The 45,999-nt window shown below is 48.8% G+C and carries 44 protein-coding genes, 1 tRNA gene, 1 rRNA gene and 1 pseudogene (1 of these 47 running past the window's edge); 38 read left to right on the top strand and 9 right to left on the bottom strand.

Annotated elements, in window-relative coordinates; translation table 11 throughout:
* From M3194_RS15060 to M3194_RS15045, 4 genes are all read left to right on the top strand, one after another.
* Positions 1-227, top strand: a 23S ribosomal RNA gene (locus tag M3194_RS15060); the annotation flags it as partial.
* Positions 228-406: 179 nt separating this feature from the next.
* Positions 407-482 (top strand) — tRNA-Thr (locus tag M3194_RS15055).
* A 141-nt stretch (positions 483-623) separates the two neighbouring features.
* Positions 624-1,157: a hypothetical protein gene (locus tag M3194_RS15050; protein WP_251654885.1), complete on the top strand. Its 534-nt coding sequence runs from the start codon at positions 624-626 to the stop codon at positions 1,155-1,157.
* A gap of 266 nt (positions 1,158-1,423) precedes the next feature.
* A complete protein-coding gene (locus M3194_RS15045; protein WP_251654884.1) occupies positions 1,424-1,696 on the top strand; it encodes a hypothetical protein in 273 nt (90 codons plus the stop codon).
* A 47-nt stretch (positions 1,697-1,743) separates the two neighbouring features.
* On the opposite strand, the gene M3194_RS15040 is transcribed toward M3194_RS15045, so the two are convergent.
* Entirely contained in the window at positions 1,744-2,037 is a 294-nt protein-coding gene (locus M3194_RS15040; RefSeq protein WP_251654883.1) for a Dabb family protein, read from the bottom strand.
* A 411-nt stretch (positions 2,038-2,448) separates the two neighbouring features.
* On the bottom strand, positions 2,449-2,700 hold the full coding sequence (locus M3194_RS15035; RefSeq protein ID WP_251654882.1) for a hypothetical protein: 252 nt from the start codon (positions 2,698-2,700) through the stop codon (positions 2,449-2,451).
* A gap of 437 nt (positions 2,701-3,137) precedes the next feature.
* Between M3194_RS15035 and M3194_RS15030 the strand changes: the two genes are divergently transcribed.
* The 6 genes from M3194_RS15030 (at position 3,138) to M3194_RS15005 (ending at position 7,242) form a co-directional block, all read left to right on the top strand.
* Entirely contained in the window at positions 3,138-3,341 is a 204-nt protein-coding gene (locus M3194_RS15030; protein WP_251654881.1) for a hypothetical protein, read from the top strand.
* 5 nt (positions 3,342-3,346) lie between these two features.
* Positions 3,347-4,084 (top strand): SDR family NAD(P)-dependent oxidoreductase, encoded by a 738-nt coding sequence (locus M3194_RS15025; RefSeq protein ID WP_251654880.1) that lies wholly within the window; start codon positions 3,347-3,349, stop codon positions 4,082-4,084.
* Between the two features lie 96 nt (positions 4,085-4,180).
* The gene (locus tag M3194_RS15020) at positions 4,181-4,978 is read left to right on the top strand and encodes a class I SAM-dependent methyltransferase (protein WP_251654879.1); all 798 of its coding nucleotides are present in this window, start codon (positions 4,181-4,183) and stop codon (positions 4,976-4,978) included.
* Between the two features lie 111 nt (positions 4,979-5,089).
* Entirely contained in the window at positions 5,090-6,214 is a 1,125-nt protein-coding gene (locus M3194_RS15015; RefSeq protein WP_251654878.1) for a nucleotidyltransferase domain-containing protein, read from the top strand.
* A gap of 13 nt (positions 6,215-6,227) precedes the next feature.
* Complete coding sequence (locus tag M3194_RS15010; protein ID WP_251654877.1) at positions 6,228-6,692, top strand: NUDIX hydrolase; 465 nt, start codon at positions 6,228-6,230, stop codon at positions 6,690-6,692.
* A gap of 1 nt (position 6,693) precedes the next feature.
* On the top strand, positions 6,694-7,242 hold the full coding sequence (locus M3194_RS15005; protein WP_251654876.1) for a GNAT family N-acetyltransferase: 549 nt from the start codon (positions 6,694-6,696) through the stop codon (positions 7,240-7,242).
* On the opposite strand, the pseudogene M3194_RS15000 reads toward M3194_RS15005, so the two are convergent.
* Positions 7,233-7,725: pseudogene (locus M3194_RS15000) on the bottom strand (DinB family protein). The gene M3194_RS15005 and the pseudogene M3194_RS15000 sit on opposite strands and share 10 nt — an antisense overlap.
* Before the next feature lie 249 nt (positions 7,726-7,974).
* Between M3194_RS15000 and M3194_RS14995 the strand changes: the two are divergent.
* The 7 genes from M3194_RS14995 (at position 7,975) to M3194_RS14970 (ending at position 13,504) form a co-directional block, all read left to right on the top strand.
* Positions 7,975-9,117, top strand: a complete 1,143-nt coding sequence (locus M3194_RS14995; RefSeq protein ID WP_251654875.1) for a phosphotransferase — start codon at positions 7,975-7,977, stop codon at positions 9,115-9,117.
* A 70-nt stretch (positions 9,118-9,187) separates the two neighbouring features.
* Entirely contained in the window at positions 9,188-9,658 is a 471-nt protein-coding gene (locus M3194_RS14990; RefSeq protein ID WP_251654874.1) for a pentapeptide repeat-containing protein, read from the top strand.
* A gap of 34 nt (positions 9,659-9,692) precedes the next feature.
* Positions 9,693-10,139 (top strand): VOC family protein, encoded by a 447-nt coding sequence (locus tag M3194_RS14985; protein ID WP_251654873.1) that lies wholly within the window; start codon positions 9,693-9,695, stop codon positions 10,137-10,139.
* Between the two features lie 30 nt (positions 10,140-10,169).
* Positions 10,170-10,517: a VOC family protein gene (locus tag M3194_RS14980; protein ID WP_251654872.1), complete on the top strand. Its 348-nt coding sequence runs from the start codon at positions 10,170-10,172 to the stop codon at positions 10,515-10,517.
* Positions 10,518-10,703: 186 nt separating this feature from the next.
* On the top strand, positions 10,704-11,075 hold the full coding sequence (locus M3194_RS14975; protein WP_251654871.1) for a glyoxalase superfamily protein: 372 nt from the start codon (positions 10,704-10,706) through the stop codon (positions 11,073-11,075).
* Positions 10,969-11,271, top strand: coding sequence for a DUF6954 family protein (locus tag M3194_RS31670; protein ID WP_397334326.1), 303 nt, complete (start codon positions 10,969-10,971; stop codon positions 11,269-11,271). Before M3194_RS14975 ends, M3194_RS31670 begins: the two co-directional genes overlap by 107 nt.
* A 118-nt stretch (positions 11,272-11,389) precedes the next feature.
* A complete protein-coding gene (locus M3194_RS14970; RefSeq protein ID WP_251654870.1) occupies positions 11,390-13,504 on the top strand; it encodes a WG repeat-containing protein in 2,115 nt (704 codons plus the stop codon).
* Here the strand turns inward: M3194_RS14970 and M3194_RS14965 are convergent.
* Positions 13,501-13,827, bottom strand: coding sequence for a DUF5658 family protein (locus tag M3194_RS14965; RefSeq protein WP_251654869.1), 327 nt, complete (start codon positions 13,825-13,827; stop codon positions 13,501-13,503). The genes M3194_RS14970 and M3194_RS14965 overlap by 4 nt on opposite strands.
* 205 nt (positions 13,828-14,032) lie before the next feature.
* Between M3194_RS14965 and M3194_RS14960 the strand changes: the two genes are divergently transcribed.
* The 5 genes from M3194_RS14960 (at position 14,033) to M3194_RS14940 (ending at position 23,913) form a co-directional block, all read left to right on the top strand.
* Positions 14,033-18,454 (top strand): DEAD/DEAH box helicase, encoded by a 4,422-nt coding sequence (locus M3194_RS14960; RefSeq protein ID WP_251654868.1) that lies wholly within the window; start codon positions 14,033-14,035, stop codon positions 18,452-18,454.
* A 34-nt stretch (positions 18,455-18,488) separates the two neighbouring features.
* Positions 18,489-20,237, top strand: coding sequence for an ABC transporter ATP-binding protein (locus M3194_RS14955; protein ID WP_251654867.1), 1,749 nt, complete (start codon positions 18,489-18,491; stop codon positions 20,235-20,237).
* Complete coding sequence (locus M3194_RS14950) at positions 20,224-22,095, top strand: ABC transporter ATP-binding protein (RefSeq protein ID WP_397334325.1); 1,872 nt, start codon at positions 20,224-20,226, stop codon at positions 22,093-22,095. Before M3194_RS14955 ends, M3194_RS14950 begins: the two co-directional genes overlap by 14 nt.
* Before the next feature lie 177 nt (positions 22,096-22,272).
* On the top strand, positions 22,273-23,586 hold the full coding sequence (locus M3194_RS14945; RefSeq protein WP_251654866.1) for a stalk domain-containing protein: 1,314 nt from the start codon (positions 22,273-22,275) through the stop codon (positions 23,584-23,586).
* Between the two features lie 123 nt (positions 23,587-23,709).
* On the top strand, positions 23,710-23,913 hold the full coding sequence (locus M3194_RS14940) for a hypothetical protein (RefSeq protein ID WP_251654865.1): 204 nt from the start codon (positions 23,710-23,712) through the stop codon (positions 23,911-23,913).
* A 41-nt stretch (positions 23,914-23,954) separates the two neighbouring features.
* Here M3194_RS14940 and M3194_RS14935 read toward each other — a convergent pair whose 3' ends face one another.
* The gene (locus M3194_RS14935) at positions 23,955-24,176 is read right to left on the bottom strand and encodes a hypothetical protein (protein WP_251654864.1); all 222 of its coding nucleotides are present in this window, start codon (positions 24,174-24,176) and stop codon (positions 23,955-23,957) included.
* 82 nt (positions 24,177-24,258) lie between these two features.
* Here M3194_RS14935 and M3194_RS14930 point away from each other — a divergent pair, with 82 nt between their 5' ends.
* Positions 24,259-25,137, top strand: coding sequence for a radical SAM/SPASM domain-containing protein (locus M3194_RS14930; RefSeq protein ID WP_251654863.1), 879 nt, complete (start codon positions 24,259-24,261; stop codon positions 25,135-25,137).
* 260 nt (positions 25,138-25,397) lie between these two features.
* On the opposite strand, the gene M3194_RS14925 is transcribed toward M3194_RS14930, so the two are convergent.
* On the bottom strand, positions 25,398-26,615 hold the full coding sequence (locus tag M3194_RS14925; protein WP_251654862.1) for a voltage-gated chloride channel family protein: 1,218 nt from the start codon (positions 26,613-26,615) through the stop codon (positions 25,398-25,400).
* A gap of 138 nt (positions 26,616-26,753) precedes the next feature.
* Here M3194_RS14925 and M3194_RS14920 point away from each other — a divergent pair, with 138 nt between their 5' ends.
* From M3194_RS14920 to M3194_RS14870, 11 genes are all read left to right on the top strand, one after another.
* A complete protein-coding gene (locus M3194_RS14920) occupies positions 26,754-27,311 on the top strand; it encodes a GNAT family N-acetyltransferase (protein WP_251654861.1) in 558 nt (185 codons plus the stop codon).
* A 13-nt stretch (positions 27,312-27,324) separates the two neighbouring features.
* Positions 27,325-28,386 (top strand): M42 family metallopeptidase, encoded by a 1,062-nt coding sequence (locus M3194_RS14915; protein WP_251654860.1) that lies wholly within the window; start codon positions 27,325-27,327, stop codon positions 28,384-28,386.
* Positions 28,358-29,713, top strand: coding sequence for a sensor histidine kinase (locus M3194_RS14910; protein WP_251654859.1), 1,356 nt, complete (start codon positions 28,358-28,360; stop codon positions 29,711-29,713). The genes M3194_RS14915 and M3194_RS14910 overlap by 29 nt, the downstream gene beginning before the upstream one ends.
* A 15-nt stretch (positions 29,714-29,728) precedes the next feature.
* Positions 29,729-30,358: a response regulator gene (locus tag M3194_RS14905; protein ID WP_251654858.1), complete on the top strand. Its 630-nt coding sequence runs from the start codon at positions 29,729-29,731 to the stop codon at positions 30,356-30,358.
* 135 nt (positions 30,359-30,493) lie between these two features.
* Positions 30,494-31,411 carry a DoxX-like family protein gene (locus M3194_RS14900; RefSeq protein ID WP_251654857.1) on the top strand — a complete coding sequence of 306 codons (918 nt, stop codon included), beginning with the start codon at positions 30,494-30,496 and terminating at the stop codon, positions 31,409-31,411.
* Entirely contained in the window at positions 31,408-32,082 is a 675-nt protein-coding gene (locus M3194_RS14895; protein ID WP_251654856.1) for a DUF4166 domain-containing protein, read from the top strand. The genes M3194_RS14900 and M3194_RS14895 overlap by 4 nt, the downstream gene beginning before the upstream one ends.
* Before the next feature lie 543 nt (positions 32,083-32,625).
* Positions 32,626-33,252: an HD-GYP domain-containing protein gene (locus M3194_RS14890; protein WP_251654855.1), complete on the top strand. Its 627-nt coding sequence runs from the start codon at positions 32,626-32,628 to the stop codon at positions 33,250-33,252.
* 21 nt (positions 33,253-33,273) lie between these two features.
* Positions 33,274-34,170 (top strand): GGDEF domain-containing response regulator, encoded by an 897-nt coding sequence (locus M3194_RS14885; protein ID WP_251654854.1) that lies wholly within the window; start codon positions 33,274-33,276, stop codon positions 34,168-34,170.
* 22 nt (positions 34,171-34,192) lie between these two features.
* Entirely contained in the window at positions 34,193-35,983 is a 1,791-nt protein-coding gene (locus tag M3194_RS14880; RefSeq protein WP_251654853.1) for a GAF domain-containing sensor histidine kinase, read from the top strand.
* Between the two features lie 25 nt (positions 35,984-36,008).
* Positions 36,009-37,676 (top strand): thiamine pyrophosphate-binding protein, encoded by a 1,668-nt coding sequence (locus M3194_RS14875; RefSeq protein WP_251654852.1) that lies wholly within the window; start codon positions 36,009-36,011, stop codon positions 37,674-37,676.
* 104 nt (positions 37,677-37,780) lie between these two features.
* The gene (locus M3194_RS14870) at positions 37,781-38,716 is read left to right on the top strand and encodes a glycerophosphodiester phosphodiesterase (protein WP_251654851.1); all 936 of its coding nucleotides are present in this window, start codon (positions 37,781-37,783) and stop codon (positions 38,714-38,716) included.
* Positions 38,717-38,730: 14 nt separating this feature from the next.
* On the opposite strand, the gene M3194_RS14865 is transcribed toward M3194_RS14870, so the two are convergent.
* Positions 38,731-38,931 (bottom strand): hypothetical protein, encoded by a 201-nt coding sequence (locus M3194_RS14865; protein ID WP_251654850.1) that lies wholly within the window; start codon positions 38,929-38,931, stop codon positions 38,731-38,733.
* A 146-nt stretch (positions 38,932-39,077) separates the two neighbouring features.
* Here M3194_RS14865 and M3194_RS14860 point away from each other — a divergent pair, with 146 nt between their 5' ends.
* On the top strand, positions 39,078-40,298 hold the full coding sequence (locus M3194_RS14860) for an MFS transporter (RefSeq protein WP_251654849.1): 1,221 nt from the start codon (positions 39,078-39,080) through the stop codon (positions 40,296-40,298).
* A gap of 39 nt (positions 40,299-40,337) precedes the next feature.
* On the opposite strand, the gene M3194_RS14855 is transcribed toward M3194_RS14860, so the two are convergent.
* Positions 40,338-41,375 (bottom strand): ParB/RepB/Spo0J family partition protein, encoded by a 1,038-nt coding sequence (locus M3194_RS14855; protein ID WP_251654848.1) that lies wholly within the window; start codon positions 41,373-41,375, stop codon positions 40,338-40,340.
* Between the two features lie 128 nt (positions 41,376-41,503).
* On the opposite strand from M3194_RS14855, the gene M3194_RS14850 reads away from it, so the two are divergent.
* Positions 41,504-42,511 carry an SDR family oxidoreductase gene (locus M3194_RS14850; protein ID WP_251654847.1) on the top strand — a complete coding sequence of 336 codons (1,008 nt, stop codon included), beginning with the start codon at positions 41,504-41,506 and terminating at the stop codon, positions 42,509-42,511.
* Between the two features lie 130 nt (positions 42,512-42,641).
* Entirely contained in the window at positions 42,642-44,015 is a 1,374-nt protein-coding gene (locus M3194_RS14845) for a YheC/YheD family endospore coat-associated protein (RefSeq protein WP_251654846.1), read from the top strand.
* A gap of 60 nt (positions 44,016-44,075) precedes the next feature.
* On the opposite strand, the gene M3194_RS14840 is transcribed toward M3194_RS14845, so the two are convergent.
* Positions 44,076-44,909, bottom strand: coding sequence for a sugar phosphate isomerase/epimerase family protein (locus M3194_RS14840; RefSeq protein ID WP_251654845.1), 834 nt, complete (start codon positions 44,907-44,909; stop codon positions 44,076-44,078).
* Between the two features lie 163 nt (positions 44,910-45,072).
* Here M3194_RS14840 and M3194_RS14835 point away from each other — a divergent pair, with 163 nt between their 5' ends.
* Positions 45,073-45,999, top strand: partial view of an MDR family MFS transporter gene (locus tag M3194_RS14835; protein ID WP_251654844.1) — the 5' portion only. The gene runs 636 nt beyond the window's last position; the window shows 927 of its 1,563 coding nt (coding positions 1-927); it begins with the start codon at positions 45,073-45,075; its stop codon lies beyond the right edge, outside the window.

Raw genomic sequence — 45,999 nt, 5'->3', positions numbered from 1 at the left:
ACCGGGATGGACGTACCGCTGGTGTACCAGTTGTTCCGCCAGGAGCACCGCTGGGTAGCCAAGTACGGACGGGATAAGCGCTGAAAGCATCTAAGCGTGAAGCCCCCCTCAAGATGAGATTTCCCAATTAGTAAGACCCCTTGAAGACGACGAGGTTGATAGGTTCGGGGTGGAAGCACAGCAATGTGTGGAGCTGACGAATACTAATCGGTCGAGGGCTTATCCTAAATTACCCCACAAAGTGAAGCAAATGCTTCGGAGTTGATACCGAGTACTTTGCGGGGACCCCGGTGTAAAACCGGAAAGCTTAAGGAATCATTCATTCGCATCCAGTTTTCAAGGCGCAAACTTGATAGTAAAGACCGCGGTTACTAGTGGCGCTGCCTTCGCTAGATACATACCTTATGCCGGTGTAGCTCAGTTGGTAGAGCAACTGACTTGTAATCAGTAGGTCGAGGGTTCAAGTCCTTTCGCCGGCACCATATATTTAATAATCAAACCCGATTACGATAATCGGGTTGTTTTTATTTTTACGAATCAATTGCTATAACTACAATAAGAAGTAATATGGAGAGTACATACAGATTTATTGGGTAAACTACGACAAGGCTAGGGGGAGTCTTATGAGTCGAAATATTCGAGTAGTACCATATGGTCACGTTGATGAGAGTGATGCCCAAACCGGGAAGGGAACGTTAGTATATTATGATACGTTCCAAGATATATCGGATCAGCAGTTAGAGCGCGTAGCTGCGTTGTCGAAGGAACGGAAATTCGCAAAGCTCGTGCTGTACCCGCTGCACGAGGAGACAGCTAAGCGCATGTGGAAGCGTCCGATAGAGCCGTATTACAAGCGTGAGGGACGATTGTTTGGATGGCGTCGTGAGAACGAGGACGATAGATCGATCACCATAGAGAACTGGGAAGGAAAGCGGAAGAAGTATACTCCGATCGAAGCCGCTCTTCGACATTTAATGGATGTGTATGCGCAGCCGATGTTCCTTTACCTAACCCCAGAAACGGCAAATGCATTCGCTGCGTTCAGTTCGTTTGAGGAGTGGATTGGAAAGATTCGTCTCATTATTAGCGAGCCTCCGCCCGACGCACACCCTAATCTCACCAAGTATAGACATCGGTGGGATGTTCAAGGGGAATAGCTATACCTAGTACGAATCTCTGCAGCAGACGATAAAATTTAATCGGCTGCTTTTTTTTCGTTTTGCTCGAACCAAGTTTAGAGATCGTGTTAAGTATAAGGAGGTATGATGGTCTCAATGAGTGATACTAACAAATTGCGTGAGTCTTTTGAGCTGGCCGCCCATACATATCAGCAAGCTTGTCCGGTCGAAAAGAAAAATAAACGAAACAACTGTGTTTAGTAGTGTGTTTTGTTGTCAGAAGTAGATTGAGGTGACAAGATGAAATGGACCGTAAGAAAATAAAGAAGATGATTTCTGTTATTACAATAACCTTACTCGTATCCATTGGTGTCCTCTTATACAACTTTACAGATGAAGAAGCAAAGGTGCCAGACGAATACGTAGTTTTCGGTTCAAATCAAAATTTAAATGAAGAGTTAAGATTTGCACTGGTCAAACGTCTGGATGTCAATAATATCCCCTATGAGATTGACAATGAAGGTAATGTCAAAATTCCTAAAAATGCGGTAGAGAAAGCAGTGGGATGTTGTACTTAAATAGAAAAACAGCGAGACACTTAGACAAGCGGCTCGCTGTTTTTTTGTTATACCTCGATATTTGCTGCGATGCTGTCTTCCCGGCCATACTCGCGGATGAGTGCTGCTACCTCTTGGTGATGCGGGTTTGGACCATATGCTTCAAGCGCCGCCTGGTCTTCAAAGCGAACGCGAAGTACGAGCTGGTAGCCTTTGTTGTTCTCCGAGAAGTTAATGCCGGCGTTCACTTCAACGACACCAGTCAAATGCTGCTTTAATGCCTTAAAACGGTCCACGATTTCCTGCAGCTGGGTTTGGGTTGTTTGCTCACCAAATTTTACTAGAATAGTACGATCAATCATGTTAAGTTCCTCGCTTTCATTAAATCTATAGCCTTATGCACTATAACATGAAAGGGGAGGGCTTTTCTAGATTCGGCTTGAAGATTTCGCATTCCTGATTGTGTATAGCGAGATTGATTTACACCAATTGAGCAGCATATTCCTTTAGTCGGTAGCGGAATACGACCATCTTTTGCACAGCTGTTCGGTTTGGTTTAAGTGTCACTTTAGGTCCTTCCAGCAAACCGGGAATATAATAAACATCGCTAATTTGAGGGTTAATGTCAGCTATCGTTTGAAGCATATAGCGGTAAACATCTTGATCATTTGGTGAAATAGATGCTTGCTGTTGAAGTTGTTGATTTAAGTAGACTGTTATCGTTCTTAGATCTTTAGCAATGGGAACCAGAAGGTTCGTTCCTTCTTTTTGATCTACAAGGTGGGAGTAGGCGCTAATGCTGATAGTTTTTCATTTATCTGATTTAAACGTTCCCGGTTAACCTCATCTGGAGGATACTTCTCAAGATCATTGTAGCTGGACCAGATCTGATAGATTGCACTGCCAAGCAATCCTTGCAGGCTTGATTCCATCTGCTTGGCCTTGTGATACTGTTGGTTCATAAGGAAGAAGGTTCCCATCAGAATAGCGGCTGCGATTACCAGAGTTACATGAATTAATTTCAATTCGGTAATTTCCTCCTTAAACTCCCCGGCGTCCTCAAAGTATACCACCTACAATTTGGAAAATCTTAAAAGTTAGTCGTTTGTTAGTCATGAGTCAGTGAACTATGTTAATCTTGGTTATATTGGAAAATTGTTGAAACGGCTAAAGGAAGGGAAAAGTGATGAACAAGAAGAAAGTTGTGATTCTAGCTTGTACTTCGTTTTTTCTAATCTGACAACGACAGATTATACGTATGCAGCCAAGAATCACTCAATAGGGCCGGTGTTTTTGTTTCATTTCTTCTGGATGGCTAAAACATCAACCAAACAACATTTTGAATTCAAGAATGAATCATTGTCTTTTGGCGGAACAGAGGTCGTAAAAATGAAGATTATATGGAAGCATGGCCGGTGGTATGCAAGTAGCGCCGATATAGCTTCCTAGGGAGGTACAATCCATGAAGTTTAGGCGAATGATTAGCATTCTATTAAGCGCTGCCTTTATTCTGTCCGTTATCCCAACGTTTTACCTTATAGAGAACAATAAGAACAATACCTATATAAGCGGGTTAATGTTCTTGACGATCGTGTTCTTTATCTTGGCTTTAGGCAATACAGCTGTCTATTATACGATAAAGTTTAGAGAACAGAAGAGGAGATGAGGAGCTTGTCCAACCATGTATACATCATTACCGGGGTATCCAGCGGACTGGGAGAGAGTCTTGCGAAACAACTTCTAACAGACGGAAACACCGTAATTGGCTTATCTCGAACGAATAACGAAAGTATCGGACCGTTTGCGATCAATGGTAAATATAAATTTTATACCGTTGATCTGACTATGACGGACAAGCTCTCAAAAGTACTTCAAGAGATCATGACCACAATAGATTCAAATCGCTTGGAATCCATTACCCTCATTAATAACGCAGCAACAGTAACCCCGCTAACGGAGATCCAGCACTGTTCAGATGATGAAATAGTAAAAAGTATACAACTGAATGTTGCAGCACCCATGGTGCTTACTGCCGCTTTTGCGCGTTTAACCTCCGATTGGCGTGTATCAAGGAAAATCGTGAATATTTCTTCGGGATCCGGTAAGTATCCGGCTCCAAGCATGAGTCTATATTGCTCGTCTAAAGCGGCAATTAATATGTTCTCCCGATGCATTGGGATGGAGCAGGAAACGGTGCCTGATGCCATTCAAGTATTCGCAATTGATCCAGGAATGATGGATACGCCGATGCAACGGACAGCCCGCGAATCGGATATGGCATTGTCCGCCTATTTTGCCTCTCAGAAGGAAGAAGGTAATCTGGTCGATCCGGCACGGACAGCACAACAAATCATTGAGTTAATAAGCTCTCCAGCTTCTAATAATGGCGGTGTCCATCAGGTTCATTAAGATCAATTCTAATATAAAAATATTATCTCTTTCCTTATTTTGGGTTAAGGTACATAATTATTAGTAATTATCCTGATAAGAAGGAGATGCGAATTAATGAGCAGCGTAAATAAGATAAAAGAAAGCTGGAACGAGTGGTCGGATACATGGTATCCGAAATATCGGACAGAAGAAGCAATAGCGAGAATTATAGCAGCTCCTGCCTCTGCTTTTCATCCTGGGACATTTGCAATGATTAGAGAAGCATTCCCGGATTTATTAGGAACGCGTGTGCTGGTTCCTTCCAGCGGAGATAACCATGCAGTATTCGCTTTTCATCTGATGGGGGCGAAAGTGACTTCTTGTGATATATCGGAAAAACAGCTGGAGTATGCCTCGAATATTGCGGATAAGCATGGCTGGGATATTGAGTTCGTATGTGAAGACACCATGACATTAGCTCAATTGCCAAGTGAAGAATATGACTTTGTATATACCTCAAACGGTGTTCATGTTTGGATTCATGACCTTGCGGCGATGTACACACAGGTGAACAGGGTTCTAAAGAAGAACGGAATCTACATGATGTATGATATCCATCCGTTTATGCGGCCGTTTGGGATTAAGGCAAAAGAAGCTCTAATTGTCCAGAAACCCTATGACTTAACAGGACCCTTCGGTGAGGTGCCGACATTCAAGTGGCGAATGCAGGATATTGTGAATGCCATTATTTCTTCTCTTCTTAGCGTAGAACGCTTAGAAGAGATGTATGCGGAGGACGGTTGGTTCTGGGTGGATGATTCGACGAATGAAGAGGAATTGTTGACCGCAGAAGAAGTAGAGAGCTACACCGACTGGCATCAGAATCCTTCTGCGGCAATTCCCCAATGGTTATCAATAAAAGCAATCAAATAGAACAAGTGAAAATCGCATTCTCCCATGCGATTTTTTGTTTGCGGTCTTGTGCCGCACTGGAAGTAAATCGCTAATGGTCTTGAAAGAAATAATCGCAAAGGGTGAGGTTGTGTGCTGAACGTATTTGAAGTTGCAGAAGCATTAGTGAACCGCATAACAGACAAATTTCCAAATGAGGTTGCCATTATTGGATATTACGGTTCATATGCCCAAGGAACGGCGACTAAGCGCTCGGATTTGGACTTTTTCTTCATTCCGGCAAGTCCTGCTGGTTATCGTCATAGCTTACAATTTATCGTTAGTGATATTTGCTTTGACTTTTGGCCAATCAGCTGGGAGAGGGCAGAAAGAATGGCTGCCTTTGAGGAATTAAATGTATCCATAATCGCGGATTGCAAGCTGCTGTATGTTCGTTCCGAGGAAGATCGAAATCGATTCATGCAATTACGTCAACAAATCGATGCTCAGTCCTCTAAAGAAGGCATAGAGTTCATTATGAAAGCGGAAGAACAGCTGCGGAATGCCAAGCATCATTTGCTTGCGGTTAACAAATCTGAAATGAATGGAAATGATCTGAGCTTGTTTCGTTTGGAGGCTCGAGAGTTTCTGGTACATATTCTAAATGGCGTCTCTTTGCTTAACCGGACTTATTATACAAAGGGATGGGGGAAGAACAACGAGCAAATTATCGCCTTTGCACATAAGCCGGAACAGCTTGAAACCCTTATGCGTACGATTATGCGAGCTAATTCGTGCAAGGATATTTACGTAGCTTGTAATCAGTTATTTGAGAATACCAATCGTTTACTGAATGAGCAAAAAGAGAAATATACGAACGGCTTTAATTACATCGATAGAATGAAGGGCTTTTATGAAGAAATCAAAGGGATTTTCGATAAAATATTAACGGCATGCGAGAGGGATGATTATCCATCCGCCTATTTCTGGGCGATAGGTGTACAGATTGAAGTTGCCCGGGCACTGTATTATGCAGAGAAGGGATATTGGCCAGCAGATTATGATAATACCTTAGATTACATGGCTGTATATACAAGGCTGGGATTACCGGATTTAGCCGTTTTATTGGATCCTGCACATATGAAGCCTCTCTTTGAAGCCGTACAACATCTCGACGCGCTTCTAGAAAAACATCTTATCGAACAGGGAGTTATAATTAACCGATTTCAGGATGTGGATGATTTCAAACAATATCTTGATTCCATACCGGAAGAATAGGAGCTGATTAACTATGCTTAAACCATTGTGTAGAGTATGGCCAACAGATAAACGAATTGCAGGCATTCATAGCATACCTGTTACGGAAGACGGCTTGATTGTCATGGCATGGGATAAATATGAGCAAACCCTGACCACGGTTGGAGGCAGAATCGAGGGGGATGAGAACCTTGATGCTGCGCTGGACCGAGAGACAGTGGAAGAAGCAGGGCTGCTATTAGAGGATAACAGAGTTCCTGTAGCTTCCTGGCATTGGGAAACCACCGACTCGTATACGGTATTTGTGCTCGCCAAGGTGAAGCAGTACGTTGATATGCCAGGCGGCTTCGAAACAACGGGCAGAGTTATGATGAATATAGAAACGGCTCTGCAGATGATTAATAAGCTGGAAGGCGAAGGCCTTCGAACAGAGCTGTTGAGAATAGTAGAGCAGGAGTTGCAACAAGTCCAAGACATTAATAATAAGGGGACTACTTAACATGAATTATATTTGGGCAGGCAAGAAGATTAGATTGCGGCCGGTTCAGTTATCGGATTGGGACAAGTTTCATGACAATGACATGGATTCTGAAAATGCCAGGTTATGCGATGAGCTGCATTTTCCGCGACTAGAGGAAGGTACCAGGCAATGGGCCGATCACCAATCCGCAAATTCCTATCAAGATGATAATGCTTTCCTGGCAATTGAGACATTAGAAGGAACTCTGGTTGGAAGCATATGCACAAATCAATGCAATTCCAGGCACGGCACATTTAAATACGGAGTCTCCATCTTCCGTAATCACTGGCGTCAAGGTTATGCCACAGAAGCAGTCACAATTATGCTGAGATATTATTTCGAAGAGCTCAGATATCAGAAGGCAAATGCTCATGTCTATGCTTTTAACGATGGATCAATTGCGCTGCAAGAGCATCTGGGCTTTGCGCAAGAGGGAAAGCTTCGCGAAATGATCTTCACTAATGGCAGGCATTATGATGAATATATCTATGGACTTACGAAACAGGAGTATGTGAAGCGTTATAGGTGAATGCCCTTATAGAGAAGCCATTGCCTAATTTGCTGTTTGTGATGACTATCATGTTCTGTAAATTCTTTTATGATATGGATAAGAGAATATGGGGTTCCGGTATGAGGACAATGAGAAGCACCATTAGCCGTCAAATGGAGCTGCAACCTTGCGATAGGCATCTCGGTGAGCAGACTAACGAGCAAATCTCTTGTCGATATAGTTTGACTAATAAGCTCGTTTATAGATATGCCTGTCTTGATATAATCTGATGCTCGTTTATTGTAAGTATCAAAATCGGGGAATACCATTTCCGGTTTGAACAGCAGGGAGAATCTCGGATATGAGATATCGGTCCCAATTAAATAGATGAGCAACGATTTCGCTTATAGACCATTTGCTCTCCGCAATAGGTATACGCCAATGTTCTTCTTCAATGCTTTCCAATGTTCTTATCCAGGAAGAGAATTCACTGTAATCCTGCAGGATTTTGTTGTGGACCATCTCCATACTCCTTTATCGATGATTTTAGTTAAGCATATCATAACCCGAATAAAATGCAAACACTTGTTCTCATTTATTTGGATTCGGAAGAGCAGAAAGTACTTGCGTTGCTTATATAGCGGGAAGATGAAGGTCCGCTGAGAATAGGAATTACTTCTTAAAAGAAAATATTTACAAATAAGAACATATGTTCTATTCTTGAATAGAAGGCAATAACCGCAGTCATTCAATTAAGGGAGTAGGATAACAATGATTATCCATAATCATACCGGCTTGTTGATCGAGGATAAGGTAGAACAGCTGAATCTCTGTCTACGCAAAAAGTTTAGGGGTATTGCTTTTGAATTGGATGCATTTGAATGTACTCGCTTAGTTGATGGCAGCGTTAATTTTACAACATCGGGAATTTATCATTTGCGGGGTACGATAGAAACCGGAAGTGAACACCGTCAGTGGTCTATCGTTATAAAAATTATTAAGCGGGATAGTGAGGAAAAGGATCATAATCAGCATCATAATTACTGGCGCCGAGAAGCTTTTATTTTTGAAAGCAATCTGCTTGACGCCTCTCTTCCGGAGATCATTGAAACGCCAGAACCGTATCTGGCCGAAGAACAAAGAGACGGAACCATTTGGTTATGGATGGAGTATGTGCAAGGAGAAACACCCTCGACACAAGAACACTTTAATCGAATTGCTTACCAGTTAGGTGAATTTAATGCCCCGTATCTAACAGGAAGGTCATTGCCAAGCGAACCGTGGATTTGCAATAACTGGTTGAGATCATGGACAGCTTCCAGTCAAATATATGCTCCCGATCCGCAGTCTTTCATTAATCGGCTGGAGGATAGGGAGATAAGAAATTCATGGGAATGGTTCTTGGGATTTACAGTTGATTTGAATGATAAACTCGAGTCGCTTTCAGGACTGCCGCGAGTGCTTGCTCATCAGGATCTGAGCTATAAGAATATGATTATTAATTCAACAAGTAATAGATTGGTGCTTATGGATTGGCAATTTCTTAGCATTTCTGGTATAGGGGAAGACTTGGGCAAGATGGCTGGCGTTAATATGAGCTTAGGCCCGATAACAATTGCGGAATACGACTCGTTTTGCCGGTCTATATTTCGTTCCTATATTCAAGGAATGCGGGAATCAGGTTGGCAGGGAGACGAGGAATTAGCGCGGTACGGTTATGGTTTGAGCATGGCCATGCGCAGTGTGTGGGAGGTTCCGCAACTCTGTTCTTTAGCAGCACAATTAGAGAAAGATCCATTAAATGATTGGATGATGCATAGAGTGGAGCTATTAAAGCAAATCAATGCCATTCATCAGGTTATGGCTGAAGAGTCAGCCAAGCTGAGAGGCAAGTTGGATTTGCTAATCGGATGACAAAGGAAAATATTGGGTGTTTGCCGAATTAACTATTGCAACTTATTACAAGTTCGGAGGGGATCGGAGAATGAGCTTAACCATTGGACCGTATGATCTGCAAAATGCCGATATATCAGGAGCAAAGTGGCAGGAGGTTAGAGCGGAGGAGCTTAATATGGATAACGTCAGTATCGCGCGAACTTCGATTAATAACGTAAACATGAATGCGATGAAGCTGAACGATGTAAATATGAGCGAGATTCAAATCTCGGATGCTAACATGTCGGGGCTTAGAATTAAGCTCGCCAACTTCAGTCATGCCAACGTTGAACATGTGTATTTGTTCGGAACAGAATTTAAGAATATTGTTCTTCCGAGAGAAGATCAGCCTCAATACCAACCTGATGGCCAGTATAGACCAATACGCTTCGATGATTGTAACCTCTCTAGAACCCAATTGACCAACTGCGATCTATCCAATGTAGATATCAATAATTGTGATATTACAGGCTTGAGAATAAATGGCATTCTGATATCCGATTTGCTTAAAGCTCTATAATTCTTGCATTTCGAAAAATGGAGGGGATTAACGAATGAGTGAACAAGTAATCGGTAAATCCAAAGTAAAACTCGGAAAACCGATCCAGGTCCGACTAGTATCAAACCTTCAGAGGTCGCAGGTTTATTACCGGGATTGCCTCGGATTTATAATCGATGACTGGGGACACGCAGAGCGTGACGATGTTTGCTTTATCCTTCAACAGGCGGTTTCAAAGGAAGATGTCATGCCTAATGCCGTTTCTGCTAAGAGAGCCAGCTATCCAACCGAATGGGAAGGTCCGGATTTTGGCTGGGATACTTATATACATATCGGCTGGGAAGAACTAGACGAATATATCCAAGAAGTTCGTGAGAGTGGCGGAATCATCGGTATTGAACCATTTGGCGAAGAGCAGGGGGGATGGGAGTTCAAGAACGCCCACATTCATGATCTTGATGGTTACAATATTGTAATTGGCGCAATGCGCAAAAAGGGTTGATCAACTATTCTAATAGAAAGCAGGTTGATTATGAATCCTATTTCCAATAAAATCAATGGCATATTTATACCCGTGAGCGATGTTGAAAAGGCTCGCGACTGGTATTGCGATATTCTAGGTTTGCCTACAGATGGCGAGATTTACTTTGGGCATATATATGTCCTTCCGATGGACGGACCGGATCTTGTGCTGGACAGTAAAATTTATTCGTCTGCGAGCGTGTATACGGCACCAGCCTTTCAATTTCATACAACGGACATTAAACAGGCTTATGCATATATGCAAGGGAAGAATGTTGAATTAATGACTGAAATAGAGAATGACCATTGGTTTAACTTCAAGGATCCGGATGGGAATTTGCTAATGGTTTGTAATTGAATGAGACAAGCTTCGAACGGAAACGAGAGAAGGCTGCCCGCGCAGCCTTTTTCAATTTATACAACATGGGGTGAGAACCGCGCGATAATCCTTTATTGAAGGAGAGATTATGAAGTAATATATCGCATTTAGCTTTGAAATATGGAAAGAAATATTACCAGAATTTGATAAAGGAGAATGATTGTGATGAAGCTGGAGCAATTGGTGCCTATTCTTCGGATTTTTGATGAGGCGAAAGCAAGAGAATTTTATTTGGACTTTCTGGGGTTTTCGGTGGATTGGGAGCACCGGTTTGAGCCGGATACGCCGCTGTATATGCAGGTTTCCAAAGGGAATATCAGGCTTCATCTGAGCGAGCATCATGGTGACTCCAGTCCCGGCTCGTCAGTCCGGATTGAAATGTCAGGGATAAGAGAATTACATAAGGATCTGTTGGATAAAAAATATAAGTATGCAAGACCCGGGCTCGAGGAGATGCCTTGGAATTGTCTGGAGTGCCGGATCGGCGACCCATTTGGCAACCGGATTGTTTTTTGCGAGTACCATTTGGACAAATAGGGAGGTGCAAAACATTCGAGTACTTCTAGGCGTACTACTGCTTGCCTTATTTTTGCTGGTGACGTTCTTTGGACTAGGCCCGGTTCTGTTTGCCGATGGCAGTATGACAGAGAGAATGATTACCTTAGGCATCGTGATCATCATTTATCTGGCGATAGCGAGTGTTGCTTTTCGGATTTTTCGGAAGAAGGAATAGTACGGATTAATCGGATTGACCGTCCAAGCCTTGTTATTTTCATGTCATATTCCTCTTTATTTCCCGCATACGAATAGTGAGTTGACGTAAACGTGCTGGGAAAGGGGACTTAACGCGAATGGACTGGATCAACGATCAGATTATTCGATTGGCGCAATCGTCACTGCCTCCGGGAGCGGAGCTGGTCATGATGGAGAATCCTCCCAATGAGTATGCCATCTATCCGCAGGATTTAAGCGGGGACGGCGTTCCGGAGTTAACGGTTGTGTATCGGCGGGAAGATGAGCTTTATGTCCATATTTTGCAATATCGGCATATCGGCTGGATGATCGCCGCATCGGCAAAGGGCGAAGGTTATGGCGTGGCGGAGCTGACGGCAGCCCCGGTAACAACCCGTATGGTTAATAATCTGATTATTAACTGGCGGACTGGAGAAGAGCAGACGAGACGTGCCGTATACGAATGGAGCCCTCTGGGATTCCGCAATATTGTACCGGATGAGCAGTCTCTCGAGACGCGTGCAATTTCCTTGTATCCAGGATCCGAGAAGACCATCACCGGGACCCGGTGGGGCTATATTAACGGTATTGGCACGATGGCGATCCCTCCTCGCTTTGATTATGCCCAGGACTTCCAAACAAACGGACTTGCGGTTGTAAGCGCGGAAAATGGCAATGGGTTAATTAATACGACAGGTGCTTATTTCGTTAGGCCGATCTACAGCTACATCTCTCCATTCTCGGAAGGCAGAGCCGTTGTGATTGATGATAAGGGCAAGTACCGTCTGCTCAATGATTCAGGAGATCTTGTTACGAGCAAAGGGTACTCCTACATGGCCGATATTCATGATGGAAGAGCTATGGTGAATAATCAGCAGGCAGACGGAAAAACGTTATACGGATATGTGGATCGTTCCGGCAAAGAGGTTATTCCGCTTCGTTATGAGGATGCCAGTGATTTCGCAAACCGGCATGCCATTGTGAAGGTTAAAGAGAACGAATATGCGTTAATTCGACATGACGGCTCAAAGGAAGCGGAGTTCCATTATCCGTTTGTAGGGGTGCTTGGTGATGGATTATTGCCTTTCCAACAAACGGCAAATGGCAAATACGGATATATCAACGAGAAGGGAACGGTCAAGATTCAGCCGACCTACTCGACAGCTTTTCCATTCCAGAACGGTCGTGCGATTGTGAATAACGCGGCGGATTTTGGCTCCGAATACGGTCTGATCGATACGAAGGGTAATCTGGTTATTCAGACGATCTATAACGATATAACGTCAATTGGCCAGCAGCGTTATGCTGTCGGCAAGGCGATCGACCCGGACCAGCCGTATCTTGGTTCTATGTACGCGATATTTGATTCGGATGGGAAACGCTTGACGGATTTTATCTATTCCGACGTCCAGCCTTACAGAAAAGGGTTAGCTTCGGCAAGCAACGGCAAGACTACTTTCTTCATAAATACAAGCGGCAATCCTGCCCCGGGTTATCCGCAGTTCGAAGGAAGCGGCACCTTGAAGCTGGAAGACGATCTAATTCAGGTCAATATTGATCAGCGTCTCAAATACGCAAACCGGAATGGTCGTATCGTGTGGGAGCCAAACAACGTTATTCCCCTTCGTCTGCCATACTTGGTCAGAGAGCATAAGTATAAGCCAAACAAAGATTATGTTGTTTATTATCCGTCTGTTGAGGGAATTGCCGATCATGCCGCGCAGGAGAGGCTCAATGAAACGCTTAAAGTGATGTCGCAAGTGAAGCCAATCCCGGGTGATCAGCAGCTTGGCTACACGTACAGCGGGGATTTCAACGTAACCATGTTCAAGAAGAATCTGCTCCAAATCGAGCTGGATGGCTACAATTATCCGACCGGGGCTGCACATGGCATGCCAACTCAAGTGTACGCGCACATTAATGTTGCGAACGGAGCTATGTACGCGCTGAAGGATTTATTCAAGCCGGGCAGCAATTATGTGAAAGTGATCAGCGATATTGTAGGCGAACAGATTAAGACGGACCCGAAATATGATTATGTATTTCCGGATACGTATAAGGGGATTATGCCGGATCAGCCATTTTTCGTCACGCAGGATGCGCTGCATGTTTATTTTGAACCGTACGAGATTGCTCCGTATGCCGCCGGCTTCCCCGAATTCAAGATCCCATTCTCTCAGATTATGAATATCATTGATGAGAGAGGCGAGTTTTGGCGTTCGTTTCATCCTTAATAGGCATGCACCAGAGCAAGAATAACCCAAAGCAAGTGATACATGTTCACGATTAAGTAGAGCAGGAACAGGGCGGCAGCCGAATAATGGATCCATTGGCGAGTTCTAAGCTGCGGATAGATCAGGATAAAAAGTACGGGAAACATCAGCTTTACTCCGTAATAAGCAATGGAATGCCAGTTATACAGCCATGAAACAAACGGATTAAGTTCACTGATAAGCTCTAATCGGATACCGATATCCGTGAAGATGGCGTCTGTCAGACTGAAAAATAACAGCCATAACAGCATGCTCCGTACCGGCAATCGTTGCAGGACAGTCATTGGAACACATCCCGTCTAAGGAAAGAATGGTATATTTTAATGATACAATTTGTATCTTCTATAAGCAAGCCAGCGCATGGAGGTTTCCCTTTCGCTTATGGGTGCTTCTATGCGCTGTTTTCGTTTTGGCGATTGGGTGATTGTGCTGATATAATATAGTAGTAAAAGATTTGTTCTGGACTCTAATCAGATGGAGCTGAAAGTCATGCAAAGCTCGTCATTATCTACCTTTCATCCTTCCCTTGCGGAATGGTTTGAGGCTTCGTTCGGGGAGCCGACCGATGTGCAGAAGCAAGCATGGAAAGCGATTACAGCAACCGAAAATACGCTGATAGCGGCTCCGACAGGCTCGGGTAAAACATTAGCCGCGGTTCTTCCGTGCCTTGATGGCATCGCAAGATTGAAGCAGCAGCAGCGTCAAATAGGTGTCAGGCTGTTGTATATTACTCCGCTAAAGGCTCTCAATAACGATATCCATGATCATTTGGTTACGTTTATTGAGCAGATTGATAAGCTTGCCGCTTCCTCGGATAACAGCTGGCCAGGTATTCGCAGCGGAGTTCGGACAGGGGATACGAGCAGCTCGGTACGATCCGCTATGTATCGCAGACCACCGGATATTCTGGTCACAACGCCGGAATCGCTCTATATTCTGTTAACCTCCGAGAAGGGGAGGGAGATGCTGAGGACGGTCTCTTATGCCATCATCGATGAGATACATGATCTGGCAGCTGATAAACGGGGCTCGCATCTTTCTTTATCGCTGGAAAGGTTAGAAGAGTGGTGCGGAAGGCGTATTCAACGGATCGGCGTATCGGCAACGCAAAAGCCTTTGGAGCGGGTAGCCCGTTTTCTGGGAGGCTGGCAGGAAGCAACTAGCGATCAGACGGACGAGCTTCAAAAGACCGGCAGTGAAGCTTTCCGTCATCCGCTGGGCTATTTGCCGCGTAAGGTAACGATTGTAGAAAGCCATATGAGTAAACAGCTTGAAGTATCGTTAACGATGCCTGATCAATCACATCCCATGCAGACCCGCGATGCGATATGGCTCCCGATTCTGGACAGGCTATTTGCTCTGATGGCGGATTGCCGTTCGGTCATTATTTTCGTCAACAGCCGCCGGTTATGCGAACGTTTATGTCTGCGGTTGAATGATCATGCCGGCTACGAGATGGCTAGAGCCCATCACGGGAGCATCGCCAAGGAGCGGCGGCTTGAGGTCGAGCGGATGTTGAAGGCAGGCGAGCTGCGCTGCATTGTCGCCACTTCATCGCTCGAGCTCGGCATTGATGTGGGGCATATCGAGCTGGTTATTCAGCTCGATTCGCCCATTGAGGCCGCGTCCGGCATTCAGCGGATCGGCCGCGCGGGACATGCCGTCGGCAGCGCCAGCCGCGGCGCAATGGTTGCCCGGCAGCGAGGCGTGCTGCCGGAGATGGCGGTGCTCGGCAGGCTCATTGCCGAGCGGGATATTGAGCCGATCCGGATTCCGCGGGATCGGCTGGATGTCCTGTCGCAGCAGACGATCTCTATCGTTGCTGCGGAGGACATGGCGGTAGGCGATCTGCACCGGCTGATCGCCAGAAGCGATAGCTACCGAAGCTTCCCGATCGGCAAGCTTCGCGGCATGCTGCAGGTGCTGGCCGGGTTTTACCCGTTTATGCGGCCGCTGCTTGATTGGAACCGCGACACGGATACGCTCGTGAAGCGCAGGAATACAATGATTGGCGCGTTGACCGGCGCGGGGACCATTCCGTCAAGCTCGGCGTATCCCGTGCATCATGTGGACAGCCGTGTTCATCTTGGTGAGCTGGACGAGGAATTTGTCCAGGAGAGCCGGGTAGGCGACGTGTTCCAGCTCGGGATGAACGGCTGGATGATTCGCCGGATCGATAAAGACCGGGTCTATGTGTCCGAGGCGGGGAATCGCTTTAGCGAAATACCGTTTTGGCGTGCTGAAGGACTTGGGCGAACATATTCGCTTGGGATTAAGGTAGGTGCCTTTATTGCGGAAGTCGAGGAGCGGCTGCAAAGCGAGGATGAGGAACAGCTGATAAGCTGGCTGACTTCCCATTACCAGATGGACGATTATACGGCCCTGCAGCTTTTGTCGCTGATCCAGTCCCAGCGGTCATTCTGCGAGCTGCCGACCGATAAGCGCATTGTCATTGAAACTTACCGAGATCTGATGAATCAGACCCATGTCATTATGCATAACCCGTTTGGCAGACGGCTTAACCGGACCTGGCTGCTTGCGATTGAGCGGCAGTTCGAGCTGCTCCTGCCTTACCGGCTATACGGCAATGCCAAGGACAACGGCATTGAGTTTGTGCTGCCAGAATGGGATTCCTCCTGGCTGCAGACCATTTGGCAGGTTACCCCTGCCAATGTCGAGGCATTGCTGACCGAAGCGATAACGGGTTCACCGCTTCTTGCCATTGCCTTCCGGCATATTGCCGAGACCTCGCTTCTATTATCCCGGAGCTTTGGGCGGACGCCGCTATGGCAGAAGCGGCTCAGAAGCGAGGAGCTGCTTCGCTCGGCTTTGCCTTATGCAGAGCATTTCCCTTATTTGACGCAAGCGATGAAGGCATGTCTCCACGACTATTTGTCCCTGGACGATCTTCGTTCCTTGCTAACAGCCATTCGTGATGGCGAGATTGAAGTCGTTGTTAAAGAGACGGAGTACCCGTCTCCGATGGCGACCCAGTTCCTGGCTGACTATGTCAATATGCGGATCTATGAAGGCGATGGGCTGGATCCTGCCATTCAGATGCAATTAATGAACGTCAGCAAGGAATTGGCTGGACGACTATTCGGGGAGCAGGCTATTCGCAGTAGAATACCCGAACAGGTTCTGGAAGCCGAGCGGCAAAGATTGTCTGAACCGGAGTCTGAGCTTCGCGAAGCAAGCGATGTTGTCCGGCTGCTGAAGCGCCGCGGAGATCTGGCGCCTGACGAGCTGATCCAGGTGGCCGGCACGCAAGCTTTACTGTGGGCAGAACAACTCCTGCAAACCGGCGATCTGGCCATATTTGAGCCATCGGAAGATACGCCGGTCGAGGAATGCAGGTGGATTTGCCGTGATGAATCCGAGATCTATGAAGCATTTCCGCACTCGGATGAAGCAGCTTCCTTTATCATCCGACGCTTTGCGGATAACCGGATCGCCTTTACGGACCTTGAACTATGCGAACGGTATCCTAAGCTATCGCTCGTCGAAGCAAAAAGGCTTGTAGATAAGCTTAGGGAGGAAGGCAGCCTCGATCAGGCACCATTCGCTGCATCGCCGGAGGAGCGGATCTGGTCTAGCCGTCGTGCGGCAGAGCGAATCATCCGGCTGTCGATTGGAGAGGCCCGCAAGCAGGTACAGCCGGCTTCGCCAATCCGCTGGTGCGCGCAGATTGCCCTGCGCCAGCATGCGCTGCAAGGCGCGCAGCTTCGCGGAAGCGACGGATTGAGGCTCGTCATTGAACGGCTTCAAGGCATTTTTCTTCCGTTATCGCATTGGGAGTCCGTCATATTCCCTTCGCGAATAGCGGATTACCGGAAAGAAGAGCTCGACTTGCTGTGCGCAACAGGCGAAGTAATATGGCTAGGCAAGAAGCAGCCGGGGGAAAAGGAGGGGAAGGTCGCCTTCTTCCTCGCTGGCAGCCGTTCGATCTACGAGCCGTATCTGGCAGACAGCAAGGAGCAATCCGCTTCCCATCCCGAATTGCTTGAATTGCTTAAACGCAGCGGAGCAAGCTTCCTTACTCGGCTGGCTAGAGACAGGGGCAAGCTTCCAACGGAAATTCTATCGGCGTTGCTAGACCTGGCTTGGGAAGGACATGCCTCTAACGATCAATTCGCTCCGCTGCGGTTATTAACCTTGAAGAAGGGCAAGGATTGGGCCAAGACAGGCTCTGGACTTGGCAGATGGTACTGGACCGGAGGCCTCGCGGAGGATTGGACGGAGCATGATCACGCAGATATTTTTAATCAAAACCCGAATGCAGATCCGCCCGAAATGTACTGGATCCGTCATTTGATGGAAACATACGGAATTGTCACCAAGGAGCTGACCGCCACGGTTACCCCATATAGCTGGGACCGCCTGCAGCTCGTTCTTCGCAAGCTGGAGGAATGGGGCACCTTGACTCGCGGTCTGTTTATTGAGGGGGCAATTACATTGCAGTTTACAACGCCGGACATGGCGGATCTCATCCGCAAGCCGCTTTCGGCGGCAGGTTCCGAATCCCCCGAAGCCATCACCCTTTTATCTGCGGTAGATCCGGCGAATCCTTTTGGCCTCCTGATGGATTGGCCGGAAGGGCATGATTGTGCCTTTGCCCGGAAGCCGGGACATTTTCTCGTCATAAGAGGAGATAAGTGGCTATATTGGATCGAGAACAACGGGAAACGGATCCATACCATAGAGAAGCAGGAAGCAGAACAGCTCCCGTCGGCAGACGAGCTGAAATGGATCTTTATGACGCTGCTGCGCCGCCAGCATCTCTCCAAGATTGTGGTGGAGCGCTGGAACGGCGAGACGGTTTCGTCCTCGAGAGAAGGGTTAATGCTGAAGGAGATAGGAGCCGAGAGCGATCAGAAGTCGCTGGTTTTATGGCAAAGCCAATTGAAATAGGCTTGCTTTCGTTCGAATGAAAGGGGATCTAGACGTGCAGCACATGATGAAATATGTCAGAAAGTATGGCCTGTTGTTCACCTTTTCCGTCCTGCTGGTCAGTATCGAGGCTTTGGCGGATTTGCTGCAGCCAACCATGATGTCGCATATCGTGGACGAAGGGGTTGCGGCCAATAAGATGGATACGGTGCTTCGTTTCGGCGGCTGGATGCTGCTGATTACGCTGGGAGGCGCTCTTGCGGCATCCGGCCGCAATATCGTCTCCAGCATTGTGTCCCAGCGGTTCGGCGCGGAGCTCCGCCAGGATTTGTTTGAGAAAATTCAAGGTTTGAGCTTCGAGAGCGTAGATAAATTCGACCGCGCCTCTCTGGTTACCCGGCTGACAAACGATGTGACGCAAGTACAAAACTTCGTCAACGGCATGATGCGGATTTTTGTCAAAGCACCCATGCTTTGCATCGGGGGTTTTATTATGGCCTTCCGGTTAAATCCTTACCTATCCGTCGTCCTTATGATTGTTATTCCAATCGTCGGATTAATGATTGTTCTGAATATGAAGGTAGGTCTTCCTTTGTTCCTCAAGGTTCAGAACGCGCTTGACCGTTTGAACGGCGTGATGCGCGAATATTTATCGGGGGTCAGAGTGGTCAAAGCCTTCAACCGTTTCGACCTTGAAGTAGATAAGTTCAACGGCATCAACAAGCAATATGAAGCGCGCTCGATCTCCGCGCAGCGGGTAATGGCGGTGTTCAGCCCCGGCGTTACGCTGACGATGAATATCGGGATCGTGGCCGTTGTCTGGCTGGGCGGAATCCGGGTAGATAACGGTCATACACAGGTAGGTCACATTATTGCGTTCGTCAACTACATGACGCAAATCTTGTTCTCGCTTACGACGATGACGATGATCTTCAACATGTTCGTCCGAGCGAAAGCCTCGACAGGACGGATTATTCAAGTGCTTGCGGAGACGAATCCGATGACGGATCATACTCGCCTATCGCCGGTTAAGGAACTGAAGGGAAAAGGCGCCATAGAATTCGATAACGTCAGCTTCTCTTACGAAGGTCCGGATGGCGAGCCTGTTCTCAAATCAATCAGCTTCAGCTGTCAGCCCGGCGAGACGCTTGCCATCATCGGTTCTACCGGTTCAGGGAAAAGCACGCTGGTTAATTTGATCCCGCGGTTCTATGACGTCACCGGAGGTGCTATTCGAATAAACGGCATTAACGTCCGCGAGCTCGACACTCATCAATTAAGAGAAAGGATCGCCGTCGTTCCGCAGAAATCCGTTTTGTTTACCGGACCGGTTATTGACAATATTCGGATCGGCAAACAAGATGCCGAAATGGACGAAGTGGTTGAGGCGGCCAGGATGGCTTCAGCGCATGCCTTTATTTCCGAGCTGCCGGAGCAGTACAACACGTTGATTGGCCAAGGCGGAGTCAACTTCTCGGGCGGTCAGAAGCAACGGATATCGATAGCAAGGGCACTGATCCGGAAGCCGGATATACTGATTCTTGATGACAGCACGAGTGCACTCGACAGCGCGACAGAGGCGTCCATCAAGCTTGCCATCAATGAATATGCAAAAGATGTCACTTGTCTGCTGATTGCCCAGCGCATCTCTTCCGTGAAGGATGCGAACACGATTATCGTGATGGATGACGGAGAGATTGTCGGCATGGGCAGTCATGACCGCTTAATGCAGGATTGCCAGGTCTATCAAGAAATCTACCGTTCGCAGATTGGCAAGGAGGTAGACAATCATGCCTCAGCCTAATGGAACGAGCGGAGCAGGAGCGAATAATAATGGACCGGCACGTCCTGAAGTGAACGTGCCGATGGGTGGACGTCCGGGCGGACCTGGCTTTGGCGGCCGCGGAGGCCCCAAGCAGAAGCCGAAAAATTTCAGGGCGACGTTAATGCGGTTATGGGGTTATCTGAGCGGCGAACGCAAGCAGCTTTCCCTGGTATTTGGCTTTATCCTGATCGATTCTGCTATCATGCTGCTTGGCCCTTATTTAATTGGCGTAGGGGTTAATGCCATGGTTGGCGGCTTTGGCGCGGTTGATTTCAAGCTGCTGCACATTGTGCTTATCGCGCTTGTAGCCGCCTATATGGCGGATGCCTCGCTCTCCTTCCTGCAGGGTTGGATGATGGCAGGGATCTCCCAGCGGATCGTCAGCCGGCTGCGCCGTACGTTATTCGAGAAGCTGCAGCGATTGCCGCTGGTGTATTTCGATACCCGCAGGCACGGGGAGCTGATGAGCCGATTGTCGAATGACATTGATAATGTCAGCACTTCCGTCTCCCAGACCGCTGCTCAACTGATGAGCGGGTCGATCGCCTTGCTTGGATCACTCATTATGATGCTCGTGCTGAGCCCGCTATTGACGCTCGCCAGTCTAATTACCGTGCCTCTTGTGTACCTGCTCGCGAAGACAATTACGAAGCGCACAAGCGCTTTGTTCAAGAATCAGCAAGCGCAGCTGGGCAGACTGAACGGTCAGATCGAGGAGACGATTACCGGGTTCCAGGTGGTCAAATCCTTTAACTACGAAGAAACGTCGATTGCCGATTTCCGCAAAGACAATGATGAGCTGTGCAAAGTAAGCACAAATGCGCAAATCTGGTCCGGGTTTATGATGCCGCTGCTCAGCGTAATCAGCAATATCGGCTTTGCAGCCGTTGCGATTACAGGCGGTGTTATGGCGGTAAAAGGCATGATCACGGTTGGCGTAATAGCCAGCTTCCTAAGCTATTCCCGGCAGTTTGTCCGCCCGCTCATGGATTTGGCGAACACCTACAACATTCTTCAATCAGGAATTGCAGGCGCCGAACGGGTCTTCGAAGTGTTGGACGAGCAAGAAGAAACGGAGGACAAGCCTGATGCCGTTGAGCTGACAAATCCTAAAGGCAAGGTTGTCTTCGATAATGTGCAGTTTGGCTACCGGAGCGATGTGCAGATTCTGAAAGGAATCAGCTTCACGGCGGAAGCCGGCAGCAGCACGGCGTTGGTCGGCCCTACCGGAGCGGGAAAAACAACAGTCATTAATATGCTCAGCCGATTCTATGATGTAACGGGCGGTCGGATTCTAATTGATGGAGTTGACGTCCGCGATTATACAAGAGACAGTCTCCGCCGGACCTTTGGCATTGTGCTTCAGGATACGTATCTGTTCTCCGGGACGGTGAAGGATAATCTGAAATACGGCAAACCGGAGGCCTCTGATGGGGAAGTGCGGAGAGCGGCGCGAATGGCAGGAGCAGATGGCTTTATTCGACGTCTGCCTCAGCAATATGACACGCCGCTTACGGAGAACGGCGGTAACTTGAGCCAAGGCCAAAGACAGCTGCTTGCCATTGCAAGGGCTATATTGGCCGAGCCGTCCATTCTAATTCTGGATGAAGCGACAAGCAGCATAGATACCCGGACGGAGCTCCGCATACAGGATGCGATGCTTCAAATGATGGAGGGACGCACCAGCTTCATCATTGCACACCGATTGTCCACCATTCAGAATGCGGACACCATTCTCGTCATAGATATGGGGGCCATTGCAGAGCAAGGCTCTCACGACGAGTTAATGAAGAAGGAAGGCATCTACTACGGCATGCACCGGAATTTAACGGTATAAGCTTCGGGCTGGACTAACTCCCATGCGGGTTGATCCAGCTTTTTTTTTACCCGTTCATCATCCATTCATGACTATTCTATCATTTGTGCATTCTAGCAAAAATTTGATATACTAGGGCCACTGCTTTACTACTTCCACTTGTTGGTAGAATAAGGGTGGAGCATGGGAGGTTTACTGGTGATCAATCAATGGGGAATAAAATCAGCAGCCGCCGTATTAGCGCTTGCTTTGCTGACAAGCGGCGTTTCGGAAGGGAAAGCCGATGCGGCTGCTGCTGTAACCGCGACTTCAACGGCAGCTGTTCCTGCCAAAACGACAATTCTATTAGATGATGTAGAGCTGCCTTTTGACAGCCCGCCGATTATTGTGAAAGGCGTTACCTTTGTTCCGTTCCGAACAATCGGTGAAGCGCTTGGGCTTCAGAAGGTCGTCTGGGACGAGAAGACGCAGACGGTCACGGCAGAAGGAACGAAGCAAGGGAAGCCCATTAAGCTATCGATGAAAATGGGCAGCGGAATGGCTGTCGTTAACGGTGCTAACGTGAAATTGCCTGCGGCACCAATGATGCGAAGCAACCGCGTACTTATTCCGTTAAGCTTCTTCAGCACGCAATTTGGCGCCCAGGTTGGATGGAGTCAGTCTACAAATACGGTAACGATCAAATCCCCGCAGAAAGCGATGCATTTGCGTACGTTTTACGCGTTATCGTCCTTTGCCGAGCGGGATCTTGTGGATGCTGCGAATTCCGTAGCTTTCGGCTGGAGCCGGATTGACCGGGACGGTAATTTCACGCTTGAGGGCTCCGAGTACCGCGTGCCTCAGCCAAACGGAGACGTTACCCCGCAATCGCTCGTAAGCGACACGGCGGCAAAGTCCATCAAGCCATATTTGATGGTATATTCCTTGGACGGACAGCATGAATTGACCAATATGATGAGCAATGAGACGCTTCGGGCCAATTCCATTAGCGGCATTACTAAGGCTATCTCCGATTACGGATTTGGCGGGGTAGTGCTGGATTTCGAAGGTCTGGGCTTCCAACTGGACAAAGTCGAGCAGCAGAAGCTCCTGAATGTTTACGCGAAGCAGCTGAAGGATGCTCTTCCGCAAGGCACTGCATTATCTCTGGTTGTCCATGCGCCAAACAGCGCGTATCAAGGCTATGATTACAAGACGCTTGCATCGATCGCTGATGATCTTGTACTAATGGCCTACAAATATAATCCGACGAGCACGGCGCCTCAAGTTCCGGAGCCTAATGCAAAAGTAAACGCCGCGATTCAGCAGGCTTTGAAGGCCGGCGTTCCAAAATCCAAGCTGCTTCTAGGGATTGATTTGCGTGCCGAAACCCCGGAGTCTATTGACGACAAGCTGGGCCTGGCCAAACGCTATCAGCTCAAAGGCGCTGCGCTTTGGCGTTTAGGCCTGTTCCGCCAATATTCGCCGGATATGATTGCAGCTATTCATAAATCCGTTATTAAAAATAGCTAATTACGACAAACAGCGGCTGAATTGGACAAATGTCCGGTTCCGCCGCTGTTTTTTTGGATAAGCCCGAACCCTATCCTATCGTTCTCATATTACTAGAGTAATAGAGAGGAAGGGGGGGATCCCATGGGAGTGTTCTTTCCGATTCAAATTCCGGTAGTTCTGGAAGCAGCAAAAGCGAAGCATAAAGTAGTTGTGCTCAAAACGGTTTCCGGTGAAGAGATCGTTGGCTATGTCGTCAAGGTGAAAAGAGGAGTCGTCGTACTCAAAGCGTTCAAAGCCACAATTTATGTTGCTCTGGACAAAATCACCGCTGTTATCGTGCGATAACAGGAAGAGCAAAAACCGCGCATTGCGCGGTTTTTGTGACGTTAACAAGCCGGATACGGCAAAATATCATTGATATCGTTGAAGCTGTAATGGAAGGTGGCGAACTGCGTTGCGTACATATATTGCATAATATAGACTTCGCCGCCCTGTACATTACAGATCACGCCGGAAACGCCTTGACCGTTGCGAAGCGAAATGCCGACGGGACGGCCGATAAACATCATTGCTTTTTGCTGAATGGACGTTTGGCCCTGCATAAACATAATCCAATCAACCTCCTGTTTGACTTTAATGGTATAATGGTGGGTAGACGATTAGCAACGCGATAGAATGGAGCTTTGATTCATGAAGAAATTCAAGAAATTTTATATCGAAATTACGAGTATTTGCAATCTGGCGTGCTCCTTCTGTCCGCCGACGGAACGAGCGAAGGGTTTCATTAGCATAGAGGATTTTACGGAGCGGTTAGATCAGATTAAGCCGTTCACGGACTATATTTATTTTCATTTGAAGGGCGAGCCGCTGCTCCATCCGAAGATTGACCAGCTCCTGGACATCAGCCATGAGAAGGGCTTTAAGGTGAACATCACAACGAATGGCACGCTGCTTCAGAAAAATAAACATAAGCTATTGTCGAAGCCGGCGATCCGGCAGATGAATTTCTCGCTGCACAGCTTTGACGGCCATGCCGGATCCAAGGATAAAGAAGGCTATATCGGCAGTGTCCTGTCCTTCGTCCGCGAGGCCATGGAGCAGACCACGATGATTTCCTCGTTCCGCTTGTGGAATTTAACGCAGGATAATATGACGAATGCCGAGAGACAGCGAAACCGTGAGATTCTATCGATGATAGAGAGTGAATTCAAGCTTGATTACCTCATCGAAGAGAAGGTTGTGCCGGGCAGCGGGGTCAAGATTGCCGATCGTGTCTATTTGAACCAGGATTATGAATTCGATTGGCCGGATCTGAGAGCGAAAGAGGATGACGGCAAAGGGTTCTGCTACGGGCTCAGGAATCAGGCAGGGATTCTCATTGACGGAACCGTGGTTCCATGCTGCCTGGATGGGGAGGGCGTCATCGATCTGGGCAATATTAACGATCAGAAGTTCTCCGACATTATTGAAGGCGAACGCGCAACGAACCTTGTCGACGGCTTCTCGAGACGGGAAGCGGTTGAAGAGCTTTGCCGCAAATGCGGCTACCGCCAGCGCTTCGGCAAATAATTGAACATGCAGACAGCCGTGAACGATATTCGTTTACGGCTTGTTTTTTTGGTTTGAATTCAGCAAATCGCAAACAGCCCGGGGTAAATGGCGGCAGTCCGCCAGGACCAATCAATCCGCCTTGCCCGCCGGGACCACCGGGAACAGGCAAGCCAGGCTGAAAGCCGCGGACGGTGGGTGAAGCTTTACGTGTCATAGACCGTATGCACCCTTTCTTTCATCTACTTCTCCATCCTATGAAGGTAAATGCCCAAGGGTGATTAGTCCCATAATTCTTTGAAATAGCGGCGGGAGCGCTGCGCGGAATAGATTCCCGGAGCTCCCGAGCAGAGATAAGCAATGGCACATCCGATCAGCATATACAACCAGCCGTAGCCATGCAGGCCAAACAGCTCAATGCCAAGAATATAGCTTGCGAGAGGGGTATTGGTTGCTCCGCTGAAGATTGAGACCAACCCGATTCCGGCAAGCAGGGGAACGGATACGGCAAGCAGCTTGGCCAGCGCGCTGCCAAGGGTTGAACCAATCACAAACAAAGGCGTTACCTCGCCGCCCTGGAAGCCGGTGCCGAGCGTCAGCGAAGTGAAGACGGTTTTCCACAAGAAATCTAGAGGCGCTGCGGCTTCCTGGAACGAATGCTGCAATAACGGAAGGCCCAGCCCGAGATAATCCCGGGAGCCCGCGATATAGACAAGGGCTATGATGATGAGACCGCCGACGAAGCTTTTCACCATCGGGTTAGGCAGCCGTTTCGTGAACCAGGCCTTCAACCGATGGGTTAAAGTGACGAACAAAAGGGCCGCAAGCCCGAACAAGACGGCAGCAAGAGCCAGCTTGAGCAGAAGCATGAAGCTTGGCGGTGGGACCGTGCCCATCGAATAATGAAGATGATGGACGCCCCAGGCCAACGTCGTGTAATGCCCCGCGTAGCTTGCGAGAATGACAGGCAGAATCGATTCAAGCGAAATAGCGCCAAGCGCGGCTACCTCAAGCGCAAACATGGCGCCGGCGGCAGGCGTTCCGAAGACGGAACCAAATCCGCTGCTGATCCCGCATAGCAAGAGGATCTTGCGTTCCGCGCTGCTTAGCTTGAATTGCTTGCTTATTTGTTCGGCGAGGCTTCCGCCCATCTGAACGGCCGTACCTTCACGGCCGGCGGAGCCGCCGAATAAATGCGTAACGATTGTACCAAAGAGGACAAGCGGCGCCATTCGAAGCGGAACAGCGGCTTCACCGCCATAGATTCGGTCAAGGAGCAGATTGTTCCCTTTTGCCGCATCTTTTCCATACTTGAGATACAGCCAGCTTACAAGCGCACCGCCGACAGGCAGAAGCCATAGCAGCCAAGCATGGGTTATAGAGGTTTCCGTCGCCCATTCCAGACTAGTCAGGAAGAGGGCAGACGCCGAGCCTGTGCAAATCCCGGCAATAACAGCCAGTCCAAGCCGGATGAGTGAAGATTTCATAATGTTTGCCATAAGATAAATCTCCTAACGCATAGCCGGGAATAAAGTATTTATTTACTATCGTACATTTTGAAAATAACGTCAATAACCCGGAGAAGTGGTACACTAGAAGATAAGAGTATAAGCGGATCAAAGGAGTCAGCATAACGGATGTTGTTCACAACCATAGACAAGCTCGATAACCGGATTTGGCCAATGGCCAAAAAGCTGTACGAACAGTCCTTTCCGAAGGAGGGGCGCAAGCCTGATGGTATTATTGCCGGGATGTTCGGGAAGATGCCGTGTTTCCTCCATACTCTCGCCGATGAGGGTACGGTAGAAGCAATGGCGTTATCCGGACTGACGGGCGGCGGGAGAATCCTGCTTATAGACTATATTGCCGTATCCGAGCATCGAAGAGGAGAGGGCATAGGCTCCAAGCTGATCAAGGCTATTACGGAATGGGCCGGACAGGAGAAACGGCTCGACGGGCTTCTAATAGAAGTGGAGTCCGAACGTACCCCTGCCAATGAACGGCGCATCCGCTTCTGGGAGCGGAACGGATTCACCATTACCGATTATGAGCATCCTTACATATGGGTGCCGGAGCCCTACCGCGCCATGTACAAACAGCTTAATTCCGAGGAGGGCTGGCTTGGAGACCGAAGCGGGAAGCGGCTGTTCCGTTACATAACCGCTTTTCATGAAAAAGCGTATTCAAAGAAATAAGGAGGATGTTGACATGGAAAATCCACTAAACAAAACATTAAACCGGAAGTATATTCTGAAGTTCCTCGAAGAGCTGCTTCAAATCCCCAGCCCTAGCGGGTATTGTATGACCATTATGGAGCGTCTGGAAGAAGAGGCGGAGAAGCTTGGCTTCAAGATGGAACGAACGCCAAAAGGCAACGGCATGATTACGATTCCCGGAAGTGCGCCGTCGGGCGGAACGATCGCTTACACCGCCCATGTGGATACGCTGGGGGCCATGGTGCGTTCGATTAAACCAAACGGCATGCTGCGCATTACTCCTATCGGCGGCTATAACATGCATACGGTTGAAGGGGAATATTGCCTGATCCACACGCGTGATGGAAGGCAGTATGAAGGAACGGTGCTGTCTACCAAAACCTCGGTCCATGTCTACCCCGACGCAAGGGACTGGAAGCGGGAAGAAGCGAATATGGAGATCCGGATTGACGAAGCTACTTCCAGCAAGGAAGAGACCGAGAAGCTGGGCATCGCGGTTGGCGATATCGTATCCTGGGATCCGCGAGTGCGCATTCTGCTGAACGGATGGGTCAAATCCCGTCATCTGGACGACAAAGCCAGCGTTGCGGCTATATTTGGCCTGCTGGAATGGATGAAGCGGGCCGGGAAGCAGCCGGAGCGGACGCTTAAGCTTATTTTCTCGACTTATGAAGAGGTTGGTCACGGCAACTCCTATATGCCACCCGATATTACCGAGCTGATTGCGGTCGATATGGGGGCGATCGGGGATGATTTGTCCACGACAGAGCGGGATGTATCGATCTGCGCGAAGGATTCCTCGGGTCCCTACGATTATGAGATGACCTCCAGATTGATTGAGCTGGCCAAGCAGCACCAGCTGCCTTATGCGGTTGATATTTATCCTCAATACGGCTCCGATGCATCTGCCGCTCTGCGGGGAGGAAGCAACATTCGCGCGGCATTAATCGGACCCGGCGTTCATGCTTCCCACGCGATGGAGCGGACTCACTCCGATGCCATCGTGAATACGGCAGCCTTGCTGCTTGCTTACCTGGGTTTATCCGTTTCCTGACCAAGGGATGATCTATTACTTTTTTGCACTGCTCACGGCAGCGGTTATCTTGCTGGCGAACAATCCCCGCAGCGAGATGAACCGCTGGGCAGCCTTTTTCTTAAGCGCAGCCGCAATAGGCGGCTTGACGGATGTACTCATCAATTATGGGTATGACGAATGGGCGAATATCGAGCAGCTGCTCAACCATACTCTGACCCCTTATGGCATTCTGATATTCAGCATCATTTACTCAGAGCTGGTGCCGAGCAGCAGGACCAGGCTATATCTGAAGCTGGCTTTGCTGCTTCTTCCGGCGTGGATGATGCTGACAACACCGCTTGAGCCGGAGATCGACATTAACTTCAGTTTATTGCTCGGCTGGGCAGCGCCTTACTATATCGCAGCTTGTCTGCTGTTGATTATATCGGTATGGAAGGAGACGAACAGCCGCAAACGCAGGAATCGTCTGATCGCGACCATTATTATTGTTCCCACTATATTGGCGGCCCTCTTGTTCATTAATGTTGCCGCTATAGTCGCACCGGATATGGATGCCTTCCGTTATGTATCGCTGTTTATCATCTATTCGTTATCTGTTGCTCTCATCTGTGCGTTTATTTATGGCGTATTAGGAGTTAAGCTGCGGTTTGAGAAGGATCCGCTCGAGGGAACGATGAAGGCGGTAAGCTCGGGCGCGGTGCAGCTTAATCACTCCATCAAGAATGAAATCGGCAAAATCGCCATCAGCTCGGACAATCTGAAGCGAGAGCTGTCTAGGCATTCACCGGAATCCTTGTCTCATCTGGACATCATATCGGCAGCCTCCGGGCATATGCTTGACATGGTGAACCGGATTCATAGCCAAATGAAAGATATTGTACTCGTTGAGAAGCCTCTCAGGCTGGATCTTCTTGTACAAGGCAGTCTGCTCCTCCATCAAGGTCTGCTCGAACAGAAACGGATTCGGGTCCATGCGGATTATCTCTGCGAGCCTGTCATCAGCGGAGATCCGGTTCACTTGTCGGAAGCAATTGGCAATGTGCTTACGAATGCGGCAGAAGCGATGGAGGCGGAAGGGATTCTGTCCATTCGGCTGGAGCGGGTAAAAAGATCGGTGCAGCTCACGATCGGGGATAATGGCAGAGGGATACCAACTGATCAGCTGGAGCGGGTATTTGAACCTTTCTTTAGTACGAAGAACCGCCAAAGCAACTTTGGATTAGGGCTGTCCTATGTATATAACGTCATGAAAAAGAGCGGGGGCTCGGTGGATGTGATAAGCCGGGTGAACGAAGGAACAGCCGTTGTTTTTCATTTTGCAGCGAAAAGCATCCGTCAAGGATAACAGGAGGAGCATGCGGTGACAACGATCAAAATCTTTCTCGTCGAAGATGATCCGGACTGGATCCAAGCGATGACGGCCTATCTGAACAGCGAGCCGGATCTTGAGGTGGCAGGCTCCGCGACATCCTCCAGAGAAGCGCTTGAGAAGGCGGGCCAGCTGGACTTTGACGTTGTGCTGCTGGATATTCAGCTGACGGATTACAATGAGGAAGGCATCTATACCGCCATTGAACTGAATGATATCCATCCGGCGAGGATCATCATGCTGACGTCGATGAAGGATGAGTCCATCATCATGCAGGCTTTTACGGCCGGCGCGGTTAATTATGTGGAAAAGACGAATTACAAGGAGCTTCCCCATGTCATACGGAGTGCCTGCCAGCATCCGCGAGCCATGGACGCGTTATTGAAGGATTATGCCCGATTAAAGCGGGAAGAGCAGCTGAAGGAGCTTACCGCTGCCGAGCGTGAAGCGTTCGAATTGATCGAGCAGGGCTACACGCAGCCGCAGATGGAAAAGAAGCTTTTCAAAACGGAAAGCACCCTGAAGAATCAAGTGAACAAAATGCTGAAGAAGCTTGGTGTAACAAGCCGCAAAGAAGCAGTGGAAAAGATCAGGCGAAGAGGCTTGCTGCCTCCTAAATAGCTTCACGATCAAGAGCGCTGCTATCTGGCAGCGTTCTTTTTGTATGCGCGGATATGAGCCGGGTACTACGAAAGTTAGAACTGCCGGGTTCCGGTCTCCCGTCCTAGAATGGAGGGGAAGGGAGCGGGATTCACGATGAAACGAAAACCGATATATGTAGAGCTGAACATCAATACCGACATGGAAAAGCTGTGGTCGTATACCCAGTCAGCCGAAAAGCATGAGCAGTGGGATTTGCGATTCTCGAGCATCACCTATTTGCCGCGCCAATCAGAAGATAGTCCGCAAGCCTTCCTGTATGAGACCCGAATTGGCTTTGGTCTTCGAATTAGCGGAACCGGACGCACGAAATCATCTATTCATAGAGAAACGGGTGTCCGCCTGTCCACGCTGGCTTTCGGTTCGAAGCAGCCGATTTCATTAATCCGTCATGGAGCAGGCTACTGGCAATACCGGCCAAACAAGGACTCCATCACTTTTCTTACCAAATACGATTACGCAACCCGGTTCGGACGTGTCGGAAAATGGTTCGACCGGCTGCTGTTCCGCCCTATATTCGGATGGGCTACGGCTCTAAGCTTTGATATTCTGCGGCTATGGCTGGAGAAGCAGATTCCCCCGTGCGTCAGCGTACAGAGGATAGCGGTCCATTACATTAGCATCATGATACTTGGCTTTCTCTGGCTGTACGAAGGTCTTGTACCGAAATGGATATACCCGGAGGCCGGGGAGCTGGCCATCATGCAGAACATGAATATGTTCCCGGGTGCCGAGCTGCTCGCATTGAAATGGCTTGGAGGCGCTGAAATTCTCCTCGGGCTTCTCCTGCTCCTTTATCACCGGTCGAAATGGCTTTACGGGATGCAGCTGGCTGCATTAATCGCGCTTACGGCAAGTGCCATGGTTGTGGAGCCGACTCTATTGGCTGCACCCTTTAATCCTTTCGTCCTGGGTGCTGCCATGCTTGGGCTTAGCATGATAGGCATGTGGACATGCCGGGAGCTGCCAAACGCCGGCAACTGCATTAGAAAGAAAGGGGAACTGAAGCCATGACCAGATCAATCTACGAGCAAGTACTAGGCCCGGAATTCGAAAACCTGCATCCGCGCATTCAGGAGCGGTTTGGCTTCAGCAGCAAGGATCAAGCGGCCTCCATCGGTCAAGGCGTGATGGACCGGATCTGGTTCGCCAAGTGGGCGGCTTTGCCTTTGGCAATCGGAGCCGCGCGTCATATCATGTTCCCTCAAGGCGGCAGCCAAATCCCGTTTACAATCGAAAATTATGCCTATAAGGACGGGTTGGGCAGAGAAACGGTAACCTGGATCCGCAAGTTTCAATTTAAGCGGGCGGTGCGGCATTTTGACGCAACGATGATCTACAGTTCTGAACGGCAGAGAATCGTCGATTATTTAGGAACAAAGCAGCATTTGGCGGTGGACTTGGACATTACGGCTGCAAGCAACGGGGGAATCCGGATCCGTTCCGGGGACCAGCGTTTTTATGAGGGTCTGATCCAATTTACCTGGCCGTCGCCGCTCACAGGAACAGCCGACGTGACGGAGTGGTATGACGAAGAGATGGAGAAATTTCGGATTTGCGTCCATGTCAGCAATCCTCTTGTGGGGACGATATTTCATTACGAAGGAAGCTTTGAAGCCCAGCTCGTACCGCTAAAACTCATTCCGGCAGATGCAAAACCGCTGAGGGAAGAGACTAGAGAATAGCGCCGAAGATCCAATATGCATAAAACGACAATTTTTTCTTGATGCATGAAGGAAAAAAAGACTATATGTCGAATGAAATAAGGATTAAAGCTTCATGTATTCATGAGAAATAGAGGTTGAAGCATGCATAATTCGGTATTTTTCAAGAGCGTCATTAACTCAAACTCCATATTTGATTCAATGGGGCTTCTTGGCCATTTTTTGAAAGAGTCGATCGGCTGTGAGCAAATTTGCTTATTCCTAATGGAGGATACACAGCGACAGGAGCCTGCAGCGTACTCTTTTAACATGCTGCAGGTCGATACCAATCAGCTTCAACAGATAGCTGTACAAGCTGATTTTTTCCAGCGTATTCCGGATGGAAGACCACTAAGACAAGATGACACGATAGACGGAATCTCACTTGAGAACACGTCTTTCCACACCATATATCCCTTCCATATCAATCGTAATTCAACGTATGGCACACTCCTGCTCTGTTTTCAAACTCAGCGATCATTGACACCCGAAGAGCTTCAAATTTGCCGAATTAATAAACTGCACATGGATCAGCTCATCGACAAGATCTATTTCCGCAAGCAGTTTTTGAAGGAGCAGTCTTACGAAAGCCTGTTTAATACGCTGCGGATGAAGGACAGCTTCACGGTGGACCATTGCTATAATGTAGCCTTCTATTCCTTGTTGCTTGGAGAAAAGCTTGGCCTCAGCCCTTCGGAGCTCGAGCTCCTGAAGGTCGCTGCTCTCCTGCATGATATCGGCAAGCTTGCGATACCGGATCCTATCCTTATGAAGCCCGGCAGGCTGACCGACGAGGAGTTTGGCGTTATCCGCCAGCATCCGGCTATCGGCTATGAGCTGCTGAAGGATCTGCCGGAGGTGAAGGACATCCTGCCTATCGTCAGATGGCATCATGAGCGCATTGACGGGAGAGGGTATCCGGATGGGCTGAAAGGGGATGAAATCCCGTTCCTGGTCCGCATTGTCAGCCTGGCTGATGCTTTCGATGCGATGACCTCAACCCGGGTTTACCGCAGCTCCTTGCATGTGGAAGAGGTAAGGAAGCAGCTAATTACAAATGCGAATACGCAGTTTGACGAACAGCTCGTCAAGCTGTTTCTTGACATCATCGATGAGCAAATGACGTTGAGGACCTTAACTTTAGGTGAATGAAATCGGAAAGAGAGTTGGAGTATGTCATTGCGTGAAAAGATACTCATCGTAGACGATGAACCGCATAATGTACAAATTCTTCGTATATTTTTGAAGTCCTTAAATTACAGCATACATACGGCAGAATGCGGCTCTGATGCATTAGCAATGTACGATGAGATTCGACCTGATCTCATTTTGCTGGACGTTATGATGCCCGATATGTCCGGCTTTGACGTCTGCAAGCAGTGGATGAGCCGGGAAGGATTTGATACACCAATTATCTTCTTGTCTGCCAACGTGCAGAAGAAGGATATTTTGCAAGGCCTGCAGCTTGGGGCCTTCGATTATTTGACCAAGCCTTATGATCTTGATCTGCTCGAGATGAAGGTGAGCTTTGCCTTGGGGCAAAAGCAGAAGCTCGAGCGCTTGATAAGCGCCACGGAGAAGCTGTCGGAGAGAGCCAATACCGATGCCTTAACCGGCCTGTATAACCGGATGTATCTCAACGAAGTCATGCTGGAATCATCGGTAACCTTATCCGATTATGGCGCTATGCTTATGATTGACATGGATAATTTCAAAACCATCAACGATACCTTTGGCCATCTTGTAGGCGATCAAGTGCTGAAAGCGATTGCTAAGATCATCCAGCAGTCGATCACGCCGGAGAGCGATCTCGCGTTCCGTTTCGGCGGGGACGAGTTCCTGGTGCTGCTGCACGAGGAGGAAGGCGCGGTCGAAACCGCGCAGGAAATTATCCGCACGGTGAACGAGCTTGCAATTGGTTCGCTGGTGGAACATGGAGCCAAAGCATCAGTCAGCATTGGGGTTACGAAGAGCTCTGATCATTATTCCTTTGAACAGATAATAGGCTTTGCCGATCGAGCCTTGCTGCGTTCCAAACAAAGCGGTAAAAATCAGATCACGATCTATTAAACGGACGGACAGGTGAATAATTATGATGGAATTAAAGAGCTTCAAGAAATTATTTCTGATGACGAAAGTAATCAACTCGCAGTTTGAGCTGTCCGATATTTTGCAGGTATTCGTAGACGCGATTGCCAGCGAAATTACCCAGGCGGATCTGGTGGGATTTTTCCTCAAGCAGCCTGACGGCACTTTCATAGGATACAAAGGAAATAAGATGTCCATCGATATTACGGAGCTCTTGATCGACCCGCAGAAGGACCTCTTCGTCCGCGATATTCTGGAGAGAAGGGCAAGCGACTATATCGGGGACACAAGCCTGGATGTACGGATTGACGATGATAAGAAGCTGCTTATGAAGATTCAATCCATTCTTGGCATTCCGGTTATCGTGAACGACTCCGTCTTTGGCGTTGTATTTGTTCACGACTTCGGCAAGCCGATGAATTTGACGCGGGAACAGATCGAGGTAACGGAAGCTTTCGTCAATATGGTCAGCGTAGCTATTCATAACATCCAGATGTTCGAAAATACGAAAAATCTCGTGGACAAGCAGCAGCTGCTGCTCGACGCGACAAAAGCCTTGTCCAAGTCGCTCTCCGTCCGCGAGGTTCTTAAAACCTGCTTCCATTACATGAAGCGGGCTACAGGCTCCGATGAGGTGGGCATCCATCTCTACAACGAGAAGGACCGCACCATTGAGCCTTATCATATCTCCTCGGTCAGCGTAACGGAAGAGGAGTGGAAGAACAGGCATCGCGAAGATATCAAGCTGAGCATCGATAAAGACAAGCTGTTCTATGAGGTCGTCACGGAGAAAAAAGCGATAGCGATTTCGGATGTTTACGCGGACCCTCGTCCCGATCACCGGGCTTGCGAGATGTTTAATATCAAAAGTCTGCTCGTCATTCCGCTTGTTGCGAAGGACCGCGTGTTTGGCGACGTTGTTATCCCGACCATGAACAAAAGCCGCGAGTACGAGCAGGGCGAGATCGAATTCTGCCAGTCGATTGCCGATGTAACCGCAACCGCGCTGGCGAACGCGATCCATACCGAGCATCTGGACTATTCGGTTAATGTACGCTCGATGGAGCTGCAGCAAGCGAACTTCAAGCTGGAGGGCCTGGTGAAAGAGCTCGAATACTTGAATGAACTGAAGAGCGATTTCATTGCCACGTTGTCCCATGAGCTCCGTACGCCAATTACGGCGGTGAAGGGCACCGTTGATATTTTACGCAAGGAAGTGCTTGGCAAGCTCAACGATTCTCAGCTCGATCTGCTGGAGACGGCCGGGAAGTCGATCGAACGCCTGCTGAATCAAGTGAATGAGCTGCTTGATTTCGCCAAGATGGAGAACGGGAAGTTCGAGCTTATGTATTCGGAATTTGATTTCGAAGATATGATTCGCGAAGCAACGCATATCGTTGATTCACTAGTTAACAAGAAGAAGCTCGAGCTTGCCGTTGAGATTCACGCCGGCGAGAGCAGAACCATGCGTGCGGACCGCGAGCGCATTCTGCAGATTCTGCTGAACCTGCTCTCCAATTCCATTAAATTTACCCCTCAGAGAGGTAAAATCACGATTAAAGCGTACATGGAAGCAAACGGGATGACGATTGAAGTGATTGACACCGGAATTGGCATTCCGATGGAGAAGCAGAAAAACATATTCACGAAGTTCTACCAGGTGAATAATCAAATTAACGGTACAGGCCTTGGCCTTGCGATATCGAAACAACTGATTGAAATGCACGGGGGTAAAATATCATTCGAATCAACGGAAGGCGAAGGCTCTGTATTTAAATTTACCGTAATGAAATAAGGAAAAAGAGACAGAGGAGAATAAGATGAGAGCAATCGAAGCTGGATTAAGATTTTTGGTCAGTCAAGGGGTCAAGTACATTTTCGGAGTCCCGGCGGGCTCTATCAATGCATTGTATGATTGCTTGCATGAACTTCCAGAACTAACATCCATTGTAGCCAAGCATGAGTCAAGTTCAGGGTATATGGCGGCTGCCTATACAAGAATTACAGGTATTCCATCCGTATGCGTCGGATCCAGCGGACCCGGGGCAACAAATCTGGTAACACCTGCAGCAAACGCATGGCGCGAGAAGCTTCCGGTTATTTTCCTTACTGGCGCAATCCCTACAACGAAATTCGGTAAAGGCGGAGGACAGGAGCTAAATTCAGATCCCATCTTCGCATCCGTCACCAAGATGAGCACAACCGTTACCGATCCTAAGGAGCTGCCTCGTATCCTCGCTGAAGCTTACAATACGGCTATTAGCGGAACACCCGGCCCTGTACATATTACGATTCCGATTAATATGCAAATGACCGACATCGGAGAGCCGGAGGTTTTATCCGCTGTTCAGACGCAGCCGGTTCAACCGGATTCCGCCGAGGTGGAAGCGGCAGCAGCTGCAATTAAGCAGGCTGGACGCCGCGGGGCCCTGCTGCTTGGACATGGCTCCAAGGAATTTAAAGACACGATGCTGCGCTTCGCTGAGCTCACTGGCTGGCACGTTGCCACAACGCCTCGCGGCAAAGGCGCTTTCCCTGAGAATCATCCGCTTGCCGTAGGGGTGTACGGACTAGCAAGCAATGACTCGGCGGTTGATTATCTGCGCGGCGAACATCATGATCTGCTGATGATCGTTGGTTCCGCGCTAGGAGAGTCTGCGACCAGCAGCTGGGACGAGCGTCTGGTAAACGGTAAACGAATCATTCATATCGACCATGACAAACGGGAGCTTGGCAAAAACTTCGATACGGATTATCCGGTGCACGGAGACATTGAGCTTGTGGTCTGGCAGCTTATCGATCGCCTGACTTCAGGCGTGAATGAGGAGCAGCTCGAGGTGATAACAAGCGGTTATAAGGAAGCGGCTGCCTCATTGGAATCAGCCGGTCCGGGCACGGAGGAGTGGAACACCCGATCCGCAATCCGTCAACTGAATCTGCTTGCTCCGGACAATGCCCGCTACTATGTGGACATCGGCGAGTTCATGACTTACTCGATCCAAAATCTCGTGGTGCGCGAGAAACAGGAATTCGATATCAATATTAACTTTGGCGGCATGGGATCCGGGATTAGCGGCGCTTTGGGCGCTCAGCTTGCGGAGCCAGGCCGTCCGGTCATCAGCATAACCGGTGACGGCTGCTTCTTCATGCACGGCATGGAAGTGCTGACCGCCAAGGAGTACAATCTCCCGATTGTTTTTGTCGTTATCAACAATGCCCGTCTTGGTATGGTGTATCACGGACATATGATGCAGTACAAACGCTGCCTGGAGGATTTCTCGCAAACGCGGACAAGCATTGCGGATGTCGCCAAAGCGCTTGGCGTCCGTTTTGCACAGGCGGAATCGCTGGAGGAGCTCCGTCCCGAGCTTGCCAAGGAATGGTTCGACCAATCAAAAGGTCCTATCGTGATTGAGATCGATGTTGAGGGGAATGAAGTTCCCCCGATGGGCGAGCGGGTCAAGTTTTTGCAGGGCGCAACTTATTAAATAGTCGAGAGCTGCTTTCCGTTTGAATACGGAAGCAGCTTTTTTTCGCATAAAAAAGGAAATGCAGTGAGACGTTAAGGGCAACGGAAGGGAGGCTTTCTGCGATGCGAAGGAGAGAAGTGTCGTCCTTTTATTTCTATATGCTGCACGGCTTGCTTGTTGCTGCCGTGCTTGTTCTTGTCTTGTCCCTAGCTGATTATCCGACGGTGTCCGCAGGCCAGAGGCTTACGAAGCATTCGGCAGTCATTGCCCATCGCGGAGCATCCGGTTATGCACCCGAGCATACTCTTGCCGCTTACCGCAGTGCAATTGATTCGGGAGCCGATTATCTCGAGATCGATCTTCAACTGACGAAGGACGGTCATATCATCGCCATGCATGATAATACCGTTAACCGCACGACCGATGCGAAGGGCAAAGTAGGGGGAATGACGCTAGAAGAAATCAAACAGCTTGATGCGGGCTCCTGGTTCAACAAACATCATCCGATGTATGCGCGGGATGAATTTGCGAAGCAGCAGGTGCCTTCGCTTCACGATATATTTGCGGCCTTTGGCCGGGAGACTCATTATATTCTTGAGATTAAAGACACGGAATACAATCCGGGAATGGAAGAAAAGCTGCTGACGTTAATCGCTCAATTCCGTTTGGAGGAATATGTCGTCATCCAGTCCTTCGATTCCAAGAGCTTGAAGAAAATCCATCGCATGAATGAAAGAATCGTCCTATTCCAGCTGTTGTGGTATAACACTCCTGCCCGGATTAGCGATGCCTCATTACGCAAAATCAAAAAATACGCAAAAGGGGTCAGCCCTAATTTTCCAAAGATCAATGCTGCTTATGTTCATAAGGTTCAGAAGTCCGGCCTTCGTATCTATCCCTATACCGTTAATTATCAATTAAACATGGACCGCGCGTTGACCTGGGGGGTAGACGGGATCTTTACCGATTATCCGGACCGCTTCCGGGAGGTGCTGCGGCAGAATAGCAACTTTGTCTATTTGCTTCGCCATACGCTTGCCCGGTGGCTGAACAGCTGATCCTAGCCGTCCAGCTACCGTCTGCCGCGATGCTTTAACGTCCGCCGGATCACCACGGGCAAGGTCATGCTTCCGGCAGTAGCCGCCACAATGGAATGAAAAGGAATAACCAAGGCATAGTAGGCGGCTGTGCTTATAACAACATCGATCAGGATGAATTTTTTTATCTCCGACATTGGAATAACGACCATAACAAACCTCTGCTTATTTCCCATACCTGCTCCTCCAGCCTGTTTTATACTCCACTTCTCATCCTATTGCGATGAAGCATTGTCCCATTCGGCATACCTGTTACATAATGGCATTCATTCCAGGGCAAATTGTAAATAACGATAAGGCTGAAGCTGGAGGCAATGTCCACATGAACGAGACTTCGTTATTCCGTGAACCAAAGAACCGGAAGCTGCTGTTAAGCGCCGGATTCAGCTGGCTGTTTGATGCCATGGACGTAGGGCTGGTCTCTTTTATCGCAGCGGCCTTGAGCGTAGACTGGAACCTTCATCCGCAGCAGATTGGTCTTCTTGCCGCGATTAACTCTACCGGGATGGCATTTGGAGCTGCCGTATCCGGCTCCTTGGCAGATAAATACGGCAGGAAGGCTGTACTCTTGTGGACACTGATCCTGTTTTCCGTAGCGAGCGGTTTGTCTGCTCTTGCACCTAATCTGTTTGTTCTGGCTGTTCTTCGTTTCTTTGCGGGGTTTGGTCTTGGAGGGGAGCTTCCGGTTGCTTCAACTTTGGTATCCGAATCGGTACCGGTGAAGGTAAGAGGGAAAGCAATCGTGCTGCTGGAAAGCTTTTGGGCAGGAGGCTGGATTCTGGCAGCTCTGATCTCTTATTTCTTTATTCCGCATTACGGTTGGAGAATGGCTCTGGTTATCGGGGCTTTGCCCGCGGTATATGCCTTATTTCTCAGAAAGGCAATCGATGATTCTCCACGCTACAAGGAGCAGGCGGACAAGAGGAAGCTTAGCTTCGGCGAACGGATGTCCTCCATCTGGTCCGGACAATATCAACGGGCGACGATTACGTTGTGGATTCTATGGTTCACCGTTGTATTTTCCTACTACGGCATGTTTCTATGGCTGCCAACGGTTATGGTGATGAAGGGGTTCACCCTCGTAAAGAGCTTTCAATATGTGCTGATCATAACGCTGGCCCAGCTGCCGGGTTATTTTACGGCCGCTTACTTGATAGAAAGAGTCGGACGGAAAGCGGTTCTAGGCGTATATCTGCTGATGACGGCGATATGTGCCATCTGGTTCGGCAATGCCGGAACAGCCGGAATGCTGCTGACGGCGGGCATCTTTCTGTCCTTCTTCAATTTGGGAGCATGGGGGGCCATGTATGCTTATACACCCGAGTTGTATCCAACTAGCGTGCGGTCTACGGGAGTTGGATTTGCCGCGGCATTCGGTCGTATCGGCGGCATAATCGGTCCGTACCTGGTCGGATTGCTGATTGATAACGGAACGTCTCTTACATCCGTATTTGTTGTGTTCTTTATTGCGATTGTTATTGGCGCGCTGACGGTGTTGTTCTTTGGACGAGAAACGAAGGGCCAGGATCCGGACCGCGTATAAGGCGGGGATAAAAGGTCAAATCAAACAAAAAGCTGCCGGCTAATTAGCGGCAGCAATGGTTTTGAGCTTATCCCATTCCTCGGTATGAGAGCGTAATTGATCTAATAAAGCCTCCATCCGGCGGATTAAGGCGATGCGAGATTCCGCATCCATCTCTTGCAGGGATAATGCAGATTCATCGGGCAGAGGCGTAAAAGCAGGCAAGGCAGCGAGCAGCTGATTCAGCTTCCGGTCCATGGCTTCATAGGGGCTTACCGAAGGAGCTGCGGCAACCTCGGACGAAGCTGCTACTCCTGTTGGTGAAACGGAAGCCTTCGGCGCCTTCTCGGCTTTAGGGGCTTTGGGCTCGGCAGGCTTTGCCTTCTCCGCCTTGTTATGCTGCTGGACAGACCATGTTTCCAGCAAGCCGGGACCGGATTTGTACAGCAGCTTGTCCTTGGTGGAAGCAGAGATGTCTTTATCCTTGAACAGCTTGGCAATCTTCTTCACGTCGGAAGGCGGCATTTCGTCTTTAGCCATTATAAGGGCAAGCGGATCCCGATGCTCCATCGGCAGATCCTTCAGAGGAAGAAGCTGATCCTCGGTTAAGCGGTCCTTGCGGATTTCGGTGCCGCCAATAATGAGCTTCCGAACGGAAGAGCCAAATTTCAGAAGCTCGCATTTGTTCTTTATGTAAGTTTCCGGCTTGCCGAATTTGCTGGCCAGGAATTTAACCGAACGGCTGAATTTCGGGTCTGTCATCAGCTTATTGAAAGCCTCGGCTTCTTCAATCGGCGAGAAGCCTTGGCGGGTAAGATTCTCCGCGATTTGCTCCAAATAGATTTCCTGCTCGTCGGTCATATTCGTAACGATGCATGGAATAGTGGCAAGACCGAGGCGTTTGCATGCTTTATAACGGCGGTTGCCGTAAATGATCTTGTATCTTCCTCCATCTATGGTTCTTACCTTGATAGGGGAGAGCAGACCAATTTCCTCGATATTTCGCATCAGCTCAACCAACGCTTCCTCGTCAAACTGGTAGCGGGGCTGGTCCGTATCTTCGTCAATTTGGGTTAATGGGAGTTGTATAATGTCCATCTTCTATCTCCTATTCTATTGTTCTATTTCTCTATTATACCGTAAACGTTGCTCCTGTCGCTTTCAAGCTTTAAACTAGTAATTGAAAGTGAATGCGGGTGGAAATTCATTTTAGGAGCGATGACCAGATGAATGTATTGTTTATCGGTGGAACCGGCTTAATCAGTCAGGCGGTATCGAAGCTTGCGGTAGAGAAAGGCATTAATCTCTACTTGTTCAACCGGGGCAACCGGGACGGCTTTGTGCCGGAGGGTGCCCGGATTATCGTTGGCGATATCCGTGATCCCAAGTCCGCGGCAGCGGCGCTGGAAGGCTATGAATTTGATGTCGTAGTCGACTGGATCGCCTTTACGCCAGAGCATGTACAGACGGATATTGCATTGTTTGGAGGCCGTACGAAACAGTACATTTTCATCAGCTCGGCCTCTGCCTACCAGAAGCCGCTGAAGCATTATATCATAACCGAGCAAGCAACGCCGCTCGAGAATCCGTATTGGCAATATTCCCGGGACAAAATCGCCTGCGAGCAGCTCTTGATGAAAGAGCATGCTGATTCCGGCTTCCCGGTTACGATTGTCCGCCCGTCGTTCACGTATGGAGATACGATGATACCGGCCTCCATGAACAGCTGGCCTCATCCGTGGTCGCTTGTTGCGCGCATGCGCAAAGGCAAGCCGATTATTGTTCATGGCGACGGCTTATCCTTATGGACAATGACGCATAATTCCGATTTTGCAAAAGGCTTTGTGGGACTGCTTGGCCAGCAGGCCGCGATTGGCGAGGCCTATCATATCACTTCCGACGAGGTGTTGACCTGGAATCAGATCTATGAAGCGATTGGAGCCGCAGCCGGCGTGGAGCCCAGCCTTGTACATATTTCCTCGGACTTCCTTATCTCCCATGATCCCGATCTGGAAGGCGGTCTTCTTGGCGATAAAGCCGTCAGCGGCGTGTTTGACAACAGCAAGATCAAGAAGTTCGTGCCGGAATTCGCGGCAACGGTCCCGTTCGCTGAAGGGATTAAACGGACGGTCGAATGGTTCGAAGCCCATCCGGACAAATGCACGGAGGATGAAGCCTGGAATGAGTATATCGACCGCATTATTGCAGCTCATTCTTCCGGGATGAAAGCCTAGATTATACCTGAGTCGCAGCATTCTCCATAGGGGGAATGCTGCGTTTGTTTTTGGAGGATGGGCTGTTGCCCGTGTTCCCCGTGACATCCGCCCCATATTTTGTAGGAGCAGGATAGAGGGGGATCTCTTTGTGTACCAAGAAGCTCTTGTAGAAGTTACGTATAGCGGCAAGCTGCGCAAAGATCAGGCCGCGGTCAGCAGCAGTCTGATGGAAGCCTGGAGATTAGCGCCCTCAACGATCGTTGCCATAAATGTCGGTCATCTCACGGTCCAAGCAAGCGCTAGACCGCTTCAGAGCCCGCAGCCCAAAATCATTTTATCCAAGCAGCTCTATAGCCGGCTCTCCATTCCAAAGCCCTGCAAGCTGTACGCTTATTATCAGGAACAAGCGATTCGTCTGGGACCGGTTGTTGGGGTCGTATTAAACAGCAGCAAGTTTGAGGGGATCAGCAATCATTTTCTCCGTTCGCATACCTCCAAATATCCAATGCTGCTCTATAAATTCAATCCTGCCGCTATTGGCTGGAAGAGCTATAAGGTGAGAGGAACCTTCCTTGTCCGAAAAGGAAAGAGCTTAAAATGGCGCAAAGCGGCAGCTCCTTTCCCGAATGTCATCTACAATCAGATTAAATCGAGAAAAATCTATCAGACCGCTTTATATAAACGGTTTTTCAAATATCTTCGCAAAGCGGGCAGTACGATCTTTAACCATAATTACTTCGATAAAGGCGACATGTATGCGTTTATTTCCAATGATACGCAGCTCAAAGCCTACTTGCCGCTTTCTTATATTTCACCATCCGCCGATCAGATTGAAGAGCTGCTCGCGATGACGCCATCGGTCTTCCTCAAACCGCTAAAAGGGAGCGGGGGACAGGGGATTTATAAAATCAGCCGGACAACGGGAGAAACGCCGTATTATTGCGAAGCGGTGTTCGGGAATACCCAAATCCGGAAGTCCTATGCAACCCTTTCACTTCTGCTTCAGAATCATGTTCAGAAGCTGTCTTCTTATCTCGTCCAGCAAGGCGTGGAGCTGATGCGTTACGGACCCGATTTCTTTGATCTTCGCATCCAGCTCAACAAGGACGGAAAGAACGAATGGGTCGTCACGGCAATTGGAGCCAATATTAATCATCCGAGTAAAATCACGACGCATGGCGGCTGGATCAAGACGGGTTCGTATGTATTAAACGAGGTATTCCAGCAGCAGGCAGCGGGAATAGAGGAGAAGATAGCGGCGTTGTCCATGCGAATCGGCTATGTGCTGGAGAAGGGATACGGACATGAGCTGGGGGATCTGGGCATCGATCTCGGGGTTGACCGGGATGGCCGGGTATGGATATTTGAGGCCAACAGCGCGCCGGGCCGACATATCTTCAAGCATAATCTTCTGAAGCCGCAGCACCTGGTCTCCGATCAAACGATGATGGATTACTGCCATTATTTATTCCGAAAGCAAAATAACAAGTATTTCTCGGAAAATGAAAAGGTTATTTCATAATTTCGGATGAACGACACAAGGCCGCCTCATTGCGAGGCGGCCTTGTTAGCGATTCCTATTTTATGAAGAGATATAAGCAGAAGCAATCCGTTTCACGCGTTCCATGCCTTCCCACATATCGCCCGGCCCGTCGTAGATCAGAACAAAAGCGCCGTTAAATCCGGCCGAGGAAACGGTGTCCAAACATCTGCGAAGCTCGGCTTCATCCGGATAACCGTTCTCATCATATTGAGGCTTCACATGGACGGATACGCTTAGAGGCGTAGTAAGGGCGATCTCCTCATACTTAAGAGCGCCGCGGAAATTGCCAAAGTCCGTGATGGTTGCCGCATGCTCTCCCCAAGCTCCGAGCAGCTTCATGCAGCTGGCTCCCGTGGAAGTAAGCGCTTTGAAGTTTTCGGTTATAACCTTGACGCCAACGGTCCGGCCATATTCCGAGAGCTCCGACAATCTTGCCGCGGAAAGCGAGATGGCTTCTTCATCGGAAGGAGAAGCTTCTCCGGCAACGACCCGAATCTGCTTGGCGCCGCTTTGGGAGGCAATATCAATCCATTCCCGGATCAACGCCAGATCGGCCGACACCCGCACTTCATTAGATGAAGTAATATCGCCATAATCAAGCAGCAGCGTATCGAAGGACAAGCCTGCCTGCTCAAAAGCCTGCTTAACCTGTTTCAAATAGGAAGAATCCGTTGAAGGGAAATGAAAGTGGCAAATTTCAACGGCCTGATAACCGCGTTTGGCGGCTTCTGCAGGAAGCTCGAGCAAGGAATGGAGCAACGGCTGTTCTTGAACGGATGTATCCTGTACGCCGGTTTCTTCATTCCAGACGGTCCAGCGAAGCGGACCAAGATTGCGGTGAAGGCTCCACGTACTTAACGATAAATAAGACATATGTACATATCCCACCTTATTAAATATTCTCTGTGCCATTATACACCAGATCACTTCATAATAAATTTATCATTTTAGGATTGATCATCACTCAAATTTGAGTATAATAATCTAGGGTATTCAAATTTGAGTACGGACAAATGACTAGAGAAGGGAAGTTCTTATGGACACGAATAAAAGCAGCGTCAAATTGGTTATAGCGGGACTCTTGCTTGGTTTGTTTATGTCTGCGTTGGACCAGACGATCGTATCGACGGCCATGGCCAAGATCATTGAGAAGCTGGGCGGAATGGATAAATTCGTATGGGTTTATTCCGCTTATATGATTGCCATGGTTGTGGCTACGCCGATTTTTGGCAAGCTGTCCGATATGTACGGGCGCAAACGTTTCTTTATTTCAGGCTTAATCTTTTTCCTAATTGGTTCTATCCTGTGCGGCACCGCTACAGATATGACCCAGCTTATTATTTACCGCGCGATTCAAGGTATTGGCGGCGGCGCGATCATGCCAATCGTCTTTACGATCATCTTCGACCTGTTCCCGGCCGAGAAACGCGGCAAGATGATGGGGCTTTTCGGCGCCGTATTTGGGATCTCGAGCGTATTTGGTCCGATTATGGGCGGAGCGATTACGGACAACATCAGCTGGCGCTGGATTTTCTACATTAACGTACCGATTGGCATCCTGTCCCTGATCTTTATTATGAGAGGTTATCAGGAATCGAAAAATCACCGGAAGCAAGTGATTGACTGGGCCGGCATCATTATTCTGATGGCTGCGGTGCTCTCGCTTATGTTTGGTCTTGAGCTTGGCGGAACAGACGGCTGGGCTTGGGATTCGGCGAAGACTATCTCGTTGCTTGCCGGCGCAGGCATTCTCGCTGTTGTCTTCCTCTTTGTCGAGAAGGTAGCCAAGGATCCGATTATCCCGCTTAACCTGTTCAAGAAGCAGCTCTTCACGAGCAGCATGATGATCAGCTTAATGTATGGCGGCATAATGATTGCCGTTGCCACTTATATTCCGCTGTTCATGCAAGGCGTATTCCATTTATCGGCAACAAGCACAAGCACGGTGCTTACGCCTATGATG

Source organism: Paenibacillus glycanilyticus, assembly GCF_023715145.1.
In the GTDB taxonomy this organism is placed as follows: Bacteria; Bacillota; Bacilli; order Paenibacillales; family Paenibacillaceae; genus Pristimantibacillus; species Pristimantibacillus glycanilyticus_A.
Note: the sequence above shows the minus strand (reverse complement) of the source record. Positions and strands in the feature narration are given on the sequence as shown.

Bases quoted from the DNA above. Each gene is read 5' to 3' on its own strand.
- M3194_RS15050 (WP_251654885.1), top strand. From the start codon at position 624: ATGAGTCGAAATATTCGAGTAGTACCATATGGTCACGTTGATGAGAGT.
- M3194_RS15045 (WP_251654884.1), top strand. From the start codon at position 1,424: ATGGACCGTAAGAAAATAAAGAAGATGATTTCTGTTATTACAATAACC.
- M3194_RS15040 (WP_251654883.1), bottom strand. From the start codon at position 2,037: ATGATTGATCGTACTATTCTAGTAAAATTTGGTGAGCAAACAACCCAA.
- M3194_RS15030 (WP_251654881.1), top strand. From the start codon at position 3,138: ATGAAGTTTAGGCGAATGATTAGCATTCTATTAAGCGCTGCCTTTATT.
- M3194_RS15020 (WP_251654879.1), top strand. From the start codon at position 4,181: ATGAGCAGCGTAAATAAGATAAAAGAAAGCTGGAACGAGTGGTCGGAT.
- M3194_RS15010 (WP_251654877.1), top strand. From the start codon at position 6,228: ATGCTTAAACCATTGTGTAGAGTATGGCCAACAGATAAACGAATTGCA.
- M3194_RS15005 (WP_251654876.1), top strand. From the start codon at position 6,694: ATGAATTATATTTGGGCAGGCAAGAAGATTAGATTGCGGCCGGTTCAG.
- M3194_RS14995 (WP_251654875.1), top strand. From the start codon at position 7,975: ATGATTATCCATAATCATACCGGCTTGTTGATCGAGGATAAGGTAGAA.
- M3194_RS14990 (WP_251654874.1), top strand. From the start codon at position 9,188: ATGAGCTTAACCATTGGACCGTATGATCTGCAAAATGCCGATATATCA.
- M3194_RS14985 (WP_251654873.1), top strand. From the start codon at position 9,693: ATGAGTGAACAAGTAATCGGTAAATCCAAAGTAAAACTCGGAAAACCG.
- M3194_RS14980 (WP_251654872.1), top strand. From the start codon at position 10,170: ATGAATCCTATTTCCAATAAAATCAATGGCATATTTATACCCGTGAGC.
- M3194_RS14975 (WP_251654871.1), top strand. From the start codon at position 10,704: ATGAAGCTGGAGCAATTGGTGCCTATTCTTCGGATTTTTGATGAGGCG.
- M3194_RS31670 (WP_397334326.1), top strand. From the start codon at position 10,969: ATGCAAGACCCGGGCTCGAGGAGATGCCTTGGAATTGTCTGGAGTGCC.
- M3194_RS14970 (WP_251654870.1), top strand. From the start codon at position 11,390: ATGGACTGGATCAACGATCAGATTATTCGATTGGCGCAATCGTCACTG.
- M3194_RS14965 (WP_251654869.1), bottom strand. From the start codon at position 13,827: ATGACTGTCCTGCAACGATTGCCGGTACGGAGCATGCTGTTATGGCTG.
- M3194_RS14960 (WP_251654868.1), top strand. From the start codon at position 14,033: ATGCAAAGCTCGTCATTATCTACCTTTCATCCTTCCCTTGCGGAATGG.
- M3194_RS14950 (WP_397334325.1), top strand. From the start codon at position 20,224: ATGCCTCAGCCTAATGGAACGAGCGGAGCAGGAGCGAATAATAATGGA.
- M3194_RS14940 (WP_251654865.1), top strand. From the start codon at position 23,710: ATGGGAGTGTTCTTTCCGATTCAAATTCCGGTAGTTCTGGAAGCAGCA.
- M3194_RS14935 (WP_251654864.1), bottom strand. From the start codon at position 24,176: ATGTTTATGCAGGGCCAAACGTCCATTCAGCAAAAAGCAATGATGTTT.
- M3194_RS14930 (WP_251654863.1), top strand. From the start codon at position 24,259: ATGAAGAAATTCAAGAAATTTTATATCGAAATTACGAGTATTTGCAAT.
- M3194_RS14925 (WP_251654862.1), bottom strand. From the start codon at position 26,615: ATGGCAAACATTATGAAATCTTCACTCATCCGGCTTGGACTGGCTGTT.
- M3194_RS14920 (WP_251654861.1), top strand. From the start codon at position 26,754: ATGTTGTTCACAACCATAGACAAGCTCGATAACCGGATTTGGCCAATG.
- M3194_RS14915 (WP_251654860.1), top strand. From the start codon at position 27,325: ATGGAAAATCCACTAAACAAAACATTAAACCGGAAGTATATTCTGAAG.
- M3194_RS14900 (WP_251654857.1), top strand. From the start codon at position 30,494: ATGAAACGAAAACCGATATATGTAGAGCTGAACATCAATACCGACATG.
- M3194_RS14895 (WP_251654856.1), top strand. From the start codon at position 31,408: ATGACCAGATCAATCTACGAGCAAGTACTAGGCCCGGAATTCGAAAAC.
- M3194_RS14890 (WP_251654855.1), top strand. From the start codon at position 32,626: ATGGATCAGCTCATCGACAAGATCTATTTCCGCAAGCAGTTTTTGAAG.
- M3194_RS14885 (WP_251654854.1), top strand. From the start codon at position 33,274: ATGTCATTGCGTGAAAAGATACTCATCGTAGACGATGAACCGCATAAT.
- M3194_RS14880 (WP_251654853.1), top strand. From the start codon at position 34,193: ATGATGGAATTAAAGAGCTTCAAGAAATTATTTCTGATGACGAAAGTA.
- M3194_RS14875 (WP_251654852.1), top strand. From the start codon at position 36,009: ATGAGAGCAATCGAAGCTGGATTAAGATTTTTGGTCAGTCAAGGGGTC.
- M3194_RS14870 (WP_251654851.1), top strand. From the start codon at position 37,781: ATGCGAAGGAGAGAAGTGTCGTCCTTTTATTTCTATATGCTGCACGGC.
- M3194_RS14865 (WP_251654850.1), bottom strand. From the start codon at position 38,931: ATGGGAAATAAGCAGAGGTTTGTTATGGTCGTTATTCCAATGTCGGAG.
- M3194_RS14860 (WP_251654849.1), top strand. From the start codon at position 39,078: ATGAACGAGACTTCGTTATTCCGTGAACCAAAGAACCGGAAGCTGCTG.
- M3194_RS14855 (WP_251654848.1), bottom strand. From the start codon at position 41,375: ATGGACATTATACAACTCCCATTAACCCAAATTGACGAAGATACGGAC.
- M3194_RS14850 (WP_251654847.1), top strand. From the start codon at position 41,504: ATGAATGTATTGTTTATCGGTGGAACCGGCTTAATCAGTCAGGCGGTA.
- M3194_RS14840 (WP_251654845.1), bottom strand. From the start codon at position 44,909: ATGTCTTATTTATCGTTAAGTACGTGGAGCCTTCACCGCAATCTTGGT.